We start from the raw sequence: 56627 nt of genomic DNA on the forward strand, positions 1-56627 counted from the left end.
CTTGTAATCGATGTCGAAGCCCAGAGTTTTCGCCGTCGCGTAGAGATTGGCTCCATCGATGAAGAGCGCGATCTTGTCGGTAGAGGAAGGTGACATTCAGTTTGCTCGCGTAGAGTTCGTGATTGATCGTTTATTGTTGGCGCGGCGACAGCAAGCCGCGCACTTCTAAAGTCCCGCCGAAACCCGTCGAAACCGCAAATCCGGAGAAGTCGGGGCAATCAAGGTATAGTTATGGCCAACTTGCATAGACCCGGCGCTGCCGTCGCCAACAACCCGGGAAACCACCCATCCCAGCCCCAATGTGGGGGTAGCAGAGCCGTTTGGCGAGGCCAAATCACAAATTGGCCTTGCGAAACCCTCCCGGCCCCTATAACTAGCGGCATTCATCCACATATTTCGTCCCACCCACAACGGAGCGACAGTCGATGGCTCGCGTCACCGTAGAAGATTGTATCGACAAGGTCGACAACCGGTTTGACCTGGTCCTGCTGGCCGCCCACCGCGCCCGCATGATTTCGTCTGGTTCACAACTAACGGTTGACCGCGATAACGACAAGAACCCTGTTGTGTCTTTGCGCGAAATTGCAGAGACCACCATTTCGCCGGAGGACCTCCGCGAGGAGCTGGTGCATTCGCTGCAGAAGTTCGTCGAGGTCGACGAGCCCGAGCCGGACACTGTGCCGCTGATCGGTTCCGCCGGTGCAAGCGTGGATGCAGACGATACCGAAGTCGCCGTGGAGCGCATGACAGAAGAAGAGCTCCTGAAGGGTCTCGAAGGCCTCGCGCCGCCCGAGGAGCAGCCCGAGGAAGACGAGTAAATCGTCCCGTCGCGCTCATCGACTTCTTTGTGATCTGATAAGGCCCGAACCGTCGTTCGGGCCTTTGCTTTTGTTGGCGTTTTCGTGGTTACCATAGCGTCGTCGGTTCGCGCCTGTCCCTGTCACTGAATTGATCGGACACGCGCGCGATCGGCGCTAAGATGTATACAACGGGCTGTGTCGTGGTCCGTTTGAAGGCAGGACGGCATGGTATATCGACGCCGCACACCAGCGCAGATGCAGGCCGCAACCGAATCGGTTGCCGTGGCCCCGACTGCGCCGGTGGCACGCCCGGCGAAGCCTCGCGCCCGCATGATGCGTCAATATGACCTCGTCGAGCGTGTCAGGTCCTACAATCCCAACACCGACGAAGATTTGCTGAACCGCGCCTATGTCTACGCCATGAAAGCGCATGGCTCGCAGACCCGCGCCTCGGGCGACCCGTACTTCTCCCATCCGCTCGAAGTGGCGGCGATTCTGACCGACCTGAAGCTCGACGACGCCACCATCGTGGCTGCGCTGCTCCACGACACGATCGAGGACACCGAAGCGACGCGGGCCGAGATCGACCAGATCTTCGGGCCCGAGATCGGCGCGCTGGTCGAGGGCCTGACCAAGCTGAAGCGGCTGGAGCTGGTGTCGCGGGAGGCCAAGCAGGCCGAAAATCTGCGCAAATTGTTGCTGGCGATTGCCGACGACGTTCGCGTGCTCCTGGTGAAGCTCGCCGATCGCCTGCACAACATGCGCACGCTGGACTTCGTGCCGACGGAATCGCGACGGCGCATTGCCGAGGAGACGCTCGACATCTATGCGCCGCTGGCAGGGCGCATGGGCATGCAGGAGATGCGCGAGGAGCTGGAGGACCTGTCGTTCCGGACCCTCGACCCGGAAGCCTATTCGGTGGTGATGCAGCGGCTCGATGCGCTGGCGGAGCGCAACCGCAACCTGATCGGCGAAATCGAGGACCAGCTCTCCAACAATCTGCGCCACCGGGGTCTTGGGGCGCGGGTCTATGGCCGCCGCAAGAAGCCATTTTCGATCTGGACCAAGATGGAGCGCAAGTCGGTCGGCTTCGAGCAATTGTCCGACATCTTCGGCTTCCGCGTCGTCGTCAACGATATCGAAGCCTGCTATCGCGCGCTCGGCATCGTCCACACCAACTGGCCGGTCGTGCCCGGGCGGTTCAAGGACTACATCTCGACGCCGAAGCAGAACGATTATCGCTCGATCCACACCACCGTGATCGGCCCCGGCAACCAGCGCGTCGAGTTGCAGATCCGCACCGAGGCGATGGACCAGATCGCCGAGCGCGGCATCGCCGCGCACGTGTTCTACAAGGAAGGCGTGGGCTCGCCGACCGAATTCCTCAAGCGCGAGTCCAATGCGTTCGCCTGGTTGCGCCACACCATCGGCATCCTCTCGGAGAGCGCCAACCCCGAGGAATTCCTCGAGCACACCAAGCTCGAGCTGTTCCACGACCAGGTGTTCTGCTTCACCCCGAAGGGCAAGCTGATCGCGCTGCCGCGCCATGCCAACGTGATCGACTTCGCCTATGCCGTGCATACCGACGTCGGCAACAGCGCAGTGGGCTGCAAGATCAACGGCCAGTTTGCGCCGCTGTCATCGGAGCTCCAGAACGGCGACGAAGTCGAGGTGCTGACCTCGGAAGCGCAAGCGGCGCCGCCGTCCGCATGGGAAACACTCGCGGTCACCGGAAAGGCGCGCGCCGCGATCCGCCGCGCCACCAGGACCGCGGTGCGCGATCAATATGTCGGTCTCGGCCGACGGATCGTCGAGCGCCTGTTCGAGCGCGCCAAGATCGAATATGCCGACGACAAGCTCAAGGGCGCGCTGCCGCGGCTCGCGCGGACGTCGATCGAGGATGTCATGGCGGCCGTGGGGCGCGGCGAGATCAAGGCCTCCCACGTCGCGCGTGCGATGTATCCCGACTACAAGGAGGAGCGCATCGCGCGCTACGGCGTCAAGAAGGGGCTTGCCGCCAAGCTCAAGGAGAAGTCGTCCGAACCGCCGCGCAGCCCGGTCGCGATCCCGATCCGCGGCATCAATTCCGACCTGCCGGTGAAGTTCGCGCCGAACGGCGGCGCGGTGCCCGGTGACCGCATCGTCGGCATCGTCACGCCGGGCGAGGGCATCACCATCTACCCGATCCAGGCGCCGGCCCTGAAGGATTTCGAGGAAGAGCCGGAGCGCTGGCTCGACGTGCGCTGGGACATCGAGGACTCCGCGCCGCAGCGCTTCCCGGCCCGCATCAAGGTCGAGAACGTCAACGAGCCCGGCGCGCTGGCGCAGATCGCGACCGTGATCGCCGAGCACGACGGCAACATCGACAACATCAGCATGCAGCGCCGCTCACCGGATTTCACCGAGACGACGATCGATCTCGAAGTCTACGATCTCAAGCATTTGAGCGCGATCCTGGCCCAACTGCGCGCGAAGGCGGTCGTCGCCCGCGCCGAACGTGTTAATGGATAGACGCCTCCCGTCCTGGTCTATTCCTATGATTCCGTGAGTCCTGAAATGCCTGCACCTCCGCTCCGCCTCGGCGTCAATGTCGACCATGTCGCGACCCTGCGTAACGCGCGCGGCGGCCGCAACCCCGATCCGGTGCGCGCGGCGCTGGTGGCGATCGAGGCCGGTGCCGACGGCATCACCGCTCATTTGCGTGAGGATCGCCGGCACATCCGCGACGAGGACATGGCGCGGCTGAAAGCCGAGATCTCCAAGCCGCTCAATTTCGAGATGGCGGCGACCGACGACATGATGCGCATTTCGCTCGCCACTAGACCGCACGCGGTGTGCCTCGTGCCGGAGCGCCGCCAGGAGGTGACGACCGAAGGCGGGCTCGACGTCGTCGGCCAGCACAATGCGCTGGCGCCCTATATCGCGCGGCTGAACGATGCCGGCATCCGGGTGTCGCTGTTCATTGCGGCCGATACCGCCCAGATCGAGATGGCGGCGCGGCTGCGCGCGCCCGTGATCGAGATCCACACCGGCGCCTGGTGCGACGCTGTCGTCGACGGCCACGCCGACAAGGCCGAGGCCGAATGGCGGCGGATCGTGGCGGGGGCGAAGCTGGCGAAGGAAGCGGGGCTGGAGGTTCACGCCGGACACGGGCTGGACTACGCGACGGCGGAGACGATCGCAGCCTTGCCTGAGATCATGGAGCTCAACATCGGGTACTACATGATCGGCGAAGCCCTGTTCGTCGGTCTCGCCGAGACGGTTCGCGGCATGCGCGCGGCGATGGACCGCGGCCGGAGCCGGGCATGATCATCGGCATCGGCTCCGATCTGATCGATATCACCCGGGTCGGCAAGGTGATCGACCGCCATGGCGAGCGCTTCCTCGACCGCATCTTCACCGCGGCCGAGCGGGCCAAGGCGGAGCGGCGCGCCAAGAACGAGAAGATGGTGGTGGCAACCTACGCCAAGCGCTTCGCCGCCAAGGAGGCCTGCTCCAAAGCGCTCGGCACCGGCATCAGGCGCGGCGTATGGTGGCGCGACATGGGGGTGGTCAACCTGCCGGGAGGGCGGCCAACCATGCAATTGACGGGCGGGGCGCTGGCCCGGCTCCAGGCCCTGACGCCGGAGGGGTTCGCGCCGCAGATCGACCTGTCGATCACCGATGACTGGCCGTTGGCACAGGCCTTCGTCATCATTTCCGCCGTGCCGCTGGCCAAACCCTGAAGGCGCCCCGATCATTTTATAATTCGCTTTCAAAATCAAGCGCTTATGCAGTTTTGATGCGATCCTTGATTGCGTGGTCTCCGACAACCGTCTAAAAGTCCGCGGACGCAAATCAGGCTGGGCGAATTCGGCTTTACGCCGGAATTGGCCCTCATTATCAGAATCAGGACAATCTCCTTCGGCCGCGAGCGATGGGCTGTTCGCGGGAGGAGGGCGCGCTGTGACCGCCCGCCGGAATTGAGAGAGCAATGAGCGTGACTTCAGGAACGAAAACTGAGAGCGGCGTCGGCGAAACGATCCGGGTCGTCATCCACGCTCTCCTGATCGCGCTGGTGATCCGCACCTTCCTGTTTCAGCCGTTCAACATCCCATCCGGCTCGATGAAGGCGACACTGCTGGTCGGCGACTATCTGTTCGTCTCGAAATATTCCTACGGCTACAGCCACTACTCGATCCCGTTCTCGCCGCCGCTGTTCTCGGGGCGGATCTGGGGCTCGGACCCGAACCGCGGCGACATCGTCGTATTCCGCCTGCCGAAGGACGATTCCACCGACTACATCAAGCGCGTGATCGGCCTTCCCGGCGACCGCATCCAGATGCGGGACGGGCTGCTCTACATCAACGACGCGCCGGTCGAGCGGCAGCGCATGAGCGAATTTGTCGGCGAGGACCCCTGCGGCGCTGAAGGCAGCGGCGTCTCCCGGGTGAAGCGCTGGAAGGAAACGCTCCCTAACGGCGTGTCCTACGAGACGCTGGACTGCGCCGATAACGGCTACGTCGACAACACCAACGTCTACACCGTGCCGACCGGCCACTTCTTCATGATGGGCGACAACCGCGACAACTCCACCGACAGCCGCTTCCTCGGTCAGGTCGGCTACGTGCCCCAGGAGAATTTGATCGGGCGCGCCCAGATGATCTTCTTCTCGATCGCCGAAGGCGAGCATGCCTGGATGTTCTGGCGCTGGCCCTGGGCGGTGCGCTGGAATCGCTTCTTCAAAATCGTCCGATGAAAGACGAAGCCAAGGACATCGCGACCCTGCCGACCGAGGCGCAAGCGGGCCCCGACGGCGAAGCTGCGACCAAGAGTCTTGAGAACAAGACCCTTGAGATCAAGACGCCTGAAAACAAGGCGCCTGCAAAGAAGAAGCGGGTGCGGAGCAGCAAGGCCAGGGGCTCGGATGCGAATGCGGGGCTCGAGGCACGCATCGGCTACAGCTTTGCCGATCCGAACCTCTTGATGCAAGGCATCACGCATGTCTCCGCGCTGAAGTCCGGGCGCAAGCGCGGCGACAGCTATCAGCGGCTGGAATTCCTCGGCGACCACGTGCTCGGGCTCGTCGTCTCCGACATGCTCTATCACACCTTCCCGAACGCCGACGAAGGCGAGCTGTCCAAGCGACTTGCCGAACTGGTGCGCAAAGAGAGCTGCGCCGATGTCGCCAAGTCGCTCGGTCTGCTCGACGACATCAAGCTCGGCTCGGTCGGCTCCAGCGCCGACGCGCGCCTGCGCAAGAGCGTGCTCGGCGACATCTGCGAGGCCGTGATCGGCGCCGTCTTCCTCGACGGCGGCTACGCGGCGGCGGCCGACTTCGTCAAGCGCAACTGGACCGAGCGCATGCACAAGCCGCGGCGTCCGTTGCGCGATCCCAAGACCGTTCTCCAGGAATGGGCGCAGGGCAAGGGATTGCCGACGCCGGTTTACCGCGAGGTCGAGCGCACCGGCCCGCATCACGATCCGCAATTCCGCGTCGCGGTCGACCTGCCGGGACTCGCTCCGGCGGAAGGTATTGGCGGCAGCAAGCGCGCGGCAGAGAAGGTGGCAGCTTCAGTGATGATCGAACGTGAAGGCGTTGGCGGCGGCAATGACGGTTGAAGCAAGCGGCGAGGTGCCCACTGCGACGCGCTGCGGCTTCGTCGCGCTGATCGGCGCGCCCAACGTCGGCAAATCCACGCTGGTCAACGCGCTGGTCGGGGCCAAGGTCACGATCGTGTCGCGCAAGGTGCAGACCACGCGCGCGCTGATCCGCGGCATCGTGATCGAGAACAACGCGCAGATCATCCTGGTCGATACGCCCGGCATCTTCCTGCCCAAGCGCCGGCTCGACCGCGCCATGGTCTCGACCGCCTGGAGCGGCGCGCATGATGCCGATCTCGTCTGCGTGCTGCTGGATGCCAAGGCCGGCATCGACGAGGAAGCCGAGGCGATCCTCACCAAGGTCGCCAGCGTCAAGCACGAGAAGATTTTGGTCATCAACAAGGTCGACCTGGTCCAGCGCGAGAAGCTGCTGGCGCTGGCGCAGGCCGCCAACGAGCGCATGGCGTTCGCAAAGACCTTTATGATCGCGGCGATTTCCGGCGACGGCGTGGACGATCTCAGGCATACACTGGCCGAGATCGTGCCGCCGGGTCCGTTCCTCTATCCCGAAGACCAGATGTCGGACGCGCCGATGCGGCAGCTTGCGGCCGAGATCACCCGCGAGAAGATCTTTCGCAAGCTGCACCAGGAATTGCCCTACCAGTCCACGGTCGAGACCGATAAGTGGGAGGAGCGCAAGGACAAGTCGGTGCGCATCGAGCAGACGATTTTCGTCGAGCGCGAAAGCCAGCGCAAGATCGTGCTCGGCGCGGGCGGCGCCACCATCAAGTCGATCGGCGCGGACTCGCGCAAGGAGATCGGCGAGATCCTGGGCGTGCCGGTGCACCTGTTCCTGTTCGTCAAGGTGCGCGAGAACTGGAGCGACGATCCTGATCGCTACCGCGAGATGGGCCTGGAATTTCCCAAAGAATAACCAAGAAAAGATCGGTCAGCGATGAGCGTACCCAGCAACGTACGGCGCTTCGAAGCGTTGCTCTATGCATCGTTGATGCTTGATGCCTTGTCGGTGGCGGTGCAGGACCGCACGCCCACAGCCGAGATGACCGAGCAGATGATCATGACGTCGATGCTGTTCGCCGGCGGCATGATCCTGCTGCTGGTCTATTTCGTCAGGCTGGCCGCGCACGGGCGCAAGAACTGGCCGCGCTGGGTGCTGGCGGCAGCGCTCGTGCTGTCGGTGATCTCGCTCGGCCAGATCATCGGCCAGAAGGGCATGGAACTCGACAGCGCCATCGAGATCGTCTCCTGCGTGCTGACGGCGATGGGGCTGTATTTCTCGTTTCGCGGCGACGCGCAGGGCTGGTTTAACGCGTAAGGCCGCGCCGGGTGGATTAGCGGCGCTTCAGCTTCCGGCCCCGCCCAATCCGCCCTACGATTGAAGACCGGAATCCGCTAGACTTCACCGATGGAATGGACCGACGAAGGCATCGTGCTGGGGGTGCGGCGGCATGGCGAATCTAGCGCCATCGTCGAGCTGCTGACCCGTGCGCACGGCCGCCATCTCGGTCTCGTCCGCGGCGGCGCAGGCTCGCGGATGCGGCCGCTGCTGCAGCCCGGCAACAGCCTCAGCGTGGTGTGGCGGGCGCGGCTCGACGAGCATCTCGGCACCTATGCCATCGAGGGCCTCAAGCTGCGGGCGGCGACGCTGCTGGGATCATCCCACGGCGTCTACGGCATCACCCATCTCGCCTCGATCGCGCGGTTGCTGCCAGAGCGCGATCCGCACGAAAACCTCCTGGCGCTGCTCGAACATTCGCTGGACGATTTCGACGACATCGGCAGCGCCGCCGTACACGTGATCCATTTCGAGCTGGCGATGCTCACCGAACTCGGCTTCGGGCTGGCGCTGGAAAACTGCGCGGTGACCGGAGAGACCACGGACCTGATCTACGTCTCGCCCAAATCCGGCGGCGCGGTGTCGCGCGGGGCGGGCGAGCCGTGGCGCGACCGCCTGTTGCGGCTGCCGCCATTCCTGCGCCAGGGCGAGGTGCACGGCGACCTCACCGACGAGGATCTCCAGGACGGCTTTCGACTGACCGGCCTTTTCCTGCTGCGCCACGTGCTGGAGCCGCGCGGGCAGGGCCATTCCGACGCGCGGGCAGGCTTCATCAACGCGCTGATTCGACAGCAGGCAAAGGCCACAGTGCCCGCGCCATGAGCCTGACGCGGCTCTGCATTGTCGCAATATGTCGGTCCGCTGTGGAACGAAACCGGGTTTCCCTGACTTGCCCCCGGGGTTCCAACCGGGGATATCCTGATGCTGATCAAGGGACTTGTGATATCGGCAGCGCTGATCGCGCTGGCGCCGGACGCCCTCGCGGGTGAACAGCCGGGCGTCTTTCGCCGTGCCTCCTGTACCGTCGTCAGATTCTATGTGGCCAAATATTCCGCTGCAGCCGCAGAGGCATGGGCCCGGTCCAAGGGCGCGACGGAGGCCGAGATCGAGACGGCCCGGCGGTGCCTGACCAATGCCCCGGTCACCGCGCAGGCTAAAGCCGCGCCACCCACCCAGACCTTCACCGCAGGCTGGGCCGGCCAGTAGGCCGCCTACAGGGAACCAATCGATCCTTGCCCGATTCGCTTCCACGGTTTAACCGGGCGGCATGGGAAAACGATTGATTCCGCCGGAGGAACCGGCCGAAATTCACGAGGTGCCGCTGCGTGAGGCGCTGGAAGAGCGCTATCTTGCCTACGCGCTCTCCACCATCATGCACCGCGCGCTGCCCGATGCGCGCGACGGCCTGAAGCCGGTGCACCGGCGCATCCTCTACGGCATGCGCCTGCTCCGGCTCGACCCGGGCACGGCGTTCAAGAAATCCGCCAAAATCGTCGGCGACGTGATGGGCTCGTTCCATCCGCACGGCGACCAGGCGATCTACGACGCCATGGTGCGTCTCGCCCAGGATTTCTCCTCGCGATACCCGCTGGTCGACGGCCAGGGCAATTTCGGCAATATCGACGGCGATAATCCCGCCGCCTACCGCTACACCGAAGCGCGCATGACCGACGTCGCGCGGCTTCTGCTCGACGGCATCGATGAGGACGGGGTCGAATTCCGCCCCAATTACGATGGCCAGTCGAAAGAGCCGATCGTCCTGCCCGGCGGCTTCCCGAACCTGCTCGCCAACGGTGCGCAAGGTATCGCGGTCGGCATGGCAACCTCGATCCCGCCGCACAACGCCGCCGAGCTCTGCGACGCCGCGCTGCATCTGATCGAGAAGCCCGACGCAAAATCCAAGGCGCTGCTGAAATGGGTGAAGGGTCCGGATTTCCCGACCGGCGGCATCTGCGTCGATTCAAAGCAGGCGATCGCTGAAGCCTACACCACCGGCCGCGGTTCGTTTCGCGTCCGCTCCCGATGGGAGCAGGAAGAGGGCGCGCGCGGCACCTGGGTCGTCGTCGTCACCGAGATACCCTTTCTGGTGCAGAAGTCGCGGCTGATCGAGAAGATCGCCGAGCTGCTGGACCAGAAGAAGCTGCCGCTGGTCGGCGACATCAGGGACGAGTCGGCCGAAGACGTCCGTATTGTGATCGAGCCGAAATCGAAGAACGTCGATCCCGCGCTGATGATGGAATCGCTGTTCCGGCTGACCGAGCTCGAAAACAAGATTCCGCTGAACCTCAACGTGCTGATCAAGGGCCGCATTCCCAAAGTCGTGGGGCTCGCGGAATGCTTGCGCGAATGGCTCGACCATCTGCGCGACGTGCTGATCCGTCGCACCAATCATCGCAAGGCCGAAATCGAGCGCCGTCTGGAGATTCTCGGCGGCTTGCTGATTGCCTATCTCAACATCGACGAGGTGATCAGGATCATCCGCAATGAGGACGAGCCAAAGCCGGCGCTGATCAAGGCGTTCAAGCTCACCGAGGTGCAGGCCGAAGCCATCCTCAACATGCGGCTGCGAAGCCTGCGCAAGCTCGAGGAGATGGAGATCCGCAGCGAGGACAAGGATCTTCGCAAGGAGCTGAAGGGCATCGAGGGATTGCTGGCGTCCGAACCCGAGCAGTGGAAGAAGGTCGGCGAGCAGGTCGGAAAGGTCCGCGACATGTTCGGACCGAAGACCCCGCTCGGCAAGCGCCGCACCACCTTTGCCGACGCGCCCGAACACGATCTCGCCGCGATCGAAGAGGCTCTGGTCGAGCGCGAGCCGGTGACGGTCGTGGTCTCCGACAAGGGCTGGATCCGCACCCTCAAGGGCCACGTCGAGGATCTCTCGGGCCTGGCTTTCAAGCAGGACGACAAGCTCGGGTTCGCGTTCTTCGCGGAAACGACCTCGAAGCTGCTGCTGTTCGCCACTAACGGCAAGTTCTATTCGCTCGATGTCGCAAAACTTCCGGGCGGCCGCGGTCACGGCGAGCCGATCCGCCAGTTCATCGATCTCGAGCCGGAGGCCGCGCCGGTCACGCTGTTCGTCAACAAGGGCGGACGCAAATTCCTGGTCGCGAGCCACGAGGGCCAGGGCTTTGTGGTCAACGAGGACGATTGCGTCGGCACCACCAAGAAGGGCAAGCAGGTCCTCAATGTCGACATGCCGAACGAGGCGCGCACGGTCACCGAAGTGCTCGGCGATACCGTCGCGGTCATCGGCGAGAACCGCAAGATGCTTGTGTTCCCGCTCGACCAGGTACCGGAGATGGCCCGCGGCCGCGGCGTGCGCTTGCAGAAGTACAAGGACGGCGGCCTCTCGGACATCGTCGTGTTCGACGCCAAGACGGGCCTGACCTGGAAAGACTCCGCAGGACGCGAATTCTCTGCGACCATGAAGGAGCTCGCCGAGTGGAAAGGCTCCCGCGCCGACGCCGGCCGTCTGCCGCCGAAGGGATTCCCGAAGTCGAACAAGTTCGGCAGGGTGATCGGGTAGGGCTGGCCGTCGCCATATCGACAGTGTCATGCCCCCGCGTAGGCGGGGCATCCAGTACGCCGCGACTTCTCGGCTCAATCATAGCTTTTTCTGGAATACTGGATCGCCCGGTCAAGCCGGGCGATGACAGTGAGGGTGTGGCGCGCAAACGCGCGGCAGATAGCCGTGTGCGCATGAGTGCTTTCATCGAACGGGCACGAACATTGCTTTTTCCTGGCGACTGCAAACGTTTCAGTCAAAACGGCAAAGGCACCAATGTCCAAACTGAAGGCTTTTATTCCAGCGCTGTTCGCCTTGGCGCTGACCGCGGCACCGGCGCATGCGGCAGGCAATCTCGTCGCGGTGCTCGAGGCGGAGATCGTCACGCTCGATCCGCATTTCTCCACGGCCTATATTTCGCGCACGTTCGGCTACATGGTGTTCGACACGCTGTTTGCGAAGGATTCCAAAGGCGAGATCAAGCCGCAGATGGTGCAGGACTGGAAGGTCTCCGCCGACGGCTTGACCTACAGTTTCACGCTGCGCGATGGCCTGAAATGGCATGACGTCCAGCCGGTCACCGCCGCCGATTGCGTCGCTTCGCTGCGGCGCTGGGGCACCCGCAGTGCGCTCGGCCGCCGCATCTTCGCGATCACGGCCTCGCTCGAACCGACCGACGCAAAAACCTTCGTGCTGACGCTGAAGGAGCCGTCTGGTCTCGTCATCGACGCACTCGGCAATCCCGTCAGCCCGGTCGCCTTCATGATGCCTGAGCGCATTGCCAAAACGCCCGGCGACCAGCGCATCACCGAGATCGTCGGCTCCGGCCCGTTCGTCTACAGCAAAGCCGGTCACCGCACCGGCGATCGCATGGTCCTGAAGAAGTTCGCCGACTATGTGCCGCGTCCCGAGCCTGCCGACTTCCTCGCCGGCGGCAAGCGCGTCAACCTCGATACGCTCGAGATCCGCGTCATTCCAGATGGCGCGACTGCAGCCTCCGCGCTGCAGGCCGGCGAAGTCGATTTCATGCAATACGCGCCGTTCGATCTGCTGCCGACCATGGAGAAGAACTCACGGGTGAAGCTGGTCAATTTCACCGGCGGCAACATGTTCGCCGGAGCTTATCGCCTCAATGCCGCATCAAAGCCGTTCGACGATCCCGCCATCAGACGCGTGCTGTGGAAGCTGGTCGATCAGCGCGAGGTGCTGGACGCACTCGGCCTGGACGCCAAATACGCGGCACCTTGCGCGACGTACTTCACCTGCGGCACCACCTATGACAGCAAGGCCGGGACTGACGCCGCAGTCAGCCCGTCGATCGAGGCGGCGAGAGCCGCGCTGAAGGCGACAAAATATGCCGGCGAGCCTGTCATCGTGATGGAGGCCAACGATCTTGAAGCCCCGCGCGTCTCGGCGCAGGTGCTGGCCGAGCGGCTGAAACAGGCCGGCTTCACCGTCGACCTCCAGGTGATGGACTGGGCGAGCGTGCTGGCGCGCCGCGCCAAGAAGGAGGGCTGGAGCGTCTATGGCGTTCACGCCGGCGGCTTCGACCTCGGCTCGCCGCTGACCAACGTGATGGTTGCCTTCAATTGCGCCGATTTCACCGGCTGGCAGTGCGATGCGCGCATCACGCCGCTGATGGAAGCCTTTGCCAAGGCGCCCGCCGAGGAGGGTCGCAAGAAGATCGCAGGCGAGATCCAGGCCGTCATGTACGATCAGGCACCCGCAATACCGTGGGGCCAATTCGCCCAGCCCGCCGCCTCTCGCGCCAGTTTGCGCGGTCTGATACCGTCCGCCATCCCGGTGTTCTGGAACGTTGAGAAGTAGCGCGATGTACGATGTCATTGTTGTCGGCGGCGGCTCCGCCGGCGCCGCTGTTGCGGCACGGCTCTCGGAAGATCCCGCACGGCGCGTCCTGCTGCTGGAGGCGGGTCTGGACTGGCGCGCCGACGAGGCGCCCTGGGAGGTGATGACGCCGAATCCCATCCCGATCATCCACAAGCGCGAGTACCAGGAGAAGTGGCAATGGCCTGATATTCTGACGCGCCGTGTGGCCGGCCAGGAGCCGCGCTTCTACTGGCGCGGCAAGGGGCTCGGCGGCTCGTCGATGATGAACGGCCAGATCGCCATCCGCGGCGTCGCCGATGCGTTCGACGAATGGGCCGCCAATGGCTGCACCGGCTGGTCGGCCAAGGACGTGATGCCGTTGTTCTCTGTGATCGAGGATGACCTGGAATTCGGCGACCTCGCAGGCCACGGCCGCGGCGGACCGCTGCCGGTCTATCGGGCGCCGCCGGAAAAATGGGGGCCGATCGATCGCGGCTTGCGCGATGCGGCGCTGGCGAGCGGCTATCCCTGGTGCGCCGACGTCAACGGCCCTGATGGCGAGGGCGTCGCTTGCTATCCCATCAACAGCCGCGACAGCCGCCGCATCACCACCAACGAGGGATATCTCGAGCCCGCGCGCGGTCGCGCCAATCTGGAAATTCGCGGGCATGCGCTGGTCGACCGCGTGCTGATCAGCGACGGAAGGGCGACCGGCCTCCGCGTCCACATCGAGGGGCAGGGCACCAGCGATATCAGCGCGCGCCAGATCGTGCTGTGCGCCGGCGCCATCCACAGCCCGGCGATCCTGCTACGCTCGGGCATCGGACCCGCGGATGAGCTGAAGGCGATGGGCATCGCGGTCGAGCGCGACCTGCCGGTCGGCAAGCACTTCTTCGACCATCCGCTGTTTCGCGCCACGATCCAGCTCCACGAAAACCTGCGGCCCACCGATCCCGACACCCGCCACACCAATTGCTGCGTGACCTATTCGTCGGGCCTCGCCGACGGCGGCAAGCGCGACATGATCCTGATCGCTTTCAACCACCGCGGCATCGGCGTGCCGGGCGCGATCGGCGCCGGGCTGTTCAACGCGTATTCTCGTGGCACGCTCAAGCTGGCCTCGACCGATCCCGCGATCGATCCTGTCGTCGAGGAGAACATGCTGGCCGATCCCCGCGACATGCTGCGCATGATGGATGCGGTGAAGCGGCTGGCCGTGATCACCTCCGAGCCGGCGCTATCAGGCATCGCCGACTGGATCCGGCTCGCCGACACGGATCTGACGCTGCCGCAGGCTGCGGCCTTGCCGGATCACGAGCTCGACGCGCTGCTGCGCCGTGAGACCGGCGATATCCAGCACGCTGCCGGCAGTTGCCGGATGACCGGCGTCAACGACGCCGACGGCGTGGTCAATCCTGATGGTACGGTGAAGGGCATCGCGGGCCTGCGCGTCGCCGACGCCTCGATCATGCCGTCGGATTGCCGGGCCAACACCCACTTCACGACGGTGGTGATCGGGGAAGCGATCGCGCGGATGATGATGCGTTGAGTTCAATCGCCGGTCCCGCCATGACGGTCTGACGAAACAGCGCGCAGACGAAGACCTACCGCTCGACGGCCAGGCCGAACAGCGGTCGGAGCTGTGTCCCCAGAATGTTGCCGACGAAAGCCGCGACCAGCCAGCACCAGCCATGCAGGCTGCCCGATGCGATCCCGCTGAAGTAGGCGCCGATATTGCAGCCATAGGCGAGCCGGGCGCCATACCCGAGCAGCAGGCCGCCGATGATGGCGGCGAGGAGCGAGGATGCGGAGATGCGCCAGGTCGGATGGAATTTGCCGGCGAGGCCAGCGGCCAGCAACGCTCCGAGGATGATGCCGAAATCCATCACGGAGGTGATGTCGGCGAAGACGCTTTGCTGCAGCGACGGAGCGCGCGGGCCCTGCCAATAGGGCCATGACGCGACGTCGACGCCGAGGCTCATCAGGATCTTCGATCCCCAGAGCGCGAAAGCGGAGGTGATGCCCCATGGGCGCCCTGCGAGATACAGCGTGGCGAAATTTCCGATCGCGAGCAGGATCGCGCCCCACAGCAGCGGCCACGGCCCCTGCATGAAGCGGCGTAGGCCTTGCAGCTTCGTCCGCGCTCCCGGCTCGAGTTCGCCGTGCCGGCCGATCTCGGCCCTGACGGTGGTGAGGTAGATCGCAGCCATCACGGCCCAGCAGAGCACGAGCGCCGGCAGCCATCCGAGCCGTTCGATCAACGAGACGGCGCCGATGTTCGGCGGCGCGCTCCACCACGGCAGATGCAACGCACCGAGCGTCGATCCGGCGATGAAGGCCGCCAGTGTCACCAGCATCCGGGTGTTGCCGCCGCCGGCGGTATAAAGCGTTCCCGACGCGCAGCCGCCGCCGAGCTGCATTCCAAGGCCGAACAGGAACGCCCCGGTCAGCATGCCCACGCCCACCGCGCCGAGCTCGCCATGCACGGCGACGCCGAACAGCGTACCTTGCGCGAGGGCCGGAAAGAACAGGGCCGTCGCCAGCGCCAGCATGACCATTTGCGCACGGAGACCGGCGCCCCGTCGCGCCACAATGAAGACGCGCCAGGCCGAGGTGAACCCGAACAGCGCATGATACAGCGTCAGGCCAAGTGCGCCTCCGAGAAGAAACAACAATCCCTGTTGCCACGAGATCGTGCCTGACAAGGCCGCTGCGCCCGCCAGAAGAATTGCCGCCGCGACAACGACGACCGTGAAATTGGCGCCGTGCCGATCATTGTCAGGGGCAAGCAGTCGAGCATCGATAGATAGATCGGTCATGGCACATCCAAGAAGCGGATTTCTTCGGCAGTGGGAGCTAACCGGGGCGAATTCTTCCCGTTCCAATCTTCCACCTTGGAACTGATGCGATGGCGCTAGGAAAGGCTGTCATGCCCCGGCTCGACCGGGGCATCCAGTACGCCGCGGCTTCTCGATCACGATCGTCTCGGAGTACTGGGTCGCCGGTCAAGCCGGGCGATGACACCGAGGGTGAGGTTCGCCCAGCCATCGCTCCGTTACACGTTTCAAACAGCGGACGAGAGTTCGCGATCTCGCGGCGCGTTCCGCCCGAGTTTTGCCCGATCGCATCACCCTCGTTGAGACAAGGGCGCAGGGAAGGCCGGGCGCCGGCTGGCACCCGCAGGTCCGTGCGCGACAGAAATGCACACGGGGTGGACCACAGGTTCGCCGGATCGCCCGGCCTTCCCTGCGCGATGGTTTTAACGTGTCCTTCGTGCTCTCCCCGGGGAGCGATGCACTATTGCCCCCGTCGCCATGCAGATGACTGATGCGCGCGCCCGGTTGGACCGCCACATCACCGCAGGACTTGACGCACAGACCCCGGGCGTCAGGACCACACGACTTGTTCGTCCGCGCACGTCCTCGCATGTCGCTTCGGGAGCTGGCGTGTGCTCGCACCCGAAGCCATGCGAAGACGCTGTCGGCGCCGTGTCGTAGGCACGAATGCCATTGCTCACAGCCGAAGCCGCCCTGCAATGCAATCGCGCCCGACGCCGTCGCGTCCATCGCTACCCAGCCCGCGGTTCGTGACGATCGCGATCCGCCCCTTGTCTCGGGCCAGGGTGTGTCGCTTGTACGTAAAATCCGAATTTCGGTAAAGTGGAATATTTCGCGGGGTGGGCTTGACAGGCGGTGTGGCGGAAATGGTCGCGGCTGTTTTGCCCGACGTGCACGGGGAGGCGAGGGGGACGAGCTTTGGCCCAAAGTGCTGAGAGACGGCAGCTTTTGAGGGCGGAGCGGGAGTTGTTCGGCTCCGACATCATCGACGGCTTGTGACCCGAAGCGGACTCTCGCATCGGCTACTAGTCAGCTTCAACGTAGCGAATGATGCTCTGGTTTTGAACGCTTGCGACCAATTCATCCGCGCGGGACAAAAGACGGCGGAGCAGGGGCGACGGATTGGTCCGATTGTATCCCAACGCTAGATCGACCGTCGGCGTGCCGCCCTCGAGCGCTCTGGCGACGACGTTCGGTGCAAGCATGTTCTGCGCATAGAGCGGAACGAGGCTAATTCCGCCTGTGGAAGCCACGAGCGACATGGCCGATGATATGTTTTCGCCTTCATACTTCGCCTTGAGGGTAATGCCGACCCGAGATGCGTAATTCTGTATGACCTCTTGCAAGACCGGCGATGTTCTTGCCGAGCTGACATAGATCTCGCGGGCGAGATCCTGCGGACGAATCTTCTTCCGTGATGCCAAGCGGTGTTCGGCTGGCAGCACGGCAATCAAGGGCTCCTTCGCTAATATCTTAAAGACGACGCCTTCGTTGTCCTTCTCCGGACGAAGGAAAGCGATGTCCAGCTTTCCCCGCATCAATGCCAGTGCGAGTTCTGGCGAAGATTGCGTGCTGAGCGTCACGTCGACATCCGGGGCTTCCTCGCGGAGGATGCGCAGCAACTGGGGGAGCCACATCACCTCCAGCCCGACGAGAAAGCCCATCGAGAGGACGGGCCTTTGCGGTTGCGCCGTCTGCCGGGCCCCTTCCGTTGCGGCCTCGACCTGCAGCAGTGCTAGCCGCGCATGATCGAGAAACACGCGTCCGGCAGCGGTCAGCGTCACGCCTCGCGCCTGGCGCTCCAATAACTGGACGCCGACTTCGGCTTCCAGATCGCGAATTTGCCGGCTCAAGGACGGCTGGGAAGTGTTCAGTCGCCGTTCGGCGGCGTTCAGCAGGCTGCCTTCTTCGGCGACGGCAACGAAATAGCGCAGGTGCCGGAGCTCCATGATCCCTCGTATATCTTCCAGGCATAGCTTGGAGCCTACAAGGTCTTGGTCAGGAGCCAAAGAGGGATTTACCGTTTCGCGGTCTTCAACCAAAAAAGGACAACGAACAATGTCTTCGCCGAAGCGTAGTATCGACTTCAGCAGAGTGATCGCAACACTCCAGGCCGATAGGCACGGCGTGATCGCAATTCAGTACGGCCTCGACAATTCTGCAGCGGGATCGAGAGTGGTGTCCCTCATTTAGCGGGAAACGCGCACGAATGGGCAGGGGCGACGAATAGCGCCGTGCCGGATCCGGCGATAACGCGTCGGCGAACGGTGTCGCCACGGCAAGAGCTCACCGGCGAGGCGGCTGAACATCGTGTCTTTTGGAAAGCCAGGGGGCGCGGTCTGTGGCCTGATCAGCTTGGGCTTGCCTGCTTCTTTAGACCCCCGTCCGCAAACTTTTCAACAAAGATCTAACAGCGCAGATGGAGCGATTCGATGTCGACGATCACGACTAAAGACGGCGTAAGCATCTTCTACAAGGATTGGGGATCAGGTCAGCCGATCGTGTTCAGCCACGGCTGGCCGCTGACAGCGGACGACTGGGATGCCCAGATGATGTTCTTCCTTCATCACGGGTATCGTGTGATTGCCCACGACCGGCGCGGCCACGGCCGGTCCGACCAGCCCGTCACCGGCAACGACATGGACACTTGGGTTGCCGACCTCGCCGCCCTGACTGAACACCTCGACCTGCGCGACGCGATCCACATCGGCCACTCCACGGGCGGCGGTGAGGTGGCTCGCTATGTCGCTCGCCACCAGGAGCGCGTCGCGAAGGCGGCGCTGGTCGCTTCACTGACGCCGAACATGTACCGGAGCGAGGACAACCCGTCCGGTCAGCCGCCGGAGTGGTTCGAAGCGATCCGGGCTGGCGTGCTGGGCAACCGGTCGGAGTTCTACCGTTTCGTCCCTGAGAATCCGTTCTACGGCTACAACCGAGATGGAGCGAAGCCTTCGGAGGCGATCATTGCGAACTGGTGGCGTCAAGGCATGGCGGGCGGTGCCCTCGCTCATTACGCAACCGTCGACTCTTGGCTCGAAGATTATACCGAAGACCTGAAGAAGATCACCGTGCCGGTGCTGGTGATGCATGGCGAGGCTGATCAAGTCGTCCCGTTCGCAAGTTCGGTGCCGCGTGCGGTCGACCTGCTGAAGAAGGGCTCACTGAAGACTTATCCCGGCTATCCCCATGGCATGCTCACCACGCATGCGGATGTCCTCAACCCCGACCTGCTTTCGTTCATCAGGTCTTGACGACATCTCTCATCCACTATCGCCTCCCGCACGAAGGAGATGCCGTTTGCAAGGCGGCCTCTCCTTCCAGTTCAAGAGACGGTGTACGACAGCCGCTTTTTGGCCCATAGCCGCCATGCAATCTGACGGCTTAGTGACGCCTTCAAGGGCACCCCGGACGCAACGAACCACTGAGTTCGCGTCCTAGATCACCCCCGCCAGCCGCAACGCTACGCCCGCCGCGCAACTGCCAGCCAGCACCGTGAGCATCCCCAGCTTGAACCGGAAGATCGCGGTTGCGGCCGCCATCGACAGCAGCAGCGCCGGCACATCGACGCTGGTCAGGACCGGCATGTCGAAGGCAAACGGGAAGGTGTGCACCGGCACGGTCTCGCGGAATAGCGTGTGCAGCGCGAACCAGATCGAGAGGTTGAGGATCACGCCGACGACGGCGGCCGTGATCGCACTGAGCGCACCGCCGAGGCCCTTGTTGCCGCGCAGCCGTTCGACGTAGGGGGCGCCTACGAAAATCCAGAGGAAGCAGGGCGTGAAGGTGACCCAGGTCGCGAGCAATCCGCCCAGCGTGGCCGCAAGAATCGGCGACAGGCCGCTGGGATCGCGGAAGGCGGCCATGAAACCCACGAACTGCAGCACCATGATCAAAGGGCCCGGCGTGGTCTCGGCCATGCCGAGGCCGTCGAGCATCTCGTGCGGCTTGAGCCAGTGATAGTGCTCGACGGCCTGCTGGGCGACATAGGCCAGCACGGCGTAGGCGCCACCGAAAGTGACCAGCGCCATTTTCGAGAAGAACAGCGCGATGTGACTGAAGACACTGTCTTGTCCGACAGCGAGCAACAGCGCGATCACCGGCACCAGCCAGAGCGCCAGCCACAACGCGCCGACCCGGATCGCGCGCGCGGTGTTGGGGCGTACATGCTCGGGCACAGCGTCGCCGAGCATGCTGTCGATCACGGCGCTGCTGCCGGCAGGCCCGTGGCCGGCCGGCGCGAATTCCGGACGGCCCTGCTTGGCGCCGATGTATCCGATGATGCCTGCGGCGATGATGATGACCGGGAAGGGGATCGCGAAGAAGAAAATCGCGACGAAGGCGATCGCGGCGAGCGCGATCATGATGCGGTTCTTCAGCGCGCGCTTGCCGACCCGCACCACCGCCTCGACGACGATGGCGAGCACGGCGGCTTTCAGCCCGAAGAACAGCGCCTCGACGAAGCTGACATTGCCGAAGGCGGCATAGACGTAGCTCAGGCCCATGATGGCGATGATGCCGGGCAGGATGAACAGCCCGCCCGCCATCAGCCCGCCGGCGGTGCGGTGCATCAGCCAGCCGACATAGGTCGCAAGCTGCTGCGCCTCCGGGCCCGGCAGCAGCATGCAGTAATTGAGCGCGTGGAGGAAACGGGCTTCTGAGATCCAGTTCTTCTCCTCGACCAGGATGCGATGCATGACCGCGATCTGGCCCGCGGGCCCGCCAAAACTCAGGCAGGCGACACGGAGCCAGACGCGAAAGGCTTCACTGAAGCTGACGCCGTGGCCGGCATCAGCTCCTGTGTCGGTCGTACGGGTATCCATCAAGCCTTCGCCTTGTTGGTCGGCCAGTTATGGGTCTCAGACGTGGCGTCGCGGCACCAGCGATAGAAGGCGTCGTAGAGCAGCATGCCGGCCTCGAGCTGTTCGAGGTCGTCATCATACATCCGCGACAGCCCGAGCGAAGCTGCGAGCAGGCCGGGGGCCTCCGGCGCAAGGTCGGGGCGCGCGGTGTCGGCGCCGCGCACCAGCGTTGCGAGCCGGAGCAGCGCCGGCGCGGCAATCCCGAACTCCTCGATCATCACGTCGAAGGTGCAGAGCTCGCCACGGTGGCTCCAGAACACGTTCTCGATGTCGAACGGGGCTGCCTTGAAGCGTTCGCCGACGGCAACCACTTCGGACGGAGCCACGAACAGGAACACCGCGTTTGGATCGACGAAGCGTCGGATCAGCCAGGGGCAGGCGATGCGGTCCACCTTGGGCCGCGCCCGCGTCACCCAGACGGTTCGGCCCTTGGCGTCGCGCGGCGGCAGCTTGCGGGTATCCAGCAGCGGCAGCTTTGCGTCCTTCCATCCCTCGAAGCCGCCTTCCAGCGTCTCGGCCTGAACCCCGAGCTGCCTGAGCCAGGCCGCCGTGCCCTGCGCCAGCTTTGCGCCGCGCAGGCAGGAGACGATCGCGGTGCGGCCGGCGAATTCGGCACCCCATTCCGGAACATTGTCGTGGCTGAGCTTGATCGAACCCGGGATCAACCGCCGGTCGGCGGCAAAATCCTCGTCGGTGCGCACGTCGATCAGGGCAGGGGCATTCGCCGTGCCGATCAACCGTGCCAGTTTGTCAGATGATATCGTGGTGTAGGAAGACATGATGCGCCCTCGTGAAAAACAACGGGACGCGATACTTGGGCATGTCGCCTCGTGGGGAGATCGCTCAAATCCCCATGCACTTCATTACATCGAAACGTCACCTATCTGTCAATCGGCTCGTTTCGCCGGATTTTGTCCGGGACCCCCGCAGGTCTATATTGCGGGTCAACGGGCCGGACCTTTCGGAGACGTTGTGATGCATTCCCATTCCATCGAACAATGGACCCATGACCACGCCTTTCTGGGCGAAAAGCACGACGAGAACGAGCGGCGCACCTGGCTCGTCGTCGTCCTGACGCTGGTCATGATGGTCGGCGAGATCGTCGCCGGCTCGCTGTTCGGCTCGATGGCGCTGCTCGCCGACGGCTGGCACATGGGCACGCATGCGGCGGCGCTGGGGATTGCCGCATTCGCGTATCGTTTTGCGCGGCGGCATCTGGGGAGCTCGCATTTCAGCTTCGGCACAGGCAAATTCGGCGATCTCGCCGCCTTCGCTAGCGCGATCATCCTCGGACTGATCGCGGTCGAGATCGCCTATGAGAGCGTGCTGCGGCTGATCACGCCGGTGCCGATCGTCTATGGCGAGGCGATCGCGGTCGCTGCCCTCGGCCTGTGCGTCAATCTCGCCAGTGCCTGGCTGCTCCGTGACAGCCACGATCACCACCATCACGGCCATGCGCATGATGATCACGAGGATCATGAGCATGATCATCACCAGCATCATCACGACAACAATCTTCGCGCGGCCTATGTCCACGTCATGGCGGACGCAGCGACCTCGGTGCTGGCGATCGCCGCGCTCGTGGTCGCCATGTATTCGGGATGGACCTGGGCCGATCCGGCCGTCGGCCTGATTGGCAGTGCCGTGATCGCAAGCTGGGCGTTCGGCCTGATCAAGACATCGGGCGCGGTGCTGCTCGACGTGCGCGCGGACGAGAAGCTGGAGCGTGTGATCCGGGCGCGCATGGAGGTCGGCGACGACCGCGTCACCGATTTGCATCTGTGGCAGGTCGGTCCCGGCCATTGCGCGGTGCTGATCTCGGTGGTGTCGGACACGCCGAAGCAGCCGGCCGTCTACAAGAGGCGGCTCGCCGGGCTCAAGGGGCTGAGCCACGTCACCGTCGAGGTCGAGACCTGCCCGCATTAAATCGGTCTGCGGGAATTCTGCGAACTGGCCGGGGTTGACCCTCGGTCACAGCCGACAATGGCTGCAAGGGAGGAACGAATGACGCCAAAGATCACGCCGAGGATCGCGCGAAGGATCAAGCTCGCTGTCGCCGTCGCTGCACTCGTTCTGTCCGGTCATGCGGCGCTTGCGCAATCCGAAAAGACCGGTGTCGAAAAGCTCTACGTCCTCAATTGCGGGGAGGGCACCGCCGGCGACATCTCGCGCTGGACGCCCGGCCTCAATGAGGGCAAGACGATGGACTTCGTCGACAGCTGCTATCTGGTCAAGCACGCCAAGGGCTGGTTCCTGTGGGACACCGGCATCGCCGACGCAGTCGCCGCGATGCCGAACGGCCTCGCGCCCGCCGATCCCAAGGCGGTGACCTGGCGCCGGCCGAAGACGCTTGCCGCCCAGCTCGAACAGCTCGGCCTCAAGCCGGATGACATCAAGATGATGGCCGTCTCGCACACCCATCCCGACCACACCGGCAATGTCGAGCTGTTCCCGCACGCCACGCTCTACGTGCAGAAGGCCGAGTATGACTGGCCCGGCGCCAACAACGAGCCGCGCTTCAAGCCGTCCCATCCGGTCGAGCTGCTTGCGGGCGACAAGGACGTGTTCGGCGACGGCAGCGTGACCATCCTGTCGACGCCCGGCCATACGCCGGGACATCAATCGCTGCTGGTGAAGCTGCCGAAGACCGGCGCCGTCGTGCTGTCGGGCGACGCCGTGCATTTCAAGGATAATTGGGACAACCGCCGTGTGCCCAGCATGAATGCCAACAAGGACCAGAGCGCGGCCTCGATGCAGAAGATCGCCGACACGCTCGGCAAGGAGAAGGCGCAGCTCTGGATCAACCACGACAAGTCCCAGCGCGACAGCCAGAAGATGTCGCCTGAGTTTTATGACTGACGCGGCTAGCCTTTCGGCGCGGTCACGGCGGGCGGGCTCGCGTCCGGCGCCTTCTTCGGCTTCAGCGAGCCGGCGTAGAAGGAGATCAGCCAGACCAGGATGATGGCGAGGAGATAGACACCCCAGGCCTGCGGCGGCGTGGTCGCCCAGCGCAGGAGGCCTTTGAATGTGCGGGGCGGGCGCGTGTCGTCGGTCATGCTCCGCTTGTGCGCGAAAGCTTCCGCCCGGTCAATCCGGCCGCGGTTGCGCGCGGATCATGAATAGCGCGGCCAGTGCCGAGAGGCTGAGCGCGGACGAGACGATCAGCACCTTGGCGCCCATGACGTCGATGAGCAGGCCAAAGGCCAGCGGCGCCACGGCCTGCGCCATCCGTGCCGGCGCGCCGATGATGCCGAGGCGATAGCCGAAATCCTTGGGACCGAAGATCGACAGCGGCAGCGTGCCGCGCGCGATGGTCAGGATGCCGTTGCCAGAGCCGTGGAATAGCGCAAACGCGCTAGCCGCGGCGCCGCCGAAGATCGCCACGACCACCGCGCCGATCGGGTGGGTGAGGCAGGCGAGCCGCGTCGACCACAGCGGATGAAAGCGGCTGAGGAAGCCCGCTTCCAGAACCCGCGCGGCCACTTGCGCGGGGCCGATCAGCGCACCGGCCGCGATCGCCTCCACCGGCGTCGCGCCGGTGGTCTCCAGGATACGCGGGAAATGCGCGGCCATCGCGCCGGTGACGGTCCAGACCGCGGCGAAAACGAAGGCGAGCAGGATCATGGTGCGGTCGAGCGGCAGATGCGGCTTCTCTGCGGTCGCTGCGGCCTGCCTAGCGCCCTTGATTGTCGGCAGCATGAAGAAATTCAGCGGCAGGCCGATCAGGATATTGGCAGCGGCCCAGGCAAAGCAGGTCTCGCGCCAGCCGAAATGCGACAGGCCCCAGGCGGTGAGCGGCCAGCCGACGGTCGATGCAAAGCCCGCCATCAACGTGATGCCGGTGATCGGCCTGCGCGCCTCGGTGCCGTAGATGCGGCCGAGCGCGGCGAAGGCGGCGTCGTAGAGCCCCATTGCCATGCCGATGCCGAGCACGAGCCAGGCCATCGCCATCACCGCCACGGATTGCGAGAGGCCGAGCAGCATGAGGCCGGCGGCGATCGTCAGGTTCGACACCGAGAGCACCTGCCGGCCGCCGACCAGATCGATCTGTCGCCCGATGCGTGGCCCGAGCAGCGCCGAGATCACCAGCGAGGCCGAGAACGCGCCAAAGACCCAGTTGGAGGAGATGCCGAGATCGCGCGCCATGGGATCGGCGAGCAGCGCCGGCAGATAGTAGCTCGAGGCCCAGGCCAGGGTCTGCGTGGTACCGAGCGCCAGGATGATCGGAAGCTGGCGCTGGCTCATATCCCCGTATTTCTGATCGGCGGTGGCATCACTCGCATTTGCAGCGCGAGGCGGGAGCGCGTCAACAGCGTCCGCGACATATGCGACCTGCCGCGGGCGGGAGCCTCGGCCCTGAGCAGGAGCTTTGGCGACGCAAGGTCCGCGCGCCGCCTTTCGCTCGTCACGAATGCACGGCATAATGGCGCATGCAATTGACCTCGCGCCTTGCTCTGATGAACTGGCTGGCGGGCCAGGGGCTCACCGGCCTGCCCGAACCCGAACTGCTGCGCGGCTTCTGCGAGCGCTGCTGCGCCGAAGGGCTGGAGCTCTCGCGTGGGCTTGTCGTCATTGATACGCTGCACCCGATCTATGAGGGTCGCGCCTTCCGCTGGAGCGATACGCCGACCAACGAGAGCGATGTCGTCGAATACGGCTCGACGGCCGAGGGCGACGCGGCCAACAATTGGCGCCGGTCGGTGTTCTATCATTTGCTCGAGCATGGTCACGACGAGATGGTGATCGACCTCGCCGACGCGCCCTCGCTCGATTTTTCGCAGATCGGCGAGCTCGCCGAAACGGGTCACCGCCATTTCCTGGCCTTCGTGCACCGCTTCGGGGAGACCGGAGCGCTCGGGCAGATGGACTGCCTCTACTCCTCCTGGACAACCCGACGCGACAGCGGCTTCGCCGAAGGCGAGCTCGCGGCGCTGCGCGATCTCGTGCCGGTGCTGGGGCTCGCGATCAAGTCGGCGCAGCAGGTCGACATCGCGCGCACGCTCGGCCGCGTCTATCTCGGACGCGATGCGTCAGAGCAGGTCTTGAGCGGACGCATCTCGCGCGGCGTCACCGAGCGCATCAACGCCGTGCTCTGGTATTCGGATCTGCGCGGCTCGACCGGAATCAGCGAGAGCATCGGCCCCGACGAGATCATCCCGTTCCTCAACGACTATGCGCAGGCCGTGATCGATGCGATCCACGAAGCCGGCGGCGACGTCTTGAAGCTGATCGGCGACGGCGTGCTCGCGATGTTTACCGGCGAGGACATGGCGCACGCTCGGCGCGCGGCGCTGCGGGCGGAGCATCTGTTCCGCAAGAACGTGGCAGCGCTGAACCTGCGGCGGGGCGCCGAGGGCCGTCCCACCACGTCCGCCTATATCGGCCTGCATGTCGGCGAAGTCTTCTACGGCAATATCGGGAGCGAGGACCGGCTTGACTTCACCGTGGTCGGTCCGACCGTGAACGAGGTCAGTCGCATCGCCTCGATGAGCCGTTCGGTCGATCGCGAGCTGCTGGCGTCGGCGGAATTCTACAAGGGCCTCGATGCCGCCGGCCGCCGCTATCTCGTCTCCACCGGTCGCTACGCGCTCCGCGGCATCGGCCGCGCGCAGGATCTCTACACGCTCGATCCGGAAGTGGACGCGAGCGAGCCGGTGACGGGGAGCTACGAGCGGTATCTGGCGAACTAGGCTGGCTGCTCCCACAAACTCCGTCATTGCGAGGAGCTATTGCGACGAAGCAATCCAGACTGTCTCCGCGGAGAGATTCTGGATTGCTTCGCTTCGCTCGCAATGACGGTGCAGCTAACACCGCGCCGCCGCCTCATCGCCCACCATGTCGGGCTGCCGGTCCAGCGTCACCGCAGGCGAGAGCCAGATCACCAGGGCCTGCACGCCGAACACGGCGGCGGCGAGATAAAGGCACGCTTCCGCGCTCCAGAGGCCGCCGACGATCGCTCCCAGTGCCGAGCCGACCGGGCGGGCGCCGTAGCTCATGATGTTGATGGCGGAGACGCGGCCCAGGAGGCGCGGCGGCGTCACCGACTGGCGCAACGTCGTGGTCGAGATCACCCACAGGATCGGCCCGACGCCGAGCAGGAAGAAGCTCAAGGCCGCAAGCCAGGGCGAGGGGACCAGCACCGTCAGCGCCATCACCATTGCCGCGACGAAGCCGGTGACGGGGCCGAGGCCGACCACCGTGCCGAACGCGATGCGCTTCATCACGCGCGTGGCGAACAGCGCGCCGATCACCATGCCGACACCGTACATGGTCAGCACGGTGCCGACGCCGACCGCGTTTAGGCCGAGGTGACGTACGGCGTAAGGCACGAACACCGCGATCTGCAGGAACCATCCGGTATTGAAGATGAACTGGGTGATGAAGACCGGCCGCAGCAGCGGATGGTGAAACACGAAGGCTGCGCCCTCGCGGATGTCCTGGAACGGATGCCGCCGTGGAGCCGGCGTGCGGGCGGGCTCGTAGATGCCGGAGAGCAGCACGACTGCGATCGCGGAGAGCGCGGCCGCAAAGCCGAAGGCCGGGCTCGCGCCCCACCACCCCACCAGCGCGCCGCCGAGCGCCGGCCCGCTGGCGAAGGCGATGGTGCGTGCGAGCTCGATCCGCGCATTGGCCGTCGGCAACAGGTCCGAACTCACCAAGGAGGGCACCAGTGCCGGCGCGGCCACGCTGTAGACGACGGTGCCGCACACGGCGGCAAAGCCGAGCAGCGCCAGCAGCGGCAGATTGAGCGCGCCGAGCGCGAGCAGCAGCACGATCGCCGCAAGGGCCGCGGCCCGCAGCGCCTCGGCGCCTGCCATCAGCGAACGGCGGGAGATGCGGTCGGCCAGCAGGCCGGCCGGAATGGCGAAGAGGACGAAGGGCAGGGTCAGCGCAGTCTGGAGCAGGCCGGTCTGGCCTTCGGCGACGCCCAGCGTCAGCACCGCGACAATGGGGGCCGCGGCCAGCGCGATCTGTTCGGCCGACTGTGCCGCCAAATTGGACCAGGCGAGGCGGTTGAATGTGTCGGGGAGGCGCGGGGGATTTGACATGGCTCATTTCCTGCAAAGTCGGGTGGGCGCCACTATCCGCCTCCGATGACCGCCAAACCCACCCGCTTCCCGACAGGGGCGACACATAGCGACCGCCGAGGCAACGATGCGGTTAGATGCAGTTGCAAATGAGTTGCAATAAGGCTCGACTTCGGTATTCTCGCCCCATGGATGCTCGCTCTCCCGATCTGACCCAAGACGCCGCCGGCTGGCGCTCCGACGCGCCTGCCACCAAGAGCCTGGCCGAGGTGAATGCCTCGGTCGCCCTCCCCATCGCGGGGGTTTGGTGGCGGCGGCTGCTCGCCTTCGTCGGCCCGGGCTATCTGGTCTCGGTCGGCTACATGGACCCCGGCAATTGGGCGACCGACCTCGCCGGTGGGTCCAAGTTCGGCTACACGTTGCTCTCGGTCATTCTGCTCTCGAATTTGATGGCGATCCTGCTGCAATCACTGGCGGCACGGCTCGGCATCGTCACCGACCGCGACCTCGCGCAGGCCTGCCGCGCGACCTATTCGCCGGCGGTCAACTTCATGCTGTGGCTCGCCTGCGAGGCGGCGATCATCGCCTGCGATCTCGCCGAGGTCATCGGCACCGCGATTGCGCTCAAGCTCCTGTTCGGCATTCCCCTGATCGGCGGTGCGCTGATCGCTGCGCTGGATGCCTTTTTGCTGCTCATCCTGATGAACCGTGGCTTCCGTTTCCTCGAAGCCTTTGTCATCGCACTGCTCGTCGTGATCGCAGTCTGCTTCACGGTCCAGCTTGCCGCGGCCGCGCCGCCGGTGGCCGAGATGCTGAGGGGATTTGTGCCGAAGACCGAGATCTTCACCAACCCCGAGATGCTCTACATCGCGATCGGCATCATCGGCGCCACCGTGATGCCGCATAATCTCTATCTGCATTCTTCGATCGTGCAGACGCGCGCTTATGAGCGCAACCACACCGGCCGGCGCGAGGCGATCAAATGGGCGACAACGGACTCGACCATCGCCCTGATGCTGGCGCTGTTCATCAATGCCGCGATCCTCGTGGTGGCGGCCGCAACCTTCCACAAGAGCGGCCATGCCGACGTCGCCGAGATCGGCCAGGCCTTCGAGCTGCTTTCACCGCTGCTCGGTCTCGGCATCGCCTCGACGCTGTTCGCGGTGGCGCTGCTCGCCTCGGGCCTGAATTCAACGGTGACGGCGACGCTCGCCGGCCAGATCGTGATGGAAGGCTTTCTCGATTTGCGCCTGCCGAGCTGGGCGCGCCGGTTGCTGACGCGCGGCATCGCGATCGTTCCCGTGATCGTCGTCACCGCGATCTATGGCGAGCGCGGCACGGCGGATCTCCTGGTATTCAGCCAGGTGGTGCTGTCAATGCAGCTGCCCTTCGCGGTCATCCCGCTGGTCCGCTTCGTCTCCGACCGCCGCAAGATGGGCAAGTTCGCCATACCGGTCTGGGTGGCGGCGATCGCGTGGATCGTTGCCGGCATCATCGTGGTTTTGAACGTGAAGCTGCTGGCGGATACGCTGTTCGGGTGAACGATCAGCGCCTGAGGCGACGTCGCGGCTTGTAGGGGCTGCGCGGGTTCACGTCGATGTCTACGTCTTTCACACATTCCTGGCGTTTGCGGTGGCTAGCGCCCCCGTGCCACTCTCCAGAACGAAGCGCGACATTGCTCATTTCGGCGACGTTCAAACACTTCCATTGCCCTCCAGGCAGCAAACCTTTGCTGGAACTGCCAGCAAACTGAAAAGCGAGCGTGCGTTCCTGCCCATCAGTATGGCCCAGTATTGCGGGGCAGATTTCGCGCACGTGTCCTTGATAGAAGCAGAGCACCTGGCATCGTTCGACAATCGCTCGCTCGAGTAATTCGTAGGCTTGGCTCGACAAGAATGCCTCCGTATCCACCCGCACGGTGGCAATACAACGACCGATACCGAGCACGGTTGCAGTGCTGGATCAATCCTGCGGCTCGGACGCGGCGTCGCCTTGCGCGTCGATGCGCAGCCAACCTGACGGCGCGAGGCGCTGCTGCGGCAGGAAGCGGGCCTTGTAGTCCATCTTCTTGGAGCCCTCGATCCAGTAGCCGAGATAGACGTAAGGCAACCCTTGCCGGCGGGCGCGGGCGATGTGGTCGAGGATCATGAAGGTGCCCATCGAGCGGCTGACTTCGCCGGGCTCGAAGAACGAATAGACCATCGACAGGCCGTCGCTGAGCACGTCGGTCAGCGCGACCGCGATCAGCTCTTCGCCCCGGCCGGTGATGCCGCTGTCGGGGCCGCGCTTGCGGTACTCGATGATGCGGGTTTCGACGTGGCTGTCCTCGACCATCATGGCGTAGTCGAGCACGGTCATATCGGCCATGCCGCCGTGGCGGTGACGGGAATCGAGATAGGCGCGGAACACCGAATATTGCTCGGAGGTCGGCACTGCGCTGCGCTGCTCGCCGATGATGTCGGCGTTGCGCGCGATCACCTTGCGGAAGTTGCGGGAGGGGCGGAACTCGTTGGCGATCACCCGGACCGAGACGCAGGCGCGACACTGGTCGCAGGCGGGACGGTAGGCGATCGATTGGCTACGACGGAAGCCGCCATGGGTCAGGAGGTCGTTGAGATCACCGGCGCGCTCACCTACGAGGTGCGTAAACACCTTGCGCTCGTGCCGGCCCGGCAGATAGGGGCAGGGGGAGGGCGCCGTGAGGTAAAATTGTGGGGTATCGCGCGAGTGCTGGGTCAAGGGACGTCGTGGGCCTCCAAAATGTGCATCAGCATCGCGCTACGAAAGCCCCCGGTCAATCGGTCTACTCGGCAGGTCAGGTCGGACAGCATAGCGGGTCCAGGTTGATAGGTTCTTGATCCAGGTTGGTTGATCAGTAGGTCCTTTGATCAGTAGGTCCTGGCGCCTTGAGGCACCGGCGCACGAACGGAATTGTTGATCACGACCGTTCCCAGCACGAAATCGTGCAGCAAGCGCCTGCGGCCGTTGAACAGGCCGACCAGGACCACGAAGGGCGACAGGAACGAGAACGTCACCCAGAACAGCACCGCGTGGGTGGCGCCCAGCACGAAATACCCGGGCGCGCCGTACCAGGTGCGGAGCTCCAGATCCATCACGCGCATTCCGATGGTCGCGGACGACGGACCGCCGATGCAGGCGCCGTAATAGACGATGGCCCAGATCACGGAGGCAGGCCAGGCCAGCCAGAACAGCGCCCAGCCGATGCCGAGCGTGACCACGCCGAACACCGCAATGAAGAGGTAGCCGAGGATCACCGGCACCGAGATCACGACCATGTCGATCAGGAAGGCGAACACCCGCCGCGTCGCAACGCCGCGGAACAGTTCCGGGTGCAGATAGGGATCGTAGGCGTGAGCCGCACCATCACTGCGCCAGGCATTGCCCGAGTCCGAATACGACATGACCGTCCTCCCGAGGGGAAACTCCCGTGGCAGCACATGGGAATAGGCCGTCCGCGTGCCAAGGGTGCCGCGATTAACAAGCCGAAATATTCCGGCGATTCGGGGGCGGCGGTAGCCGCGAGGAGAGGGAGCTGACGCCACAGCAACAGTGTCGTCCCGGCGAAGGCCGGGACCCATAACCACGCAGAGCAGTTTGGCGAAGACTTAGGGGTTGATCGCTTCCCCGGTACCAATACTGCGCGCTCTCGTTGGATCACGCGGTATGGGTCCCGGCCTTCGCCGGGACGACATTGGGGCCTACACCTGCGCGCGGAGCTTCTCCGCCGCCTTCGGTGCGAAATAGCTCAGCACACCGTCGGCGCCGGCGCGCTTGAACGCGAGCAGGCTCTCCATCATGGCGCGCTCGCCGTCGAGCCAGCCGTTGGTGGCGGCTGCGGCGATCATCGCGTATTCGCCGGACACCTGGTAGGCGAAGGTCGGCATCGCGAACGTGTCCTTCACGCGGCGGACGACGTCGAGATAGGGCATGCCGGGCTTGACCATCACCATGTCGGCGCCCTCGGCGATGTCGAGCTCGACCTCGCGCAGCGCCTCGTCGGTGTTGGCGCTGTCCATCTGGTAGGTGCGCTTGTCGCCGGTGAGCGTCTTGGCGGAGCCAATGGCATCGCGGAACGGGCCGTAGAAGGCGGAAGCGTATTTTGCGGCATAGGCCATGATCTGCACGTCGAGCAGGCCGGTACGATCTAGGCCCTCGCGGATCGCGGCGACGCGGCCGTCCATCATGTCGGAGGGCGCGATGATGTCGCAGCCGGCTTCGGCCTGCACCAGGGCCTGACGCACCAGCACGGCGACGGTCTCGTCGTTCAGGATCTTGCCGTCGGAGATCAGGCCGTCATGGCCGTGGCTGGTGAAGGGATCGAGTGCAACGTCGCAGAGAATGCCGATCTCCGGAAACTCCTTCTTGATCGCGCGCACCGCCTGGCAGACCAGATTGTTCGGGTTGGTGGCTTCCGAGCCCTCCTCGTCGCGCAGGGACGGATCGGTGTAGGGAAACAGCGCGAGGCAGGGGATGGTGAGCTTCATCGCGCGTTCGGCGTCGCGCACGGCCTGGTCGACGCTGAGACGCTCGACGCCCGGCATCGAGGCGATCTGCTCGCGCTTGTTGTTGCCGTCGATCAGAAACAGCGGCCAGATCAGATCGTCCGTCGTGAGCACGTTCTCGCGCACCATGCGCCGGGCCCATTCGGCCTTGCGGTTGCGGCGCGGGCGGACGGTCAGATCGAGGGCAGGGGAGGCCGCAGTGCCATCCCGGCGCGAGACCTCGCGCAATTCGATCGGACGTCCGTATTTGATCGCCATCACTCTTCCTCCGGCTGGAATTATTCTTATACCAGCTCGCATGGTTCCCGTCACCGCGGCTTGAGCTGCCGCAAGGCAAAGAACTGATTGGGCGCAGCCGATTGATTTTGCGGGGCAAAGCAGCCAGAAGGGGGCATGTCCGAGATCTCCACCCGCGATGCGGCCCGCGACGGCGCCAGGGACGCCGTCCGAGACAATGCCAGAGACAGTGCAATGTCGGTGGCGGCGATCTCGTCCGAGCGAGCCGAGTCCGACGACAATGTCTGGACGCGCCGGCTCGTGCTGTTCCTGCGGGTGATGGCGCTGCTCTCGATCCTCAAGGGTCTCTATCATTGGGCGCAGGTGACGGGCTTCGTCGGCGGCGAGGACGAGGCGTTCGAAAACCAGTCGATGGCCTGGCAGGCCTCGACCATCTACTTCGCTGTGATCGAACTTGTTGCCGCGGTCGGGCTGTGGCTGGCGACGCCCTGGGGCGCCGTGGTGTGGCTGACGACCGTGGTATCGATGGCGGTGATCGAGCTGATGTTCCCGGGCATCTACGGCGGCAGCCTGGTTGTGGTCGGGGTCGAAGCCTTCATGCTGGCCGCCTATCTCGCGCTCGCCTGGATGGCCGCACGCGAACGGCCGCCATAGCAAACTCTCGTGCCCCGGACGCAATGCAGCGCGCCGCACGCGCGGCGTGATGCGTTGCAGAGCCGGGGCCCATTTCTCCGCGATCTCGTCTCTGGCCTTCTGGGTCCCGGCTCTGCGCTCCGCTTCGCTGTGCTGGTCCGGGACACGAGAATGTCGCGCTTGGTTGACGGTTGGTTGCGTAAAATTCGACGTAAGTTTTCGCTAACCAGCGTGTTCCGCCACAGCTCTTACGCGGCCGTTTCGAAACGGGGCGGGGCTGTTCTGGAATGCGACAATCGCGGCGGACGGAGGGTGAACAGGACCTTGCGAGAGTCAACAGACTATTGCGAAAAGTGCTTGTGGCACAGGCTTAATCCGCAATTCACTGTCTTAAATTCATGATCTCTTTATTCTCTTATTTAAGCCGATCTTCAAACGAGCCCCTTAAGTTGCACCTATCAGACGGGACACAAGTTTCGTCGAATGAGTGTCGATAAAAACGACAACAGGGGAAGTGTCATGATGAAAGCCGTCGCAACTGCGGCAGATACCGCAGAGCGCGTCTCCGGCCAGCAGGGTTCGGTGCAGACGCTCTATCTGGAAGCTTTGACTCTGGTGGAGCGGCTGCATCGCCGGCTGCTCGACGTCATCAAGGACGAGTTCGATCGCCGCGGCCGTGCGGACATCAACTCGGTGCAGGCGCTGCTGCTCTACAACATCGGCGACAAGGAGCTGACCGCGGGCGAACTGCGCACGCGCGGTTATTACCTCGGCTCCAACGTCTCCTACAATCTGAAGAAGCTCGTCGAGCTCGGCTTCCTTGATCATCAGCGCTCGCGCGTCGATCGCCGCTCGGTGCGCATCCGCCTGACGCCGCAGGGCCAGGAAGTTCGCCGCATCGTCGACTCGCTCTACCAGAAGCACGTCAAGACGGTGGAGCAGGTCGGCGGCATCTCGGGCGAGGAGTTCTCGACCCTCAACAAGTCGCTGCACCGCCTCGAGCGGTTCTGGACCGACCAGATCCTGTATCGTCTCTGAGCTCTTTCCACGGGATTTGGCCAAGCCGGCCCACAACAAGACCGGCAAGCCTCCCGAACGTGCCTGAGCTTCCCCAAGCGCGCCGGCCCGGCTCTGTCTGGACCGGTGCGTTTTTCCATTTCGCGGTTGCGAAAAAAATCCCCAAGGGCAGGGAACGAGTTCCCGGTTCGGTGCTTATCCCCTTCGATCGGAGGGCGGACGATGCTGGTCGAGCGTGGCGTGGGGGTGATGAACGTGGAACTCGTGAGCGAGGCCTATGCCATCGCCGCGAACTATCTTCGCCGCTCGGGCGCGATCCGGGACACCCTCGTCACCGACGAACGCCTGCTTGAGATCGTCATCAAGCTGCTCCAGCGCGGCGAATTCAACAAGATCAGGCTGGCCAACAAGGCCATCGTCAGGTTCGAGGCGCAGTCCGAGGCCAAAGCAGTTGCCTGATCTCAACTCCCAAACGCGGCAAGAACCAGAGGGTGCCATGGAAGCTGCCATCGACCGGATCATGCATACCTACGATTTGCTCGCCAACCGCACGTCTGCGGCGAGCGCCGAGGCGCGGGAAAAGGTCACCAACTATCTCAATACGTTGATGGAAGCCGGCGAGAAGGACACCCACAGGTTGACGGTTTGCGGGCTGACCTATCTGCGGCAGCTCGACGGCAGCGTGGATCCCGTGAAGGCGGGGTATACCGGGCTGTGAGGGACGCTGGCCTCGGCCAGCGGGTCCAGCCGGAAGTTTGAGGCTCAAAGCGGCCTTATTCCTGAGGGTCGAATAAGGGGCGATTCCATAGAACCGCCCCGATGTCGAAAATCTTCGATCCCCACCATATCTTGCATAAATCTCAGGCCCGACCCGCAAACCCTTGGCCTGTTGCGGGCGATGTGGTAGATCGCGCTCGCCGCTTCCGATCGCCACACCAGACCCGCCCGTAGCCCGCCAAAAGGCTGCGGCGGTGGAGATATTCGCAAGATGACCTTCGCCAAAACCGCCTCCGCGCCCGATTCGTTTTTCACCGCCTCGCTCGAGCAGGCTGACCCGGAAATCGCAGCCGCCATCAAGGGCGAGCTCGGCCGCCAGCGTCATGAGGTCGAGCTGATCGCTTCCGAGAACATCGTCAGCCGTGCGGTGCTGGAAGCGCAGGGTTCGGTGATGACCAACAAATATGCCGAAGGCTATCCCGGCGCGCGCTACTACGGCGGTTGTGAGTGGGTCGACGTTGCCGAGAATCTCGCGATCGATCGCGCCAAGAAGCTGTTCGGCGCCAACTTCGCCAACGTGCAGCCGAACTCCGGCAGCCAGATGAACCAGGCGGTGTTTCTGGCACTGCTTCAGCCCGGCGACACCTTCATGGGCCTCGATCTTGCGGCCGGCGGCCATCTCACCCACGGCTCCCCCGTCAACATGAGCGGCAAGTGGTTCAAGGCCGCGCACTACACCGTGCGCCGCGAGGACCAGATCATCGACATGGACGCCGTCGCCAAGCAGGCAGCGGAGGTCAAGCCGAAGCTGATCGTGGCCGGCGGCTCGGCTTATTCGCGCGCCTGGGATTTCAAGCGCTTCCGCGAGATCGCGGACAGCGTCGGCGCGTACCTCCTGGTCGACATGGCGCACTTCGCCGGTCTCGTCGCCGGCGGCGTGCATGCTTCGCCCGTGCCGTATGCCCACATCACCACCACCACGACCCACAAATCGCTGCGCGGTCCGCGTGGCGGCCTGATGCTGTGGAATGACGAGGCGCTGACCAAGAAATTCAACTCGGCGATCTTCCCGGGCCTGCAGGGCGGCCCCCTGATGCATGTGATCGCGGCGAAGGCGGTCGCCTTCGCCGAGGCGCTGCGGCCGGACTTCAAGGTCTATGCGAAGAACGTCGTCGAGAACGCCAAGGCGCTGGCCGAGGCGATGAAGAGCCATGGCTTCGATATCGTCTCCGGCGGCACCGACAATCATCTGATGCTCGTTGACCTCCGGCCGAAGGGCCTGAAGGGCAATGCTTCGGAGAAGGCGCTGGTCCGCGCCGCCATCACCTGCAACAAGAACGGCATTCCTTTCGACCCCGAGTCGCCGTTCGTCACCTCCGGTATTCGTCTGGGCACGCCGGCGGCTACCACCCGCGGCTTTGGTGTTGCTGAATTCCAGCAGGTCGGCGGCATGATCGCCGAGGTGCTGAACGCGATCGCGCAGTCCGACGACGGCAAGGCGCCGCTGGTGGAAGCCGCGATCAAGGAACGGGTCAAGGCGCTCACCGACCGTTTCCCGATCTATCAGTAAGGTTCAAGAAAACCGGTCAAGGTCAACGGATGCGCTGCCCGAACTGCAACAGTCTCGATACGCAGGTGAAGGACTCGCGTCCGACCGAGGACTCTTCCGTGATCCGCAGGCGGCGCGTGTGCGTCGCCTGCAATTTCCGCTTCACCACCTTCGAGCGGGTGCAGCTGCGCGAGCTCACGGTGATCAAGCGCAACGGCCGCCGCGTGCCTTTCGACCGCGACAAGCTGATGCGCTCGGTGTCGATCAGCTTGCGCAAGCGGCAGGTCGAGCCGGAACGGGTGGAGAAGATGGTCTCCACCATCGTGCGCGAGCTTGAGACCGGGGGCGAGGCTGAAATCTCCTCGGAGGTGATCGGCGAGACCGTGATGGAGCATCTGCGCACGCTCGATGACGTCGCCTATGTCCGCTTCGCCTCGGTCTACCGCAATTTCCGCGAGGCCAAGGATTTCGCCGACGTGCTCGGTGAGCTCTCCGGTGAGGAGGAAGCGCGGCTCGCCGCGATCCGCAAATGATCTTCCGCATCCTGGAGGATCAATTCGCGCAGAAGGCGCGCGAGTCCAGGGATGCCGACCGGCGCTTCATGGAGCTTGCGCTGGCGCTCGGCAGGCGCGGGCAGGGACGCGCCTGGCCCAATCCCGCCGTCGGCGCCGTCATCGTCAAGGACGGCGTGATCGTCGGCCGCGGCTGGACTCAGCCTGGCGGACGGCCGCATGGCGAGCCTGAAGCGCTGCGGCGCGCAGGCGAGGCTGCGCGCGGCGCCACGCTCTACGTCACGCTGGAGCCGTGCTCGCATTTCGGCAAGTCGCCACCGTGCGCCGACGCAGTGATCGGCGCCGGCATCAAGCGTGTGGTGGCCGCGATCGAGGATCTCAATCCTGAAGTCGCGGGTCAGGGCCATGCTCGGTTGCGCGCGGCCGGCATCATGGTGGATGTGGGTCTGTGCGCGCGCGAAGCCGCCTTCGACCACGCCGGGCATTTCCGCCGCATCAGGGATCACCGCCCGCATGTGATCCTGAAGCTCGCGGTCTCGCCCGACGGCAAGATCGGCGCGGCCGGAGGCAAGCCGGTCGCGATCACCGGCGAGGCGGCGCGCGGCCGCGTGCATCTTTTGCGCGCCCAGAGCGACGCCATCATGGTCGGCATCGGCACGGTGCTGGCGGACGATCCGCAGCTCGACTGCCGCCTGCCGGGCATGGCCGCGCGCTCACCAGTGCGCGTGGTGCTTGATCAGAGCCTGCGCATTCCCGGCGCGAGCAGGCTCGTGGGCTCCGCGCGCGAGATTCCGCTGTGGGTGGTGGGTTCTGAACTCGCGGAGGCCGCGGCCGCCACGCGGCTTGGTGCTGCCGGCGCCCAGGTGATCCGCGTGCCGCCCGGCAATGCCTCGGGTCTCGATCTTGCGGCGGTGCTGCATGCATTGGCCGGGAAGGGCATCACGCGGCTGATGGTCGAGGGCGGCAGCCGCGTCGCGGCATCCTTTATCGCCGCCGACCTCGTTGACGAGATCTGGCTGTTCCGCGGCGCGGAGGCGGTGGGCGCCGACGGGGTGGATGCGCTCGCTGCATTGCCCCTGTCGAAAATCACGCAGTCGCAGGCCTACAAGGTTCATGCTAGCGAGACCTTCGACAAGGATACTCTCACCATTTACGAGCGCGCGTAATGTTCACCGGCATTGTCACCGATATCGGCGAGATCGTCGGCTTCACGCCGACGGCGCAGGGCCAGTTGCACCGGCTGCGCATCGCCTGCCGCTACGACCAGACCACCATTGCGGACGGCGCCTCGATCGCCTGCAACGGCGTCTGCCTGACCGTGGTTGCTTCCGGCGTCGAAGCCGGCAAAGACTCTGCTCAAAGGACCTGGTTCGACGTCGATGCCGCGGCCGAGACGTTGGCGCTGACGACGGCAAAGCACTGGAGGATCGGCACCAGGCTCAATCTCGAGCGTGCGCTCAAGATCGGCGACGAGCTTGGCGGGCATATCGTCGCCGGCCATGCCGACGGCATCGCGACCCTCGTCAGCCGCGAGGACCTGCCCGACATGGCGCGGTTCGAGCTCTCCACGACGCGGGAGCTGGCACGGTTCATCGCGACCAAGGGCTCGATCACGCTCGACGGCGTCTCGCTGACGGTTAATACGGTGAAGGACGTGACCTTTTCGGTGCTGATCATTCCGCACACCCTGACGGTCACGACGATCGGCGGCTGGAAGGCGGGGGATGAGGTCAATATCGAGGTCGATCTAATGGCCCGCTACGCGGCGCGGCTGACGGAAATGAAGTGACGGTGATGAAACTTCGTCATGCGCGGGCTTGACCCGCGCATCCATGCTCTTAAGAGGTCCTGACCCAGGGATTGCCGGGTCAAGTCCGGCAATGACACAGTAGGCTTATGATGGCAGACGCGCGGCGCGCACCCCTGAAGGACCAGACCGACATCTCCGGCGCACGCGCGCTGATTGTCGAGGCACGGTTTTATGACGATCTCCAGGACGCGATGCTGGAAGGCGCGGTGGCCGAGCTGAAGGCGGCCGGCCTGACCCATGACGTCATCACGGTTCCCGGCGCATTGGAGATTCCTGCGGCGATCGCCATCGCGGTTGATGCCGCGGCCGCCAATGGCAAGCCCTATGATGCCGCGATCGCGCTTGGCTGCGTGATCCGTGGCGACACCATCCATTTCGAGATCGTCTCGCAGGAATCCTCCCGCGCGCTGATGGATCTGGCGGTGGCGCGAAAGCTGCCGCTCGGCAACGGCATCCTCACCGTCAACACCGAGGCGCAGGCCTGGGCGCGGGCGCGCGCCAGCGAGCTGAACAAGGGCGGCGATGCCGCGCGGGCCGCGATTGCGATGCTGCGCATAAAGCGCCGGCTGGCGCGGGCTTGATCATGGCCGATAACAACAAGAAGCCGCCGGCCGGCACGGAGAAGAAAGCGAACCGGCGCGGTGCGGCGCGGCTCGCAGCCGTGCAGGCGCTGTATCAGATGGATATCGGCGGAGCAGGCATCAACGACATTTTTGCGGAGTTCGAGAGCCACTGGCTCGGCAACGAGGTCGAGGGCGACACATATCTCCCGGCGGAAGCGGCGTTCTTCCGCGATGTCGTCTCCGGTGTCGTGCGCGACCAGAAGAAGCTTGATCCGCTGATCGACGAGGCGCTGTCGAAGGGCTGGCCGTTGAAGCGCATCGAAGCGATCCTGCGCGCGGTGCTGCGGGCAGGGGCCTACGAATTGGAACACCGCAAGGACGTGCCGGGCCGCGTCGTCATTTCCGAATATGTCGACGTCGCCAATGCCTTCGTCGACCGCGAGGAGACCGGCATGGTCAACGCGGTGCTCGACCAGATCGGCCGGCAGTTTCGCGGTGACGAGTTCGGGCGGGGGTAGATGGCGCGAGGGCGGTGAATTGATGCGATGTGGCTGCCCCATATTCCGCTGTCATCACCCGCGAAGGCGGGTGATCCAGTACGCCGCGGCCTATCGATGTCACGCGAGCGTCTCTGGAATACTGGATCGCCCGGTCAAGCCGGGCGATGACAGCGGAGTGTGTGGCTGACGCTGATGGCAAACCCACACGATTCCTCCGCCGAAGACTCCCTCATCGCGCGCTATTTCAAGCCGCTGGCGACTGATCCCGGCGCGTTGGGGCTGGTGGACGATGCCGCCATCCTGCAGGCACTCGGCAGCGACATCGTCGTCACCACCGACGCGGTGGTCGAGGGTGTGCATTATTTTGCCACCGATCCCCCCGACACCATCGCGCGCAAGGCGCTGCGGGTGAACCTGTCCGATCTCGCTGCCAAGGGGGCCGTGCCAGCCGGGTTCGTGCTGACACTGGCGCTGCGCAGCCAGGAAGACGCCTGGCTCAGGCCGTTCGCGGACGCGCTCGGCGAGGATGCGAAAACCTTCGCCTGTCCGCTGCTCGGCGGCGATACGGTGTCGACGCCGGGGCCGCAGATGATCTCGATCACCGCCTTTGGCCGCGTACCGCAGGGGCGGATGGTCGGCCGCACCGGCGCCAAGCCGGGCGACCGTATCCTGGTCACCGGGACGATCGGTGACGCCGCGCTTGGCCTCGATGTGCTCACGGGCGGCGCGGTGGCGAATGCGCTGGCCTCCGATCCGCACGCGCGCGAGACGCTGATCTCGCGCTATCGCGTGCCGCAGCCGCGCAATGTTCTCGCGCAGGCCGTGCGTGACCATGCGACGGCTGCGATGGATGTCTCCGACGGGCTTGCCGGAGATCTGACCAAGCTCTGTGCGGCATCAGACGTCTCGGCCACGATCGACGTGATGAGCGTGCCGCTCTCGGCCGCTGCGGCCGGCCTGATCGCGGGCAACGTCGTTTCCGTTGAAACGTTGTTTGCCGGGGGTGACGATTACGAGGTGCTGTGCACCGTTCCGCCGGCGCAAAGCGACGCGCTGATTGCCTTGGGGCGGGCGGCAGGCCTTGCCGTCACGGCCATCGGCACGATCGTCGCGGGCCATGAGCGGCCGCGCTTCCTGGACGGGCAGGGCCAGGAGCTGGTCTTGAAGCGGCTCTCCTACAGCCACTTCTAGGAATTGCTCCAAACCGGCGTCGGGACTCCCAGACCAGCCTAAATACCTGCCGACATCGGCCTTTTCGGCCTCATCTGGCGTTGCACCCTCAATTTGATTTTGGCAAGGTCGTGACCGACTAGGGCCGCGCCTTCGGGCAAGGAGCGGCCTTGTTCAAAATCAAGGCGCCGCACCGCACGACGGAAAAACAAAAGGCGCCGGGGGTACGTTCATCAAGGATCTGAGGCAAAAAATCACATGACAGCATTATGGTTGATTGTGCTCTGCGGAGTGCTTTCCGTCGTCTACGCGATCTGGGCGACCTCTTCGGTTTTGAGCGCGGATGCGGGCTCTCCGCGCATGCAGGAAATCGCGGCAGCGGTGCGCGAAGGCGCACAGGCCTACCTGCGGCGTCAATACACCACGATCGGGATGGTCGGCCTCGTCATCTTCGTGCTGCTTGCCTATTTCCTGGGGCTCTATGTCGCGATCGGTTTTGCCATTGGCGCGATCCTGTCGGGGGCGGCCGGCTTCATCGGCATGAACGTCTCGGTCCGCGCCAATGTGCGCACCGCCCAGGCGGCCACGACGTCGCTCGCGGGTGGTCTCGAGCTTGCCTTCAAGGCGGGCGCCATCACCGGCATGCTGGTGGCGGGTCTCGCGCTGCTCGGCGTGACCCTCTATTTCGGCTTCCTGGTTCATTCGTTGAAGCTTGCGCCTGACAGCCGCGTCGTCATCGACGCCATGGTGGCGCTCGGCTTCGGCGCCTCGCTGATCTCGATCTTCGCCCGTCTCGGCGGCGGCATCTTCACCAAGGGTGCGGACGTCGGCGGCGACCTCGTCGGCAAGGTCGAGGCCGGCATTCCCGAGGACGATCCGCGCAACCCGGCCACGATCGCCGACAACGTGGGCGACAATGTCGGCGACTGCGCCGGCATGGCCGCCGACCTGTTCGAAACCTATGCGGTGACCGCGGTCGCCACCATGGTCCTGGCGGCGATCTTCTTCGCCAAGACGCCGATCCTCGCCGACATGATGACGTTGCCGCTCGCCATCGGCGGCATCTGCATCATCACCTCGATCATCGGCACCTTCTTCGTGAAGCTCGGGCCGAGCCAGTCGATCATGGGCGCGCTCTACAAGGGCCTGATCGCAACCGGCATCCTGTCGCTGGTCGGCATCGCCGGCGTGATCTATTACCTGATCGGGTTCGGCAAGCTCGCCGGCGTCGACTATACCGGCATGGCGCTGTTCGAGTGCGGCGTGGTCGGCCTCGCCGTCACCGCGCTGATCATCTGGATCACCGAGTACTACACCGGCACCGACTATCGTCCGGTGAAGTCGATCGCCCAGGCCTCGGTGACCGGCCACGGCACCAACGTCATCCAGGGCCTCGCCGTCTCGATGGAATCGACCGCGCTGCCCGCGATCGTCATCATCGCTGGCATCCTGGTCACCTACAGCCTCGCCGGCCTGTTCGGCATCGCGATCGCGACCGCCACGATGCTTGCGCTCGCCGGCATGGTCGTCGCGCTCGACGCGTTCGGCCCAGTGACCGACAACGCGGGCGGCATTGCCGAGATGGCGGGCCTGCCGAAGGAGGTTCGCAAGTCGACCGACGCGCTCGATGCGGTCGGCAACACCACCAAGGCGGTGACCAAGGGCTACGCGATCGGCTCCGCCGGTCTCGGCGCCCTGGTGCTGTTCGCGGCCTACAACGAGGATCTCAAGTTCTTCATCGCGGACTCCGCGCACCACGCCTACTTCGCCGGCGTCAAACCGGACTTCTCGCTCAACAACCCCTACGTCGTGGTGGGCCTGTTGTTCGGCGGTCTCTTGCCGTATCTGTTCGGCGCGATGGGCATGACCGCCGTGGGCCGCGCGGCGAGCGCGATCGTCGAGGAGGTCCGCCGACAATTCCGCGAGAAGCCGGGGATCATGCAAGGCACCGACAAGCCGGATTACGGCAAGGCGGTCGACCTTTTGACCAAGGCGGCGATCAAGGAAATGATCATCCCCTCGCTGCTTCCGGTGCTGTCACCGATCTTCGTCTACTTCGTGATCTATGCGATCGCGGGGGGCGGGGCGGCCGGCAAGTCGGCGGCGTTCTCGGCCGTGGGCGCGATGCTGCTCGGCGTGATCGTGACGGGCCTGTTCGTCGCGATCTCCATGACCTCGGGCGGCGGCGCCTGGGACAACGCCAAGAAGTACATCGAGGACGGTCACTTCGGCGGCAAGGGCAGTGACGCCCACAAGGCGGCCGTGACCGGCGACACCGTCGGCGATCCCTACAAGGACACGGCAGGTCCCGCGGTGAACCCGATGATCAAGATCACGAACATCGTGGCGCTGCTGCTGCTGGCGATCCTCGCCCACTGAGGAGCGTCGGCGAGAAACACAAAACCCCGCGGCGAAAGCCGCGGGGTTTTTGTTTGATGGGTTGGACGCCCTCACCACGTCATTGCGAGGAGCTCTCGCGACGAAGCAATCCAGGGTCGTTCCACTGAGGAATTCTGGATTGCTTCGCCGCGCTCGCGATGACGGAAGTAGCGCCTACTGCACGTCCATCTGCAGCCCTTCCTTCTGGATGATGCCGGCGAACTTCTTCGTCTCGGCGTCCACGAAGGCGGCAAACTGGTCGGGCGTGCCGTAGTCGGCACGGGCGCCCATGGCCACGATGTTCTTCTTGATGTCGTCGCGCTCGAGCATCGCCTTCACTTGAAGGTTGAGCGCTTCGAGAACGGCGGGCTGCACACCCTTCGGCAGGAAAACCGAGAACCACGACGAGACGTCGAAAGCCGCAAGCTCGGGCGCGCTCTCGCGCATGGTCGGCAGGTTCGGTGCAAGGTCGCTGCGCTCGGTCGTGGTGACGCAGAGGCCGGTGAGGGTGCCGTTCTGCACCTGCGGCAGGCTCGGATAGAGGTTGTCGAACAGGATCTGGATGTCGCCGGCGAGCGCCGCCTGGAGCGCGGGACCGGCGCCGCGGAACGGGATATGCGTCATCTTCAGCCCGGTGAGCTGCAGGAACCAGGCGCCGGTGAGGTGAGGGCTCTGGCCGACGCCGGAGGAGGCATAGCTGAGCTTGTCCGGATTGGCCTTGAGATACGCGACCAGCTCGGCGATCGACTTGATGCCGGTCTTGGGATGCGCCGAGACGATGTTCGGGATCCGGATCATGTTGGAGACCGGCTGGAGCTGGTCCGGCTTGTAGGTGAGGTTCTTGAAGATGCTGTAGGCGATCGCGTTCGGGCCGGGATTGCCGATTAGGATGGTGTGACCGTCCGGCTTGGCGCGGACCACCTCGGCGGTGCCGATCGTGCCGCCGCCGCCGGAGCGGTTTTCCACCACGGCCGATTGGCCCCAGGCGGTCTGCAGATGCGCGGCCAGAAGCCGCCCCATTACGTCGGTCGAACCGCCGGCGGCTGCCGGCACGACGAGGCGGACGTTTTCGGTGGGCTTCCAGTCCGCCAGGCTCGATCGCGGCAGGATCGCTGCGGCCGAGATGGCGGCAGCGCCGGTGAGCACGCGACGGCGGGACAGCAATTTATTGGGCACGAATCCACTCCCTGCATCTTGTTTTGCAGGAGCGTATGGAAGCGGATGCGCAACGGCAAGCCGCACGAAGCCGCAGGCTGAAGGCTCAGTTAAAGCTGAGCAGCTTGAAGATCGGCGTGAGGTAGCTCATCTCCTGGCCCGACGTCGGAGTGGTCCGGCTGATGAAGTCGAAGATCTTGCCGTCCTGGAGGCCGTAATTCGCAAGCCGGCGCACGCGTCGGTTCTTGTCGAAATAGACCGCGATGACGCGCTGGTCGACCACCCTCTGGTTCATGAAGGCGACCATGCGCTCGGAGCGCTGCGAGATGTAATAGAACACCTCGCCGTCGAGGGTTGCGACCGTGGAGGGGGTGCCCATCACGATCAGCACTTGGTCCTGGCTCGCACCGATCGGGATCTGCTCGAGCGCGTTGGGCGGCAGGATATAGCCCTTCTGGAACTGCTCGCCGGTGCAGCCCGCAAGCGCAGCGCCAACCAGGGCCGCAGCCGCGAACAGGCGCAAGCCGCGCCAACGTGCATGAAGGCCGCGCCGCTTGTTTGCACGCAGGCTGGTCTGGTTCGTTATCGTCATAGCGGAACTGATTCCGTCCCCTTGCGTCGCGCGAGGCGCTGAAGTACCGGGCGGAGGCTCTGAATGCAACACGCGCGCGCCCGCTTGCGGAAACCACAATGCTTTGGCCGTTCAATCACTTCAGGAAACCCCGCCTCGCCTCGCCGGGCACCATTGAAGCCATCTATGGCATGATCGTGACGCAGGCGCGAGAACCCATATTTTACCGCGACTTGGGCGTGCCGGATACCGTTAACGGGCGTTTCGATCTGTTGCTGCTGCACCTGTGGCTGCTGCTGCGCCGTCTGCGCACGGTTCAGGGCGCCACCGAGCTGTCGCAGGCGCTGTTCGACCGCTTCTGCGAGGACATGGACGACAATCTGCGCGAGATGGGGATAGGCGACCAGACCGTGCCGAAGCGGATGCGGGCCTTCGGCGAGGCGTTTTACGGCCGGGTCCAGGCTTACGATCAGGCCATGGAAAGCGGCGGCGAGGCGCTGGCATCGGCAATCTGCAAGAATATCTTGAATGGGGCCGGCATGGACCAGGCGCAGCGGCTCGCGGCCTATGCCAGGGCTGCCGAGGCCGACCTCGGCCGGACCGGCGAGGCCGCACTGCTGGGTGCGTCCTTCAAGTTTCCCCCAGCGCTCCCTGAGGATGTCACGCCATGAGCCGACCGATACCAGCATCCGGGCCCGATCCCTGGCGGGTGCCCGTCATCGTTGCACAGATCCCGGACACCGGCCTGCATCGCAAGCTCGAGGCCTCGGCCGCCGAGCGGCAAGCCATGGCCGAGACGGCAGGTTTGCGGGAGGTTGTCTCGGTCCAGGCCGATTTCGATGTCGTGCCGAAAAGCGGCGACCGGATCCAGGTCACGGGGCACGTCCGCGCACGGATCGGCCAGACCTGTGTGGTCACGCTTGACCCCATGGAGAGCGAGATCGACGAGGAGGTGGACCTGATATTTGCCCCCGAGGCCGAGGTCCGCCGCCTGGCCGACCTGATGGAGGAGGGCAAGGACGATCAGGAGCAGGTCGCCGACCCGCCGGAGGCGATCGTCAATGGGATCATCGACCTCGGCCGGCTCGCCACCGACGCTCTGTTCCTGGCGGTCGATCCCTATCCGCGGAAGCCGGGGGTGGTGTTTGAGCCCGAGGTCATCGCCCCCGATCCGGAGGACCATCCCTTTGCGGTCTTGAAGGCACTCCAGGAGAGGAAGAAGGACAAATAGGTGCTGTCTTCCCCGGAGGACCGCTTTGCTACGGGGCGTGAGGTGTTTGCGATGATGGTTTGAAGGGTCAAATTATCTATTTGATTTTCATGTATTTCTTGTGAATTAGTCCGTCCGCAGCCCGATGTTCCCGAATGCAAAAGGCTGGGGGCAAGAGGTTGTTTCGGGGTAGCAAAACGCTATTGTCGCGCCCCGGTCCGGGTGCGGAGTGGCGCTTGACCGACCGCCATGTTCGTGGCGAACCCATTTGCGGCCCCGCTCGTTCAAGACCGCACCAGACCAGGTTTCCAGGACTTTTATGCCAAGCAAGGTTCGCATCGCGCTTGACGCCATGGGGGGCGACGCCGGCGCCGCCGTGGTCATTCCAGGCGCCGCCATCTCGCTCCAGAGGCATCGCGAGATCGAATTCCTGCTGATCGGGGACCGCGCCAAGATTGAGCCCGAACTCGACCGCCACCCCGCGCTGAAGGCCGCGTCGAAGATCATCCATACCGATGTCGCGGTCAGCGGCGAGGAAAAGCCGAGCCAGGCGCTGCGACGCGGCCGCAGGACCTCCTCCATGTGGCTTGCCATCGATGCGGTGAAAAAGGGCGAGGCGGATGTTGCGGTGTCCGCCGGGAATACCGGCGCGCTGATGGCGATGTCGCGCTTCCACCTGCGCACGCTGCCGGGCATCGACCGTCCCGCGATCGCTGGCATGTGGCCGACCAGGCGCGGCGATTCCGTCGTTCTCGACCTCGGCGCCAGCATCGGCGGCGATACGCACCATCTGGTGTCGCTCGCCATCATGGGCGCAGCGATGGCCAGCGTGTTGTTCAACAAGACGCGTCCCACAGTCGGCCTGCTCAATATCGGGGTCGAGGAGATCAAGGGGCACGAGGAGATTCGCGAGGCCGGCGAAATCCTGCGCGCCAGGAACCTGCCCGAGCTCGACTATGTCGGCTTCGTCGAGGGCGACGGCATCGGCAAGGGGGTCGCGGACGTCATCGTGACCGAAGGCTACGCCGGCAACATCGCTTTGAAGGCCGCGGAGGGAACCGCGCGGCAGATGGCGGAATTGCTCCGCAACGAGATGAAGCGGGGCTGGCTGTCAAAGCTCGGCTATCTCTTTGCGCGCAACGCCTTCCAGGCCCTGCGCAACAAGATGGATCCGAACAAATCCAACGGCGGCGTGTTGCTGGGGTTGAACGGGATCGTGGTCAAGAGCCATGGCGGAATCAGCTCCGAAGGCTTTGCCTATGCGATCGATGTTGGCTATGAGATGGTCAAATTCGATCTCCTCAACAAGATCAATCAGATGCTCAACCGCGAAGGTGGTGCACTCAATTCCGTGCAGGCCGCGCAGGAGGCTGTTTCGTGACTCAAATTCGTTCGGTCGTGCTGGGCTGCGGCTCTTATTTGCCGGAGCAGGTGGTGACCAACGCCCAATTGGCGGCGCGCATTGACACGTCCGACGAGTGGATCGTGCAGCGCACCGGCATTCGCGAGCGGCATATCGCAGCCGAGGGCGAGTTCACCTCGCATCTGGCGCTCAAGGCGGCGCAGGCTGCGCTCGCCGATGCCGGCGTGGACGCGCAGTCGATCGACCTGATCGTGCTCGCGACCTCGACGCCCGACAACACCTTCCCCGCAAGCGCGGTCGCCGTGCAGCACGGGCTCGGCATCACCCATGGCGCGGCCTTCGACCTTCAGGCGGTGTGCTCGGGCTTCGTGTTCGGGCTTGCCACCGCCGATAATTTCCTGCGCACGGGTGCCTTCAAGCGCGCGCTGGTGATCGGGGCGGAAACCTTCTCGCGCATCCTCGACTGGACCGACCGTGGCACCTGCGTGCTGTTCGGCGACGGCGCCGGCGCGGTGGTGCTGGAGGCGCAGGAGCAGCCGGGCAATGCCGCGACCGACCGCGGGATCGTGACCACGCATCTGCGCTCCGACGGCCGCCACAAGGCGAAGCTGTTCGTCGACGGCGGCCCGTCCTCGACCCAGACTGTCGGCCATCTGCGCATGGAGGGCCGCGAGGTCTTCAAGCACGCGGTCGGCATGATCACCGACGTGATCGTCGATGCCTTCGAGGCGACCGGGCTCAATGCCGACAGCATCGACTGGTTCGTGCCGCACCAGGCCAATAAGCGAATCATCGACGCGTCCGCGCACAAGCTCCATATCGCGCCGGAGAAGGTGGTGCTGACGGTGGACCTTCACGGCAACACGTCGGCGGCCTCGATCCCGCTGGCGCTGTCGGTGGCGCGCAAGGACGGCCGCATCAAGCGTGGCGACCTGGTTCTGCTCGAGGCCATGGGCGGCGGCTTCACCTGGGGCTCCGCGCTGGTGCGCTGGTAAGCCACAGTCGATAAAATTTTGCCCGAATCAGAGCGGATTATCGATGCGCCTGCATTGATGAGCGCTGTTGACCGCCGTATCGTAAGCTCATAATTTCAGACAACAATTGTTCGCCGTGATGTGGGGCAGGGCGATGACCGATCAAAGTAAAACCGTAACGCGTGTCGATCTGTGCGAAGCCGTCTACCAGAAGGTGGGGCTGTCGCGGACGGAATCGTCCGCCTTCGTGGAACTCGTGCTGAAGGAGATCACCGATTGCCTTGAGAAAGGCGAGACGGTGAAGCTGTCCTCGTTCGGCTCCTTCATGGTCCGCAAGAAGGGTCAGCGCATCGGTCGCAATCCCAAGACCGGCACCGAGGTGCCGATCTCGCCGCGCCGGGTCATGGTGTTCAAGCCGTCGGCGATCCTGAAGCAGCGCATCAACGCCCAGCACCGCACCAATGGCGACGCCAGCAAGGCGCAACCCGAGGCGTAATCCGCCTCCGGATAAGGATTTGGCATTTGGACAAGGCGCCGGATGCGTTCCGAACCATCAGCGAAGTAGCGCAGGAACTCGACATTCCGCAGCACGTGCTGCGGTTCTGGGAGACGCGTTTCTCCCAGATCAAGCCGATGAAGCGCAGCGGCGGCCGCCGCTATTACCGCCCCGACGACGTCGACCTGCTCAAGGGCATCCGCCGTCTGCTCTACGGGGAGGGCTACACCATCCGCGGGGTGCAGCGGATCCTCAAGGAACACGGCGTCAAATCGGTGCAGGGCCTCGCCGACGGTGCGGCCGCGGTCTCGTTCGGCGCCATCGAGGACGCCGTCGGCGCCAGCCTGATGGAGCCCGAGGAGGAGACCGGCGTCCGCGGCGCCCGCGACAGCGACGATGACGACTACCAGGGCGAGGAGGAGGAGGGCATCGACTTCCGCTTCTCCGAGACCGACGACGAGGAAATCCTCACCACCTTCCGCAAGGGCGGCACCCCCGCCGCGGCCGCCGGCCCCAGCGCCATCGACCGGGAGCGCCTAGGACGGGTGCTCGCCGAGCTCATCGCCTGCCGCGAAATGCTGGATCAGGCGCTGAAGGACGCCTGACGCCGGATCTCCTCGGCTTTGGGGCAGTTCCAGTGCCTTTCGATGGCGACACCAAAATGGTGTCACCTCGCCTTGCGCAAACCGGCGATCCTAGCTAATGGAACGACGTTCGGAGCGTGGCGCAGCCCGGTTAGCGCACTAGTCTGGGAGACTAGGGGTCGGAGGTTCAAATCCTCTCGCTCCGACCATTTTTTTCAAAGCATCTATCGGGTGGATTGAGGGGCGGCGCGGAGCCAGCTGCCGCCGGTGACGCATGCGCCACGATCGGCAGCGGGGGCTGCTGCGGTGGCTGGTCAACCAAAATGCCGAAAACAACCCCATGCACAGTAGCGAAGTCATTGGCGGGGTGATGTTTTTCCGAAGCGGTTTGACGTGTCGGGCAAAACAGGGGTAGGATGTCTTCGTGGCGGCCTGTGGAGCTGGTAGAGCGGCTAGCTCAAATTCCCACCACTGTCCGCTTCGTCCGCACCATCCTCTCCGCGAGCATCTCGATCGGGTTCAGCACCGTGTTGTGCGCGACCGCCTCGATTGCGCTGACGCACATGGAGGCTGCGAGTCTCGGATCGAGCTTGCGCATCTCCTTGCGGCGGCTTCCGATATTGGTGCGCCCCACCTCACCTCAAGATTGGCGTGCCTCCACAGCATCTATCTGTTGAAAGATTCTACAGTAGAGCTTAGAGTTCTCGCTTAAGTTGTGGAATTTATTTTTATCTTTCGACGTTAGGATGTTGATGCGTATCTCGAATCTCAAATTGCTCTCGATCGTTTTTGATGCGCAGGAAGCGCGAAGCGACCGTCAGCGAAGGGCGGCGCATTATCGACTGCGAAAATCCAAAAGGCTCGCTGTTCAACGTTAGCCCGCGGCACGTTATGGATGTAAGCGATACTTGCCGGGCAAATCCGCCCACTGGGACGTGCTCAGAGAAGCACTTTTAGGCGTCCGCTTACTCGATTGATTTTAACTCGCACGCTCGTGGTTCGATGCATGACGAAAGATGCTGCCGTTACAAGAAAGTGGAGCAAGGCCCCCACGGTCCAACAAGCGCGTGGCACAATCGGCGAGGCTGAAGCGCCGGTCCCTGGCTTTCCGATCAAGTATATCTGGCATACCGGACCCTGGTACGACATCTTCGATCTACAGATACAGAAGCTTCGACGGGACATCCTTCGGGCAAAGGCCGAAGACAAGCTTGTTGTCTATCTGAGCTGCCCCATCAGTTCGCGTGGCGGCGGTTATTCGACCACAAACGTTGACGTCGCGCGGCACGTCGAGCGTGTGTTGCTGGAGAGGTGGGGCGAGGGGTTCTGGATACTCAATCCGGCGCAGTACCAGCTTGAGTCGAAGGCCGGCACCGGTTTGATGAACGAGCATGCTGATACGCTCGGAATCGATCTCAATCAGCTCATCAGCACCGCCGGCAGGCCGTTCGGCGGAGATTATATGCGTATGTGGACGACGGTGCTGGTCGAGAACGATACCAAGATCGGTCACCGCGATGTCGACAAGACCCTGGTCAATACGGGCCAGCATTTCGACGCCTTCTATTTCATTGGGCCGCGCGACGTACAATCGTTCTTCCTCAAGGAAGGCGAGACCCTGACAGATGGCATTCAGGCCTACTTCGCGCGCAAGTTCGCTTTCGATCCGGACTTCCGGGAGGAATACAGTGACCCGAATCCGTCTTGGGAGCGTTTGGGACCGCGGACCTCTGTCAACGACGCGCAATACCAATTACGCGACGGCTGGAGCACCAAGCGTCTCGATTTCTTCCGATTTTACAGCCTGAAAGCGGGTGTGAACTTCAGCCTCGGCTCGCACGATGAATGGCTGATCTTTCGCGCGCTCAACGCGGCGCGGCGCGACAGGACCAAGCATCCCGAAAAATTCATGATCGACGGCGATGTCGGGGACCAAATTGCGGGCTTCTTCGATGGCGGCCAGATCGATCCGGCTTCGACCGAAATGTCGGTCGCACGTGGCTACTCTCGTTAAACTTCGCCGGCCCGTGCCGGAGGCCAGTTTGATCAATCCGCGGTCGCGGCTCGCGGCCAATGAAAGATGTGGGAGGGGGCTCATGGATCATCTAGGACAATACGAATTCAGTGCGCTTTCGATAAAGGATCTGATCGAGGCAAGAGACCTTTATCATTTCCATCTCATGAGCAAGGACAACGTCGTCGGCACGGCTGTCGGCTCCTACCTTATCAGGGACACCGATCCGAAGGATGGCTCACCACCGCCCGACGAAAGCAAGGTGGTGCCCCGAACTCTCTTTCAATCGCACGTCCGCTCCTATTCATGGCCCTGCGTTCTGGTCTTCGTTCGCGAATGGTTTAGCGAGAGCGACTTTGGACCAAAAGGGAAAGCCAAGCCCTGGCAGGTCGTGCCTAAGACTTTGTTCTTGCCGGATGGACGTGCCGTACCAGTTTGCACCGTACTGGCGCAGCCTGTGGCCGCATCGCAAAAGGAGGGTCGGGTGGCGGTGCCGCGGCCAACCGAGACGTTCGGCGGAGGCTTGGCGTTGCATGTGGAGGTGCAGGGTGAGGAGCGCTTCGGAACGGCCGGGTGTCTCGTCACTGACGGACACCTGACCTATGCACTGACGGCGCGACATGTCTGCGGCGCGCCCGGAACCGAGCTTTCCGCGGAACTGCGTCAAGGCCAACAGCCGATCGGAGTTAGCGCTGAAAATCAACTGACACGACAGTTGTTCTCGGAAGTGTACCCGGCTTTTCCAATGCGCCAGACCTGGCTAGGGATCGACGCGGGGCTGGTTAAGCTCGAACGCCTTGGGGATTGGACCCCCAACATCTACGGTCTGCCTCCGATTCGGCCGATGCTCGACTTGTATGAGCAGAACCTGTCGTTGAAGATCATCGACAGCGACGTCGTGGCCATCGGCGCCGCCTCGGGGCTGGTGCGTGGCAAAGTCAAGGCGTTGTTCTATCGCTACCGCTCGACCGGCGGCTTCGATTATGTGAGCGATTTCCTGATCAGCCCGGAGGCCGGCGAATTGGGCCCCCGCCATGGCGATAGCGGAATGCTTTGGCAGATCGCAGACCGGCCCGAGGACGAGAAAGACATGCGGCCACCTGAGGCGCGTCCGTTGCGTCCGCTCGCCATCGAATGGGGTGCGCAGGTGTTCGCCAATGGAAACGTCAGATCCAGTTTTTCGGTGGCCTCCGCTCTGAGCACGGTGTGTCGCCTGATGGGCGTCGACCTCGTTGTCCCCGGAGACGACAGTGTTTCCGGTACATGGGGCGCCTTTGGACACTACAGCATCGGCCGGCTCGCCGTAGGTCTGGTCAAAGACGCCAAGCTCAAGCGACTGCTCGAAGCGAACATCGACGCGATCAGCGTTGGTCTCAAGGCGCTTGGCGACAAGGACGCGATCAAGGAGGGCACACTGATCGAATCAGGTTTCGTGCCGCTCGCTGACGTGGCCGATATCGTTTGGAAGAAGTTTCCCGAAGGTCACACCACACAGGCCGGCAAGGAGAACGGGGTCAAGGGCGGACGAGACGTCGCGCAAGCAGGGTTTCGCTCGACCGGCCCGGAGCATCCGCAGCATCATTGCGACGCGGACGGAGCGTTCGCCAACTACAGGACGCTGCGCGAGGCTTGCCTAAAGAATTCTGCATTGCTGTCCACGTCGGCGTGGATTGCCTATTACGAGGGTCGTGGCAAGCGCTCCAAACCCGACTACAAGAGTGGGGTTCTGCCGTTCCGGGTTTGGCAGTATTTCGAAGCGATGCGCGGCTATGCCGCTACGGACCTCGATGCATTTGTTGCAGCGGCAGGCACATTGGCACATTACGTCGGCGACGCGTCGCAGCCGCTACATTGCACGAGTATGCATGACGGTGATGAAGACCGCCTTGTTGACGGACGCATTAGCAAAGCACGTAGCCGTGGCAAGAACACCCCTGTCACATCCTATTGGGGCGAAGGGGTGCACAGTTCATACGAGACCCAGATGATCGGTTACGCCGCCGCAAAAGGCGAACTCTTGCCGGAGATTACCAAGAATTTTGGCGACGATCACGGGCTGGCGCTTGTCACAAGTGGCAAGGATGCGGCCATGGCACTAGTCCAGCTCATGGAGGACGTGGCCGATACCCTGCCGCCGGTCGAGCTCATCAGGATATTTGAGCAAAAGGGTGGTTTCGAGAACGGCACGAATGCGTTTAAGGCCGAATTTTGGAAAGCCACGCGAGACAAGACCGGCAAGGTGATGGCGTTAGGAGCCCGGTATCTGGCAATGATCTGGGATGCGGCCTGGGTGGCAGGCAACGGCCAATCTAACAGGGCATCCGACCTGGTTGAACGAGACAAAGAAGCTATGAAGGCGCTGTACGAGGATACGGATTTTGTACCCTCGTTGACAATTGACCAGATCGGCACCGCGCTTAATGCAGTAGGGAGTTTTTCTGCCAACCAAAAGCCCAATATGATCAAAAACGCAGCAAAAAAAGCTCCGAAGAAATCGGCCAAGAAGACCGCGAAGAAGACGCGCGCCTCGCGACCACGCGGGACCGATGATTGACTTTCTTGTACGAGCGCTGTTGAGGCGGAACTTCATATGCGCAGGGGCAGCGTCGGAGTGCCGCGCCCGATGTCGTGCGCGACGTTTGGTCAACCGTGCCGCCAGCACGCATGTTTGCGTTCGCCTCGAGATCAATCTCCTTCGCCGGATCAATAGTCGCTCAAATACCCCACCACCATCCTAGTCGTCTCGTCCACCAGCGTCCGCACCATCTTCTCCGAGAGCATCTCGGCCTGGTTCAGCACCGTGTTGTGCGCGACCGCTTCGATCGCGCTGACGCAGATGAAGGTGGCCAAGCCAAGGTCGATCTTGCGGATCTCCTTGCGGCGGCTTTCGAGATAGGCGCGCACGAGGGTGTGGACTTCGCGGTTGAAGGCTTCGACGTCCTTGAGCTGGCCGGTGCGGGGGATCTGCTCGGCGAGGACCCGATGTAGTTTCGGGTTGATGCGGTGGGCTTCGATCGTGACGGTGACGAGCTTGCGCACGGCTTTCTCGATCGGCAGGTCGGCGACTTCCGCGAGCGCGACGCGGACCAGGCCCATGATCTGCTCGTTGTGACGGTCGATCACGGCGGCAACGAGCGCCTCCTTGCTGGGAAAATATTGATAGAGCGAGCCGACGCTGACGCCGGCGATTTCAGCGATGCGGTTGGTGCTGGCTTTCTCAAAGCCTTCCTTGACGAGAATGCGAGCAGTTGCCTCGACAAGTGCGTCGACGGTAGCGCGGGAACGCTCCTGCGAGGCGTTTTTCCGGGGGCTTGTGGGCGGTTTGCGGGCCACGGCCTTGTGATCTGAATGCGAGTAGGAAAAGCGAGTGAATGCTCGCATTATAGCGGCAAATGGCGGCGGGTCGGCAAGCCTCTTTGTCGCCGTGTCGAAAGAGCCAGATGGGGACGTGGCCATGAGCGTTGCAAGACTTGTGTCGGCCTTGCAGTTCTGTCCGGGCGGCTGCGTTTTCGGTACGCCGGCCCGGCGCGATCCCGCACCAAGCTTGCAAAGCCGTGCCTTCAACCTGCTGCTGCGGCAGCTTCCGTATAAGGAGCAGCTCGCTTCGGCTGAAGCGGTGCGGGCGCATGTGCAGAAGCTCGCGTTGCAGCCGGCCTCGTTTGAGCCGACGGGGCTCGGGCGCGGCGTCGAGGCGACGCTGACCAAGATGGGAGGATGGCCGGTCTATTACACGGCGCCGTCATCGGGTCATGAGGGCTGCAACTACGTCATGTTCCTGCATGGTGGCGGCTACATCAACGAGATCGTGACGGCGCATTGGCGCTTCGTTGGCCAGATGACGCGTGGGGCGCGCGTGTGCTGCGTCGTTCCGATCTATCCGCTTGCACCGCGCGCGACCGAAGGACGTCGTGCCGGCGACGGCCGAGCTGTTGCGGATGTTGCTGGAGGATGCCGGGTCCGCAAAGGTCACGGTGGTCGGCAATTCCGCCGGCGCCGGTCTCGCGCTCGCCGCATGCCAATGGCTGCGCGATCGCGGGTATCGGCAGCCGAACCGGATGGTGCTGATCTCGCCGGCGGCCGATGCATCGGTCAGCCGCCCGGAGCAGGTTGCGATCGCGGCGCGCGATCCGATCCAGGATATTCCGGGGAACCTCGAGGCGGGCCGCCTCTATGCCGGCGAGCTCGATATTGGCCATCGCTTCGTCAGTCCGCTCAATGGCGCGTTCCGCGCGCTTGCGCCTATGACGATCTTCTCGGGCACGCGCGATCTGCTCTTTCCTGATAGCGTCGAGCTCGCGGACCGCGCGACGGCGGCTGGCGTGCCGGTCGAGCTGCATCTGCTCCGTGACCAGCCGCACAATTACGCGCTGATGCCGACGCCGGAAGGGCGGCGTGCGCGTGCGATCATCTTGCGAGCAGTGGCTCAAGGGGGAGGTGTGATCGTTGTCACAAAGAGCGCCGCCGCAATGGGGTCTGGCGCTGTCGATGCCCGCGCGGAAAGACCATGCGGCCCCCGGGGCGTTTCCTCGTTTTTAGTCTTGGTCCGTCGTCTTGGTATCAGTAGTTTTGCGGAGCGTTAGGCGTGGCCCTTGATCTCGTAGTGTCCCGGCACGCATTTGTAGCGATCGAGCCGCCAGTTAGCGTGGTAGATCGGATGTTCGCCCATCCATTTTGCCAATGGGGCCTGTGCGCCGATCGCACACTGCATCATCGACATCTCGGGCGTCATGTTGCTGTCGGTCACGATTTCCTCGATGCAACTGCCTGAGCTGGCTGCACTCAGCCGGCAGAGCACGGCAACGACGGTCACGAACATTCCAGTCACCTCATCGGTAGTTTCTGACCACGAAGAGG

General features: G+C 64.0%; 55 protein-coding genes, 1 tRNA gene and 2 pseudogenes. 41 read left to right on the forward strand and 17 right to left on the reverse strand.

Going from position 1 to position 56627, the window contains the following annotated elements; all coding sequences use genetic code 11:
• Window positions 1-96: pseudogene (locus AC0L27_RS19370) on the reverse strand (LabA-like NYN domain-containing protein); the annotation flags it as partial.
• Between the two features lie 329 nt (window positions 97-425).
• Between AC0L27_RS19370 and rpoZ the strand changes: the two are divergent.
• From rpoZ to AC0L27_RS19435, 13 genes are all read left to right on the forward strand, one after another.
• Window positions 426-818: a DNA-directed RNA polymerase subunit omega gene (rpoZ, locus tag AC0L27_RS19375; RefSeq protein WP_007603391.1), complete on the forward strand. Its 393-nt coding sequence runs from the start codon at window positions 426-428 to the stop codon at window positions 816-818.
• 207 nt (window positions 819-1025) lie between these two features.
• Window positions 1026-3311, forward strand: a complete 2286-nt coding sequence (locus AC0L27_RS19380; RefSeq protein ID WP_275167885.1) for a RelA/SpoT family protein — start codon at window positions 1026-1028, stop codon at window positions 3309-3311.
• 45 nt (window positions 3312-3356) lie between these two features.
• Complete coding sequence (locus AC0L27_RS19385; protein WP_354210739.1) at window positions 3357-4109, forward strand: pyridoxine 5'-phosphate synthase; 753 nt, start codon at window positions 3357-3359, stop codon at window positions 4107-4109.
• Window positions 4106-4525 carry a holo-ACP synthase gene (acpS, locus tag AC0L27_RS19390; protein ID WP_354210740.1) on the forward strand — a complete coding sequence of 140 codons (420 nt, stop codon included), beginning with the start codon at window positions 4106-4108 and terminating at the stop codon, window positions 4523-4525. The genes AC0L27_RS19385 and acpS overlap by 4 nt, the downstream gene beginning before the upstream one ends.
• Window positions 4526-4773: 248 nt before the next feature.
• Window positions 4774-5538 (forward strand): signal peptidase I, encoded by a 765-nt coding sequence (lepB, locus tag AC0L27_RS19395; RefSeq protein WP_275167883.1) that lies wholly within the window; start codon window positions 4774-4776, stop codon window positions 5536-5538.
• On the forward strand, window positions 5535-6401 hold the full coding sequence (gene rnc / locus AC0L27_RS19400; protein WP_275167882.1) for a ribonuclease III: 867 nt from the start codon (window positions 5535-5537) through the stop codon (window positions 6399-6401). The genes lepB and rnc overlap by 4 nt, the downstream gene beginning before the upstream one ends.
• Complete coding sequence (gene era, locus AC0L27_RS19405; RefSeq protein ID WP_354210741.1) at window positions 6391-7317, forward strand: GTPase Era; 927 nt, start codon at window positions 6391-6393, stop codon at window positions 7315-7317. Before rnc ends, era begins: the two co-directional genes overlap by 11 nt.
• Before the next feature lie 21 nt (window positions 7318-7338).
• Window positions 7339-7719, forward strand: a complete 381-nt coding sequence (locus tag AC0L27_RS19410) for a hypothetical protein (protein ID WP_275167881.1) — start codon at window positions 7339-7341, stop codon at window positions 7717-7719.
• Window positions 7720-7809: 90 nt separating this feature from the next.
• Window positions 7810-8562, forward strand: coding sequence for a DNA repair protein RecO (gene recO / locus AC0L27_RS19415; protein ID WP_473320043.1), 753 nt, complete (start codon window positions 7810-7812; stop codon window positions 8560-8562).
• 99 nt (window positions 8563-8661) lie between these two features.
• Complete coding sequence (locus tag AC0L27_RS19420; RefSeq protein WP_354210743.1) at window positions 8662-8946, forward strand: hypothetical protein; 285 nt, start codon at window positions 8662-8664, stop codon at window positions 8944-8946.
• Between the two features lie 61 nt (window positions 8947-9007).
• Window positions 9008-11266, forward strand: a complete 2259-nt coding sequence (gene parC / locus AC0L27_RS19425; RefSeq protein ID WP_354210744.1) for a DNA topoisomerase IV subunit A — start codon at window positions 9008-9010, stop codon at window positions 11264-11266.
• A 255-nt stretch (window positions 11267-11521) separates the two neighbouring features.
• A complete protein-coding gene (locus AC0L27_RS19430) occupies window positions 11522-13072 on the forward strand; it encodes an ABC transporter substrate-binding protein (RefSeq protein ID WP_354210745.1) in 1551 nt (516 codons plus the stop codon).
• A 4-nt stretch (window positions 13073-13076) separates the two neighbouring features.
• Window positions 13077-14621, forward strand: a complete 1545-nt coding sequence (locus AC0L27_RS19435) for a GMC family oxidoreductase (RefSeq protein WP_354210746.1) — start codon at window positions 13077-13079, stop codon at window positions 14619-14621.
• A gap of 55 nt (window positions 14622-14676) precedes the next feature.
• Here AC0L27_RS19435 and AC0L27_RS19440 read toward each other — a convergent pair whose 3' ends face one another.
• Window positions 14677-15891 carry a YeeE/YedE family protein gene (locus AC0L27_RS19440; protein WP_473320045.1) on the reverse strand — a complete coding sequence of 405 codons (1215 nt, stop codon included), beginning with the start codon at window positions 15889-15891 and terminating at the stop codon, window positions 14677-14679.
• Between the two features lie 1043 nt (window positions 15892-16934).
• Window positions 16935-17858, reverse strand: a complete 924-nt coding sequence (locus AC0L27_RS19445) for a LysR substrate-binding domain-containing protein (RefSeq protein ID WP_354210748.1) — start codon at window positions 17856-17858, stop codon at window positions 16935-16937.
• A 483-nt stretch (window positions 17859-18341) separates the two neighbouring features.
• Between AC0L27_RS19445 and AC0L27_RS19450 the strand changes: the two genes are divergently transcribed.
• A complete protein-coding gene (locus tag AC0L27_RS19450; RefSeq protein WP_354210749.1) occupies window positions 18342-19160 on the forward strand; it encodes an alpha/beta fold hydrolase in 819 nt (272 codons plus the stop codon).
• Window positions 19161-19343: 183 nt separating this feature from the next.
• Here AC0L27_RS19450 and chrA read toward each other — a convergent pair whose 3' ends face one another.
• Together chrA and AC0L27_RS19460 are read right to left on the reverse strand one after the other, a co-directional pair.
• Window positions 19344-20729: a chromate efflux transporter gene (gene chrA, locus AC0L27_RS19455; RefSeq protein WP_354210750.1), complete on the reverse strand. Its 1386-nt coding sequence runs from the start codon at window positions 20727-20729 to the stop codon at window positions 19344-19346.
• Window positions 20729-21547, reverse strand: coding sequence for a chromate resistance protein ChrB domain-containing protein (locus AC0L27_RS19460; RefSeq protein WP_247298211.1), 819 nt, complete (start codon window positions 21545-21547; stop codon window positions 20729-20731). The genes chrA and AC0L27_RS19460 overlap by 1 nt, the downstream gene beginning before the upstream one ends.
• Window positions 21548-21743: 196 nt before the next feature.
• Between AC0L27_RS19460 and dmeF the strand changes: the two genes are divergently transcribed.
• Both dmeF and AC0L27_RS19470 read left to right on the forward strand, forming a co-directional pair.
• On the forward strand, window positions 21744-22694 hold the full coding sequence (gene dmeF, locus AC0L27_RS19465; protein ID WP_354101082.1) for a CDF family Co(II)/Ni(II) efflux transporter DmeF: 951 nt from the start codon (window positions 21744-21746) through the stop codon (window positions 22692-22694).
• Window positions 22695-22772: 78 nt separating this feature from the next.
• Complete coding sequence (locus tag AC0L27_RS19470) at window positions 22773-23627, forward strand: N-acyl homoserine lactonase family protein (protein WP_354058897.1); 855 nt, start codon at window positions 22773-22775, stop codon at window positions 23625-23627.
• A 5-nt stretch (window positions 23628-23632) separates the two neighbouring features.
• On the opposite strand, the gene AC0L27_RS19475 is transcribed toward AC0L27_RS19470, so the two are convergent.
• The gene (locus tag AC0L27_RS19475; RefSeq protein WP_354058898.1) at window positions 23633-23824 is read right to left on the reverse strand and encodes a hypothetical protein; all 192 of its coding nucleotides are present in this window, start codon (window positions 23822-23824) and stop codon (window positions 23633-23635) included.
• A 31-nt stretch (window positions 23825-23855) separates the two neighbouring features.
• On the reverse strand, window positions 23856-25013 hold the full coding sequence (locus AC0L27_RS19480; protein WP_354058899.1) for an MFS transporter: 1158 nt from the start codon (window positions 25011-25013) through the stop codon (window positions 23856-23858).
• A gap of 185 nt (window positions 25014-25198) precedes the next feature.
• On the opposite strand from AC0L27_RS19480, the gene AC0L27_RS19485 reads away from it, so the two are divergent.
• The gene (locus tag AC0L27_RS19485) at window positions 25199-26458 is read left to right on the forward strand and encodes an adenylate/guanylate cyclase domain-containing protein (RefSeq protein ID WP_354058900.1); all 1260 of its coding nucleotides are present in this window, start codon (window positions 25199-25201) and stop codon (window positions 26456-26458) included.
• Between the two features lie 114 nt (window positions 26459-26572).
• Here AC0L27_RS19485 and AC0L27_RS19490 read toward each other — a convergent pair whose 3' ends face one another.
• Window positions 26573-27817 (reverse strand): MFS transporter, encoded by a 1245-nt coding sequence (locus AC0L27_RS19490; RefSeq protein WP_354210751.1) that lies wholly within the window; start codon window positions 27815-27817, stop codon window positions 26573-26575.
• 167 nt (window positions 27818-27984) lie between these two features.
• Between AC0L27_RS19490 and AC0L27_RS19495 the strand changes: the two genes are divergently transcribed.
• Window positions 27985-29337 (forward strand): Nramp family divalent metal transporter, encoded by a 1353-nt coding sequence (locus AC0L27_RS19495; RefSeq protein ID WP_354210752.1) that lies wholly within the window; start codon window positions 27985-27987, stop codon window positions 29335-29337.
• A 4-nt stretch (window positions 29338-29341) separates the two neighbouring features.
• Here AC0L27_RS19495 and AC0L27_RS19500 read toward each other — a convergent pair whose 3' ends face one another.
• The 4 genes from AC0L27_RS19500 to hemB form a co-directional block, all read right to left on the reverse strand.
• On the reverse strand, window positions 29342-29689 hold the full coding sequence (locus AC0L27_RS19500) for a hypothetical protein (RefSeq protein WP_354210753.1): 348 nt from the start codon (window positions 29687-29689) through the stop codon (window positions 29342-29344).
• A 69-nt stretch (window positions 29690-29758) separates the two neighbouring features.
• Window positions 29759-30535, reverse strand: a complete 777-nt coding sequence (locus tag AC0L27_RS19505) for an arginyltransferase (protein ID WP_007603416.1) — start codon at window positions 30533-30535, stop codon at window positions 29759-29761.
• A gap of 149 nt (window positions 30536-30684) precedes the next feature.
• Window positions 30685-31218, reverse strand: coding sequence for an RDD family protein (locus AC0L27_RS19510; protein WP_275167864.1), 534 nt, complete (start codon window positions 31216-31218; stop codon window positions 30685-30687).
• 297 nt (window positions 31219-31515) lie between these two features.
• Window positions 31516-32577, reverse strand: coding sequence for a porphobilinogen synthase (hemB, locus tag AC0L27_RS19515; RefSeq protein WP_354210754.1), 1062 nt, complete (start codon window positions 32575-32577; stop codon window positions 31516-31518).
• Between the two features lie 135 nt (window positions 32578-32712).
• Between hemB and AC0L27_RS19520 the strand changes: the two genes are divergently transcribed.
• The 12 genes from AC0L27_RS19520 (at window position 32713) to AC0L27_RS19575 (ending at window position 43406) form a co-directional block, all read left to right on the forward strand.
• Window positions 32713-33210, forward strand: coding sequence for a DUF6163 family protein (locus tag AC0L27_RS19520; RefSeq protein WP_354058904.1), 498 nt, complete (start codon window positions 32713-32715; stop codon window positions 33208-33210).
• 498 nt (window positions 33211-33708) lie between these two features.
• On the forward strand, window positions 33709-34227 hold the full coding sequence (gene ldtR, locus AC0L27_RS19525; RefSeq protein WP_007603420.1) for a transcriptional regulator LdtR: 519 nt from the start codon (window positions 33709-33711) through the stop codon (window positions 34225-34227).
• A gap of 201 nt (window positions 34228-34428) precedes the next feature.
• The gene (locus AC0L27_RS19530; RefSeq protein WP_275167861.1) at window positions 34429-34665 is read left to right on the forward strand and encodes a hypothetical protein; all 237 of its coding nucleotides are present in this window, start codon (window positions 34429-34431) and stop codon (window positions 34663-34665) included.
• Window positions 34666-34702: 37 nt separating this feature from the next.
• Entirely contained in the window at window positions 34703-34924 is a 222-nt protein-coding gene (locus AC0L27_RS19535) for a hypothetical protein (protein ID WP_007603423.1), read from the forward strand.
• 270 nt (window positions 34925-35194) lie between these two features.
• Window positions 35195-36493 (forward strand): serine hydroxymethyltransferase, encoded by a 1299-nt coding sequence (glyA, locus tag AC0L27_RS19540; protein ID WP_354210755.1) that lies wholly within the window; start codon window positions 35195-35197, stop codon window positions 36491-36493.
• Between the two features lie 29 nt (window positions 36494-36522).
• The gene (gene nrdR / locus AC0L27_RS19545) at window positions 36523-37005 is read left to right on the forward strand and encodes a transcriptional regulator NrdR (RefSeq protein ID WP_007603426.1); all 483 of its coding nucleotides are present in this window, start codon (window positions 36523-36525) and stop codon (window positions 37003-37005) included.
• Window positions 37002-38150 (forward strand): bifunctional diaminohydroxyphosphoribosylaminopyrimidine deaminase/5-amino-6-(5-phosphoribosylamino)uracil reductase RibD, encoded by a 1149-nt coding sequence (ribD, locus tag AC0L27_RS19550; protein ID WP_473320056.1) that lies wholly within the window; start codon window positions 37002-37004, stop codon window positions 38148-38150. The genes nrdR and ribD overlap by 4 nt, the downstream gene beginning before the upstream one ends.
• A complete protein-coding gene (locus tag AC0L27_RS19555; RefSeq protein ID WP_354210757.1) occupies window positions 38150-38773 on the forward strand; it encodes a riboflavin synthase in 624 nt (207 codons plus the stop codon). Before ribD ends, AC0L27_RS19555 begins: the two co-directional genes overlap by 1 nt.
• Window positions 38774-38883: 110 nt before the next feature.
• Window positions 38884-39375: a 6,7-dimethyl-8-ribityllumazine synthase gene (ribH, locus tag AC0L27_RS19560; protein ID WP_007611095.1), complete on the forward strand. Its 492-nt coding sequence runs from the start codon at window positions 38884-38886 to the stop codon at window positions 39373-39375.
• Window positions 39376-39377: 2 nt separating this feature from the next.
• Complete coding sequence (gene nusB, locus AC0L27_RS19565; RefSeq protein ID WP_354210758.1) at window positions 39378-39875, forward strand: transcription antitermination factor NusB; 498 nt, start codon at window positions 39378-39380, stop codon at window positions 39873-39875.
• 174 nt (window positions 39876-40049) lie between these two features.
• The gene (gene thiL, locus AC0L27_RS19570) at window positions 40050-41048 is read left to right on the forward strand and encodes a thiamine-phosphate kinase (RefSeq protein ID WP_354210759.1); all 999 of its coding nucleotides are present in this window, start codon (window positions 40050-40052) and stop codon (window positions 41046-41048) included.
• A 237-nt stretch (window positions 41049-41285) separates the two neighbouring features.
• On the forward strand, window positions 41286-43406 hold the full coding sequence (locus AC0L27_RS19575; RefSeq protein ID WP_354210760.1) for a sodium-translocating pyrophosphatase: 2121 nt from the start codon (window positions 41286-41288) through the stop codon (window positions 43404-43406).
• 174 nt (window positions 43407-43580) lie between these two features.
• Here the strand turns inward: AC0L27_RS19575 and AC0L27_RS19580 are convergent, their stop codons facing one another.
• Both AC0L27_RS19580 and AC0L27_RS19585 read right to left on the reverse strand, forming a co-directional pair.
• The gene (locus AC0L27_RS19580; protein WP_354210761.1) at window positions 43581-44582 is read right to left on the reverse strand and encodes a Bug family tripartite tricarboxylate transporter substrate binding protein; all 1002 of its coding nucleotides are present in this window, start codon (window positions 44580-44582) and stop codon (window positions 43581-43583) included.
• A gap of 85 nt (window positions 44583-44667) precedes the next feature.
• Window positions 44668-45153, reverse strand: coding sequence for an outer membrane protein assembly factor BamE (locus AC0L27_RS19585; protein ID WP_354210762.1), 486 nt, complete (start codon window positions 45151-45153; stop codon window positions 44668-44670).
• Window positions 45154-45251: 98 nt separating this feature from the next.
• Between AC0L27_RS19585 and AC0L27_RS19590 the strand changes: the two genes are divergently transcribed.
• The 7 genes from AC0L27_RS19590 to AC0L27_RS19620 all read left to right on the forward strand — a co-directional run bounded on the left by AC0L27_RS19590 (window position 45252) and on the right by AC0L27_RS19620 (window position 49968).
• Window positions 45252-45803: a ubiquinol-cytochrome C chaperone family protein gene (locus tag AC0L27_RS19590; protein WP_473320059.1), complete on the forward strand. Its 552-nt coding sequence runs from the start codon at window positions 45252-45254 to the stop codon at window positions 45801-45803.
• Entirely contained in the window at window positions 45800-46363 is a 564-nt protein-coding gene (locus AC0L27_RS19595) for a YceD family protein (RefSeq protein WP_354210764.1), read from the forward strand. Before AC0L27_RS19590 ends, AC0L27_RS19595 begins: the two co-directional genes overlap by 4 nt.
• Before the next feature lie 298 nt (window positions 46364-46661).
• Window positions 46662-47723 carry a phosphate acyltransferase PlsX gene (plsX, locus tag AC0L27_RS19600; protein ID WP_354058912.1) on the forward strand — a complete coding sequence of 354 codons (1062 nt, stop codon included), beginning with the start codon at window positions 46662-46664 and terminating at the stop codon, window positions 47721-47723.
• Entirely contained in the window at window positions 47720-48700 is a 981-nt protein-coding gene (locus AC0L27_RS19605) for a beta-ketoacyl-ACP synthase III (protein ID WP_473320062.1), read from the forward strand. The genes plsX and AC0L27_RS19605 overlap by 4 nt, the downstream gene beginning before the upstream one ends.
• Window positions 48701-48833: 133 nt before the next feature.
• A complete protein-coding gene (locus tag AC0L27_RS19610; protein ID WP_018456841.1) occupies window positions 48834-49175 on the forward strand; it encodes an integration host factor subunit alpha in 342 nt (113 codons plus the stop codon).
• A gap of 26 nt (window positions 49176-49201) precedes the next feature.
• Window positions 49202-49780: a MerR family transcriptional regulator gene (locus AC0L27_RS19615; RefSeq protein ID WP_354058913.1), complete on the forward strand. Its 579-nt coding sequence runs from the start codon at window positions 49202-49204 to the stop codon at window positions 49778-49780.
• A 110-nt stretch (window positions 49781-49890) separates the two neighbouring features.
• Window positions 49891-49968: transfer RNA gene (locus AC0L27_RS19620), tRNA-Pro, on the forward strand.
• A 248-nt stretch (window positions 49969-50216) separates the two neighbouring features.
• On the opposite strand, the gene AC0L27_RS19625 is transcribed toward AC0L27_RS19620, so the two are convergent.
• Window positions 50217-50393, reverse strand: a complete 177-nt coding sequence (locus tag AC0L27_RS19625) for a hypothetical protein (protein ID WP_354209940.1) — start codon at window positions 50391-50393, stop codon at window positions 50217-50219.
• Window positions 50394-50765: 372 nt separating this feature from the next.
• Here AC0L27_RS19625 and AC0L27_RS19630 point away from each other — a divergent pair, with 372 nt between their 5' ends.
• On the forward strand, window positions 50766-51773 hold the full coding sequence (locus AC0L27_RS19630) for a hypothetical protein (protein WP_354255475.1): 1008 nt from the start codon (window positions 50766-50768) through the stop codon (window positions 51771-51773).
• A gap of 82 nt (window positions 51774-51855) precedes the next feature.
• Window positions 51856-54327 (forward strand): hypothetical protein, encoded by a 2472-nt coding sequence (locus tag AC0L27_RS19635; RefSeq protein ID WP_354255472.1) that lies wholly within the window; start codon window positions 51856-51858, stop codon window positions 54325-54327.
• Between the two features lie 149 nt (window positions 54328-54476).
• Here AC0L27_RS19635 and AC0L27_RS19640 read toward each other — a convergent pair whose 3' ends face one another.
• Complete coding sequence (locus AC0L27_RS19640; protein WP_473320065.1) at window positions 54477-55337, reverse strand: TetR/AcrR family transcriptional regulator; 861 nt, start codon at window positions 55335-55337, stop codon at window positions 54477-54479.
• Window positions 55338-55542: 205 nt separating this feature from the next.
• Here AC0L27_RS19640 and AC0L27_RS19645 point away from each other — a divergent pair.
• Both AC0L27_RS19645 and AC0L27_RS19650 read left to right on the forward strand, forming a co-directional pair.
• Window positions 55543-55611: pseudogene (locus AC0L27_RS19645) on the forward strand (hypothetical protein); the annotation flags it as partial.
• 43 nt (window positions 55612-55654) lie between these two features.
• The gene (locus AC0L27_RS19650) at window positions 55655-56353 is read left to right on the forward strand and encodes an alpha/beta hydrolase fold domain-containing protein (RefSeq protein WP_354209936.1); all 699 of its coding nucleotides are present in this window, start codon (window positions 55655-55657) and stop codon (window positions 56351-56353) included.
• On the opposite strand, the gene AC0L27_RS19655 is transcribed toward AC0L27_RS19650, so the two are convergent.
• On the reverse strand, window positions 56350-56589 hold the full coding sequence (locus tag AC0L27_RS19655; RefSeq protein ID WP_007611067.1) for a hypothetical protein: 240 nt from the start codon (window positions 56587-56589) through the stop codon (window positions 56350-56352). The two genes, AC0L27_RS19650 and AC0L27_RS19655, sit on opposite strands and share 4 nt — an antisense overlap.
• Between the last annotated feature and the right edge of the window lie 38 nt (window positions 56590-56627).

It is taken from the genome of Bradyrhizobium sp. Ken51 (assembly GCF_055807435.1).

Bases quoted from the DNA above. Each gene is read 5' to 3' on its own strand.
- AC0L27_RS19530 (WP_275167861.1), top strand. From the start codon at position 34,429: ATGCTGGTCGAGCGTGGCGTGGGGGTGATGAACGTGGAACTCGTGAGC.
- nrdR (WP_007603426.1), top strand. From the start codon at position 36,523: ATGCGCTGCCCGAACTGCAACAGTCTCGATACGCAGGTGAAGGACTCG.
- AC0L27_RS19385 (WP_354210739.1), top strand. From the start codon at position 3,357: ATGCCTGCACCTCCGCTCCGCCTCGGCGTCAATGTCGACCATGTCGCG.
- acpS (WP_354210740.1), top strand. From the start codon at position 4,106: ATGATCATCGGCATCGGCTCCGATCTGATCGATATCACCCGGGTCGGC.
- AC0L27_RS19495 (WP_354210752.1), top strand. From the start codon at position 27,985: ATGGATGCTCGCTCTCCCGATCTGACCCAAGACGCCGCCGGCTGGCGC.
- AC0L27_RS19485 (WP_354058900.1), top strand. From the start codon at position 25,199: ATGCAATTGACCTCGCGCCTTGCTCTGATGAACTGGCTGGCGGGCCAG.
- AC0L27_RS19520 (WP_354058904.1), top strand. From the start codon at position 32,713: ATGTCCGAGATCTCCACCCGCGATGCGGCCCGCGACGGCGCCAGGGAC.
- AC0L27_RS19635 (WP_354255472.1), top strand. From the start codon at position 51,856: ATGGATCATCTAGGACAATACGAATTCAGTGCGCTTTCGATAAAGGAT.
- AC0L27_RS19630 (WP_354255475.1), top strand. From the start codon at position 50,766: ATGACGAAAGATGCTGCCGTTACAAGAAAGTGGAGCAAGGCCCCCACG.
- AC0L27_RS19470 (WP_354058897.1), top strand. From the start codon at position 22,773: ATGACGCCAAAGATCACGCCGAGGATCGCGCGAAGGATCAAGCTCGCT.
- AC0L27_RS19440 (WP_473320045.1), bottom strand. From the start codon at position 15,891: ATGACCGATCTATCTATCGATGCTCGACTGCTTGCCCCTGACAATGAT.
- hemB (WP_354210754.1), bottom strand. From the start codon at position 32,577: ATGGCGATCAAATACGGACGTCCGATCGAATTGCGCGAGGTCTCGCGC.
- AC0L27_RS19445 (WP_354210748.1), bottom strand. From the start codon at position 17,858: ATGGAGCTCCGGCACCTGCGCTATTTCGTTGCCGTCGCCGAAGAAGGC.
- AC0L27_RS19475 (WP_354058898.1), bottom strand. From the start codon at position 23,824: ATGACCGACGACACGCGCCCGCCCCGCACATTCAAAGGCCTCCTGCGC.
- parC (WP_354210744.1), top strand. From the start codon at position 9,008: ATGGGAAAACGATTGATTCCGCCGGAGGAACCGGCCGAAATTCACGAG.
- era (WP_354210741.1), top strand. From the start codon at position 6,391: ATGACGGTTGAAGCAAGCGGCGAGGTGCCCACTGCGACGCGCTGCGGC.
- lepB (WP_275167883.1), top strand. From the start codon at position 4,774: ATGAGCGTGACTTCAGGAACGAAAACTGAGAGCGGCGTCGGCGAAACG.
- AC0L27_RS19535 (WP_007603423.1), top strand. From the start codon at position 34,703: ATGGAAGCTGCCATCGACCGGATCATGCATACCTACGATTTGCTCGCC.
- dmeF (WP_354101082.1), top strand. From the start codon at position 21,744: ATGCATTCCCATTCCATCGAACAATGGACCCATGACCACGCCTTTCTG.
- nusB (WP_354210758.1), top strand. From the start codon at position 39,378: ATGGCCGATAACAACAAGAAGCCGCCGGCCGGCACGGAGAAGAAAGCG.
- AC0L27_RS19435 (WP_354210746.1), top strand. From the start codon at position 13,077: ATGTACGATGTCATTGTTGTCGGCGGCGGCTCCGCCGGCGCCGCTGTT.
- AC0L27_RS19450 (WP_354210749.1), top strand. From the start codon at position 18,342: ATGTCGACGATCACGACTAAAGACGGCGTAAGCATCTTCTACAAGGAT.
- ribD (WP_473320056.1), top strand. From the start codon at position 37,002: ATGATCTTCCGCATCCTGGAGGATCAATTCGCGCAGAAGGCGCGCGAG.
- ribH (WP_007611095.1), top strand. From the start codon at position 38,884: ATGGCAGACGCGCGGCGCGCACCCCTGAAGGACCAGACCGACATCTCC.
- rpoZ (WP_007603391.1), top strand. From the start codon at position 426: ATGGCTCGCGTCACCGTAGAAGATTGTATCGACAAGGTCGACAACCGG.
- AC0L27_RS19480 (WP_354058899.1), bottom strand. From the start codon at position 25,013: ATGAGCCAGCGCCAGCTTCCGATCATCCTGGCGCTCGGTACCACGCAG.
- AC0L27_RS19410 (WP_275167881.1), top strand. From the start codon at position 7,339: ATGAGCGTACCCAGCAACGTACGGCGCTTCGAAGCGTTGCTCTATGCA.
- plsX (WP_354058912.1), top strand. From the start codon at position 46,662: ATGCCAAGCAAGGTTCGCATCGCGCTTGACGCCATGGGGGGCGACGCC.
- glyA (WP_354210755.1), top strand. From the start codon at position 35,195: ATGACCTTCGCCAAAACCGCCTCCGCGCCCGATTCGTTTTTCACCGCC.
- AC0L27_RS19655 (WP_007611067.1), bottom strand. From the start codon at position 56,589: ATGTTCGTGACCGTCGTTGCCGTGCTCTGCCGGCTGAGTGCAGCCAGC.
- AC0L27_RS19490 (WP_354210751.1), bottom strand. From the start codon at position 27,817: ATGTCAAATCCCCCGCGCCTCCCCGACACATTCAACCGCCTCGCCTGG.
- AC0L27_RS19380 (WP_275167885.1), top strand. From the start codon at position 1,026: ATGGTATATCGACGCCGCACACCAGCGCAGATGCAGGCCGCAACCGAA.
- AC0L27_RS19555 (WP_354210757.1), top strand. From the start codon at position 38,150: ATGTTCACCGGCATTGTCACCGATATCGGCGAGATCGTCGGCTTCACG.
- AC0L27_RS19460 (WP_247298211.1), bottom strand. From the start codon at position 21,547: ATGTCTTCCTACACCACGATATCATCTGACAAACTGGCACGGTTGATC.
- AC0L27_RS19575 (WP_354210760.1), top strand. From the start codon at position 41,286: ATGACAGCATTATGGTTGATTGTGCTCTGCGGAGTGCTTTCCGTCGTC.
- AC0L27_RS19590 (WP_473320059.1), top strand. From the start codon at position 45,252: ATGCTTTGGCCGTTCAATCACTTCAGGAAACCCCGCCTCGCCTCGCCG.
- rnc (WP_275167882.1), top strand. From the start codon at position 5,535: ATGAAAGACGAAGCCAAGGACATCGCGACCCTGCCGACCGAGGCGCAA.
- ldtR (WP_007603420.1), top strand. From the start codon at position 33,709: ATGATGAAAGCCGTCGCAACTGCGGCAGATACCGCAGAGCGCGTCTCC.
- AC0L27_RS19430 (WP_354210745.1), top strand. From the start codon at position 11,522: ATGTCCAAACTGAAGGCTTTTATTCCAGCGCTGTTCGCCTTGGCGCTG.
- AC0L27_RS19585 (WP_354210762.1), bottom strand. From the start codon at position 45,153: ATGACGATAACGAACCAGACCAGCCTGCGTGCAAACAAGCGGCGCGGC.
- AC0L27_RS19510 (WP_275167864.1), bottom strand. From the start codon at position 31,218: ATGTCGTATTCGGACTCGGGCAATGCCTGGCGCAGTGATGGTGCGGCT.
- chrA (WP_354210750.1), bottom strand. From the start codon at position 20,729: ATGGATACCCGTACGACCGACACAGGAGCTGATGCCGGCCACGGCGTC.
- AC0L27_RS19595 (WP_354210764.1), top strand. From the start codon at position 45,800: ATGAGCCGACCGATACCAGCATCCGGGCCCGATCCCTGGCGGGTGCCC.
- recO (WP_473320043.1), top strand. From the start codon at position 7,810: ATGGAATGGACCGACGAAGGCATCGTGCTGGGGGTGCGGCGGCATGGC.
- AC0L27_RS19420 (WP_354210743.1), top strand. From the start codon at position 8,662: ATGCTGATCAAGGGACTTGTGATATCGGCAGCGCTGATCGCGCTGGCG.
- thiL (WP_354210759.1), top strand. From the start codon at position 40,050: ATGGCAAACCCACACGATTCCTCCGCCGAAGACTCCCTCATCGCGCGC.
- AC0L27_RS19610 (WP_018456841.1), top strand. From the start codon at position 48,834: ATGACCGATCAAAGTAAAACCGTAACGCGTGTCGATCTGTGCGAAGCC.